Source organism: Paenibacillus sp. 2003, assembly GCF_031455635.1.
GTDB classification, from domain to species: Bacteria; Bacillota; Bacilli; order Paenibacillales; family Paenibacillaceae; genus Paenibacillus; species Paenibacillus amylolyticus_B.
Map to the genome: position 1 here is coordinate 1268773 of NZ_JAVDTB010000001.1, position 57671 is coordinate 1326443.

Annotated in this window: 42 protein-coding genes and 1 other annotated feature (2 of these 43 only partly in view); of the genes, 32 read left to right on the forward strand and 10 right to left on the reverse strand. The window is 44.7% G+C overall.

Going from position 1 to position 57671, the window contains the following annotated elements; genetic code table 11:
* Together J2X75_RS05790 and J2X75_RS05795 are read left to right on the forward strand one after the other, a co-directional pair.
* Positions 1-1259 carry the 3' portion of a glycoside hydrolase family 32 protein gene (locus J2X75_RS05790; RefSeq protein ID WP_310334914.1) on the forward strand. 217 nt of this gene lie to the left of the window's left edge, so the window shows 1259 of its 1476 coding nt (coding positions 218-1476); the start codon falls outside the window, past its left edge; its stop codon occupies positions 1257-1259.
* Between the two features lie 26 nt (positions 1260-1285).
* Complete coding sequence (locus tag J2X75_RS05795) at positions 1286-3268, forward strand: sucrose-specific PTS transporter subunit IIBC (protein ID WP_310334915.1); 1983 nt, start codon at positions 1286-1288, stop codon at positions 3266-3268.
* Between the two features lie 186 nt (positions 3269-3454).
* Here the strand turns inward: J2X75_RS05795 and J2X75_RS05800 are convergent, their stop codons facing one another.
* Together J2X75_RS05800 and J2X75_RS05805 are read right to left on the reverse strand one after the other, a co-directional pair.
* A complete protein-coding gene (locus J2X75_RS05800) occupies positions 3455-4354 on the reverse strand; it encodes a manganese catalase family protein (protein ID WP_091031094.1) in 900 nt (299 codons plus the stop codon).
* Positions 4355-4485: 131 nt separating this feature from the next.
* Entirely contained in the window at positions 4486-6213 is a 1728-nt protein-coding gene (locus J2X75_RS05805; protein WP_310334918.1) for a cellulase family glycosylhydrolase, read from the reverse strand.
* A gap of 260 nt (positions 6214-6473) precedes the next feature.
* Here J2X75_RS05805 and J2X75_RS05810 point away from each other — a divergent pair, with 260 nt between their 5' ends.
* The 5 genes from J2X75_RS05810 (at position 6474) to J2X75_RS05830 (ending at position 14355) form a co-directional block, all read left to right on the forward strand.
* Positions 6474-7304 (forward strand): amidohydrolase family protein, encoded by an 831-nt coding sequence (locus tag J2X75_RS05810; RefSeq protein WP_310334919.1) that lies wholly within the window; start codon positions 6474-6476, stop codon positions 7302-7304.
* A 426-nt stretch (positions 7305-7730) separates the two neighbouring features.
* Positions 7731-9173 (forward strand): 6-phospho-beta-glucosidase, encoded by a 1443-nt coding sequence (locus tag J2X75_RS05815; protein WP_310334921.1) that lies wholly within the window; start codon positions 7731-7733, stop codon positions 9171-9173.
* Positions 9174-9465: 292 nt separating this feature from the next.
* On the forward strand, positions 9466-10296 hold the full coding sequence (licT, locus tag J2X75_RS05820) for a BglG family transcription antiterminator LicT (protein ID WP_215075086.1): 831 nt from the start codon (positions 9466-9468) through the stop codon (positions 10294-10296).
* Positions 10297-10507: 211 nt separating this feature from the next.
* Positions 10508-12391 (forward strand): beta-glucoside-specific PTS transporter subunit IIABC, encoded by a 1884-nt coding sequence (locus tag J2X75_RS05825; RefSeq protein WP_150367418.1) that lies wholly within the window; start codon positions 10508-10510, stop codon positions 12389-12391.
* A 494-nt stretch (positions 12392-12885) separates the two neighbouring features.
* A complete protein-coding gene (locus J2X75_RS05830) occupies positions 12886-14355 on the forward strand; it encodes an Msr family ABC-F type ribosomal protection protein (RefSeq protein ID WP_310334924.1) in 1470 nt (489 codons plus the stop codon).
* Positions 14356-14682: 327 nt separating this feature from the next.
* Here the strand turns inward: J2X75_RS05830 and J2X75_RS05835 are convergent, their stop codons facing one another.
* Positions 14683-15273: a biotin transporter BioY gene (locus J2X75_RS05835; protein ID WP_310334926.1), complete on the reverse strand. Its 591-nt coding sequence runs from the start codon at positions 15271-15273 to the stop codon at positions 14683-14685.
* Between the two features lie 112 nt (positions 15274-15385).
* Here J2X75_RS05835 and J2X75_RS05840 point away from each other — a divergent pair, with 112 nt between their 5' ends.
* From J2X75_RS05840 to J2X75_RS05865, 6 genes are all read left to right on the forward strand, one after another.
* Positions 15386-16240 (forward strand): ATP-binding cassette domain-containing protein, encoded by an 855-nt coding sequence (locus J2X75_RS05840; RefSeq protein ID WP_310334928.1) that lies wholly within the window; start codon positions 15386-15388, stop codon positions 16238-16240.
* The gene (locus J2X75_RS05845) at positions 16225-17994 is read left to right on the forward strand and encodes an ATP-binding cassette domain-containing protein (RefSeq protein ID WP_310334931.1); all 1770 of its coding nucleotides are present in this window, start codon (positions 16225-16227) and stop codon (positions 17992-17994) included. The genes J2X75_RS05840 and J2X75_RS05845 overlap by 16 nt, the downstream gene beginning before the upstream one ends.
* Before the next feature lie 140 nt (positions 17995-18134).
* A complete protein-coding gene (locus tag J2X75_RS05850) occupies positions 18135-18434 on the forward strand; it encodes a hypothetical protein (protein WP_310334933.1) in 300 nt (99 codons plus the stop codon).
* Between the two features lie 165 nt (positions 18435-18599).
* A complete protein-coding gene (locus J2X75_RS05855; protein ID WP_310334935.1) occupies positions 18600-19175 on the forward strand; it encodes a GNAT family N-acetyltransferase in 576 nt (191 codons plus the stop codon).
* Between the two features lie 121 nt (positions 19176-19296).
* Positions 19297-20754 (forward strand): S8 family serine peptidase, encoded by a 1458-nt coding sequence (locus J2X75_RS05860; protein ID WP_310334939.1) that lies wholly within the window; start codon positions 19297-19299, stop codon positions 20752-20754.
* 35 nt (positions 20755-20789) lie between these two features.
* Positions 20790-21371, forward strand: coding sequence for a GNAT family N-acetyltransferase (locus tag J2X75_RS05865; protein ID WP_307537013.1), 582 nt, complete (start codon positions 20790-20792; stop codon positions 21369-21371).
* Between the two features lie 112 nt (positions 21372-21483).
* Here the strand turns inward: J2X75_RS05865 and J2X75_RS05870 are convergent, their stop codons facing one another.
* The gene (locus tag J2X75_RS05870) at positions 21484-21843 is read right to left on the reverse strand and encodes a MerR family transcriptional regulator (RefSeq protein WP_076249478.1); all 360 of its coding nucleotides are present in this window, start codon (positions 21841-21843) and stop codon (positions 21484-21486) included.
* A 103-nt stretch (positions 21844-21946) separates the two neighbouring features.
* Between J2X75_RS05870 and J2X75_RS05875 the strand changes: the two genes are divergently transcribed.
* Positions 21947-22657 (forward strand): SDR family NAD(P)-dependent oxidoreductase, encoded by a 711-nt coding sequence (locus J2X75_RS05875; RefSeq protein ID WP_310334948.1) that lies wholly within the window; start codon positions 21947-21949, stop codon positions 22655-22657.
* 261 nt (positions 22658-22918) lie between these two features.
* A complete protein-coding gene (locus tag J2X75_RS05880) occupies positions 22919-23389 on the forward strand; it encodes a GNAT family N-acetyltransferase (RefSeq protein ID WP_310334951.1) in 471 nt (156 codons plus the stop codon).
* A 265-nt stretch (positions 23390-23654) separates the two neighbouring features.
* Here J2X75_RS05880 and J2X75_RS05885 read toward each other — a convergent pair whose 3' ends face one another.
* Positions 23655-25172 carry a sensor histidine kinase gene (locus J2X75_RS05885; RefSeq protein ID WP_310334954.1) on the reverse strand — a complete coding sequence of 506 codons (1518 nt, stop codon included), beginning with the start codon at positions 25170-25172 and terminating at the stop codon, positions 23655-23657.
* Positions 25172-25855, reverse strand: coding sequence for a response regulator transcription factor (locus J2X75_RS05890; protein WP_310336663.1), 684 nt, complete (start codon positions 25853-25855; stop codon positions 25172-25174). The genes J2X75_RS05885 and J2X75_RS05890 overlap by 1 nt, the downstream gene beginning before the upstream one ends.
* A gap of 225 nt (positions 25856-26080) precedes the next feature.
* On the opposite strand from J2X75_RS05890, the gene J2X75_RS05895 reads away from it, so the two are divergent.
* The 6 genes from J2X75_RS05895 to asd all read left to right on the forward strand — a co-directional run bounded on the left by J2X75_RS05895 (position 26081) and on the right by asd (position 33176).
* Positions 26081-28255, forward strand: a complete 2175-nt coding sequence (locus J2X75_RS05895) for an ArnT family glycosyltransferase (RefSeq protein WP_483874287.1) — start codon at positions 26081-26083, stop codon at positions 28253-28255.
* Positions 28256-28306: 51 nt separating this feature from the next.
* On the forward strand, positions 28307-29293 hold the full coding sequence (locus J2X75_RS05900) for a glycosyltransferase family 2 protein (RefSeq protein WP_310334959.1): 987 nt from the start codon (positions 28307-28309) through the stop codon (positions 29291-29293).
* On the forward strand, positions 29286-29681 hold the full coding sequence (locus tag J2X75_RS05905) for a GtrA family protein (protein ID WP_310334961.1): 396 nt from the start codon (positions 29286-29288) through the stop codon (positions 29679-29681). The genes J2X75_RS05900 and J2X75_RS05905 overlap by 8 nt, the downstream gene beginning before the upstream one ends.
* 17 nt (positions 29682-29698) lie before the next feature.
* Positions 29699-30571: a UTP--glucose-1-phosphate uridylyltransferase GalU gene (galU, locus tag J2X75_RS05910; protein WP_310334963.1), complete on the forward strand. Its 873-nt coding sequence runs from the start codon at positions 29699-29701 to the stop codon at positions 30569-30571.
* Between the two features lie 147 nt (positions 30572-30718).
* A complete protein-coding gene (locus J2X75_RS05915; protein WP_310334965.1) occupies positions 30719-31564 on the forward strand; it encodes a class I SAM-dependent methyltransferase in 846 nt (281 codons plus the stop codon).
* Between the two features lie 78 nt (positions 31565-31642).
* Positions 31643-31920, forward strand: a binding site (T-box leader).
* 170 nt (positions 31921-32090) lie between these two features.
* Positions 32091-33176, forward strand: a complete 1086-nt coding sequence (asd, locus tag J2X75_RS05920; RefSeq protein WP_017688716.1) for an aspartate-semialdehyde dehydrogenase — start codon at positions 32091-32093, stop codon at positions 33174-33176.
* 166 nt (positions 33177-33342) lie between these two features.
* Here the strand turns inward: asd and J2X75_RS05925 are convergent, their stop codons facing one another.
* Positions 33343-33837 (reverse strand): MerR family transcriptional regulator, encoded by a 495-nt coding sequence (locus tag J2X75_RS05925; RefSeq protein ID WP_310334968.1) that lies wholly within the window; start codon positions 33835-33837, stop codon positions 33343-33345.
* Positions 33838-34009: 172 nt separating this feature from the next.
* Between J2X75_RS05925 and J2X75_RS05930 the strand changes: the two genes are divergently transcribed.
* Positions 34010-34861, forward strand: a complete 852-nt coding sequence (locus tag J2X75_RS05930) for an aldo/keto reductase (RefSeq protein ID WP_310334970.1) — start codon at positions 34010-34012, stop codon at positions 34859-34861.
* 122 nt (positions 34862-34983) lie between these two features.
* Here J2X75_RS05930 and J2X75_RS05935 read toward each other — a convergent pair whose 3' ends face one another.
* Positions 34984-35952: a bile acid:sodium symporter family protein gene (locus J2X75_RS05935; protein ID WP_047842786.1), complete on the reverse strand. Its 969-nt coding sequence runs from the start codon at positions 35950-35952 to the stop codon at positions 34984-34986.
* A gap of 135 nt (positions 35953-36087) precedes the next feature.
* Between J2X75_RS05935 and J2X75_RS05940 the strand changes: the two genes are divergently transcribed.
* From J2X75_RS05940 to J2X75_RS05960, 5 genes are all read left to right on the forward strand, one after another.
* A complete protein-coding gene (locus J2X75_RS05940; protein WP_310334974.1) occupies positions 36088-36564 on the forward strand; it encodes a DUF6376 family protein in 477 nt (158 codons plus the stop codon).
* Positions 36565-36886: 322 nt separating this feature from the next.
* Positions 36887-37642 carry an SDR family NAD(P)-dependent oxidoreductase gene (locus tag J2X75_RS05945; protein WP_047842788.1) on the forward strand — a complete coding sequence of 252 codons (756 nt, stop codon included), beginning with the start codon at positions 36887-36889 and terminating at the stop codon, positions 37640-37642.
* Positions 37643-38128: 486 nt separating this feature from the next.
* Complete coding sequence (locus J2X75_RS05950) at positions 38129-38926, forward strand: sulfite exporter TauE/SafE family protein (protein ID WP_091016659.1); 798 nt, start codon at positions 38129-38131, stop codon at positions 38924-38926.
* Positions 38927-39113: 187 nt separating this feature from the next.
* Complete coding sequence (locus J2X75_RS05955; protein ID WP_310334976.1) at positions 39114-41495, forward strand: polyprenyl synthetase family protein; 2382 nt, start codon at positions 39114-39116, stop codon at positions 41493-41495.
* A gap of 271 nt (positions 41496-41766) precedes the next feature.
* Positions 41767-44394: a PAS domain S-box protein gene (locus tag J2X75_RS05960; protein WP_310334978.1), complete on the forward strand. Its 2628-nt coding sequence runs from the start codon at positions 41767-41769 to the stop codon at positions 44392-44394.
* Between the two features lie 78 nt (positions 44395-44472).
* Here the strand turns inward: J2X75_RS05960 and J2X75_RS05965 are convergent, their stop codons facing one another.
* A complete protein-coding gene (locus J2X75_RS05965; protein WP_310334979.1) occupies positions 44473-46239 on the reverse strand; it encodes an ABC transporter substrate-binding protein in 1767 nt (588 codons plus the stop codon).
* Between the two features lie 145 nt (positions 46240-46384).
* Between J2X75_RS05965 and J2X75_RS05970 the strand changes: the two genes are divergently transcribed.
* The 3 genes from J2X75_RS05970 (at position 46385) to J2X75_RS05980 (ending at position 51733) form a co-directional block, all read left to right on the forward strand.
* The gene (locus J2X75_RS05970; RefSeq protein WP_366345091.1) at positions 46385-47620 is read left to right on the forward strand and encodes an MDR family MFS transporter; all 1236 of its coding nucleotides are present in this window, start codon (positions 46385-46387) and stop codon (positions 47618-47620) included.
* 601 nt (positions 47621-48221) lie between these two features.
* The gene (locus tag J2X75_RS05975; protein WP_310334982.1) at positions 48222-49967 is read left to right on the forward strand and encodes an ABC transporter ATP-binding protein; all 1746 of its coding nucleotides are present in this window, start codon (positions 48222-48224) and stop codon (positions 49965-49967) included.
* On the forward strand, positions 49964-51733 hold the full coding sequence (locus J2X75_RS05980) for an ABC transporter ATP-binding protein (protein ID WP_310334984.1): 1770 nt from the start codon (positions 49964-49966) through the stop codon (positions 51731-51733). Before J2X75_RS05975 ends, J2X75_RS05980 begins: the two co-directional genes overlap by 4 nt.
* Positions 51734-51848: 115 nt before the next feature.
* Here the strand turns inward: J2X75_RS05980 and cyoE are convergent, their stop codons facing one another.
* Positions 51849-52778 (reverse strand): heme o synthase, encoded by a 930-nt coding sequence (gene cyoE / locus J2X75_RS05985; protein ID WP_036608378.1) that lies wholly within the window; start codon positions 52776-52778, stop codon positions 51849-51851.
* A 462-nt stretch (positions 52779-53240) separates the two neighbouring features.
* On the opposite strand from cyoE, the gene J2X75_RS05990 reads away from it, so the two are divergent.
* Both J2X75_RS05990 and J2X75_RS05995 read left to right on the forward strand, forming a co-directional pair.
* Positions 53241-54161: an NAD(P)/FAD-dependent oxidoreductase gene (locus J2X75_RS05990; protein WP_310336665.1), complete on the forward strand. Its 921-nt coding sequence runs from the start codon at positions 53241-53243 to the stop codon at positions 54159-54161.
* A gap of 320 nt (positions 54162-54481) precedes the next feature.
* Positions 54482-57671, forward strand: the 5' portion of a protein-coding gene (locus J2X75_RS05995; RefSeq protein ID WP_310334988.1) for a bifunctional cytochrome P450/NADPH--P450 reductase. 74 nt of this gene lie beyond the right edge of the window; the window shows 3190 of its 3264 coding nt (coding positions 1-3190); its start codon is at positions 54482-54484; the stop codon falls past the right edge of the window.

Consider the following 57671-nt stretch of genomic DNA (forward strand, 5'->3'; position numbering starts at 1 on the left):
TGAAATATTGGTATCATACCCGCTCGAACAATCTGGTGAACTGGGAAAATATCGGGATTGGAATCGAACCGGGTGGCAGATATGACTCACACGGAGCTTATTCCGGCAGTGCGATTGAAAAAGACGGCAACCTGCACTTGCTGTACACAGGCAATACGAGGGATGAGGCTTGGGTCAGACATCCGTATCAATGCTTGGCAGTTATGGATGAAAGCGGTTCAGTAACCAAATTGAATGATCCCGTAATCTCGTCTGTGCCAGCCGGATACACCGAACACTTCAGAGATCCCAAGGTGTGGCAACAAGGAGACACATATTATTGTGTAATTGGTGCGCAGAGAACAGACGAGACGGGATGTACGGTACTGTATCGCTCAATTGATCTGAACAACTGGGAGTTTCTTGGTGAAATTCGTACGCAATTAACCTCCTTTGGTTACATGTGGGAGTGCCCGGATTATATGGAGATGGACGAGAAAGGTGTACTTGTTTTTTCCCCACAAGGCTTAGATGCTGCGGAAGATCATTATCAGAATATTTTTCAGTCCGGTTATCTGATCGGTGAGCCGCTCAATCTCCAGACGAGAGAGTTCAAACATGGTGAATTTCAGGAGATGGATCGTGGATTCGACTTCTATGCTCCGCAGACGATGCAGGCTCCGGACGGAAGACGTATTCTGGTTGGATGGATGGGACTTCCCGACCTGGCGTATCCGACAGACGATAGTGGCTGGGCTCATTGCCTGACCATTCCTAGGCAATTGTCACTCCTAGATGGAAAGTTAATCCAACAACCTGTTACAGAGATGGTGCAATTGCGTCGGCAGGATAAAGGCACACATATTCGCGCAACGATTGACAATGAGAGTCGATCTTTCACTGATTTTAATGGGATTGCCTATGAGCTGATATGTGAGATGAGCCATGTAGATGCACAGGTTTTAGGCATCGAATTCCGGGCCAATGGAGCTGAAAAAACGGTTCTTTTATATGATCGAATTCAGCAGAAAGTTGTCTTGGATCGGACGATGTCTGGTACCAAGCTGGCAGAGCAGAATGGCGGTGTACGACAGTGCACACTTACTGCGGACGTGATTAAGTTCCATCTGTTCGTAGATGCATCTTCGGTCGAGATCTTTGTGAACGATGGGGAAGAGGTCTTTACCAGCCGCATTTTCCCAAGCCGGGACAGCGTGGACATTCGTTTCTTTGCACGCGGAGGCAAAGCTGATTTTGAAACAACAAAATGGGATTATTAAGTATTACGTGAGAGGAATGAGATAACATGTCGGAGAATCAACGCATTGCCCAGGAAGTCATTCATGCCATCGGGGGCAAAGAGAATATCGCATCATTTGCACATTGTGCAACACGTCTTCGCATCATGGTGAAAGATAAAGAAAAAATTGATCAGAAAACGGTCGAGAACATCGAGAAGGTGAAAGGCGCTTTTTTCAACTCAGGTCAATATCAGATTATCTTTGGTACGGGAACAGTGAATCGAATCTTTGAAGAGGTTGAGAAGCTGGGCATCGAAGGAACGTCCAAGGATGATGTGAAGAGTCAGGGGAAAAAGGAAGGAAACGCTTTTCAGCGGGCTATCCGCACGTTTGGTGACGTATTTGTACCCATCATTCCCGTTCTGGTAGCTACAGGGCTGTTCATGGGATTGCGTGGATTACTTACCCAGAATGAAATTCTGGCGTTATTCGGTGCAACACCGGATGATATCTCGGCCAATTTCCTGTTGTTCACTCAAATCCTGACGGATACGGCCTTTGCGTTTCTGCCTGCACTTGTAGCGTGGTCCGCATTCCGCGTATTCGGCGGAAGTCCGGTGCTTGGTATCGTACTGGGGCTAATGCTGGTCAATCCGGCATTACCCAATGCTTACGCGGTGGCAGATGGATCAGCACAGCCGCTGCATATGTTCGGTTTTATACCTGTCGTGGGTTATCAGGGATCGGTTCTGCCTGCGTTCTTTGTAGGTTTGATTGGAGCCAAGTTTGAAAAGGTATTAAGAAGACGGGTACCTGAGGCACTGGACTTAATTCTGACTCCTTTTATTACGTTAACAGTCATGATTACGCTTGGACTATTCGCGATTGGGCCCGTATTCCATTCTCTAGAAGAGTGGGTGCTGCATGGAACAACTGCCGTATTGGATCTTCCGTTTGGCATCGCAGGTATTATCATTGGTTTCTTCCATCAGATTATAGTCGTTACCGGTGTGCATCACATCTTTAATTTCCTGGAGATTCAACTACTGGAGAAAACGGGATTTAATCCGTTCAACGCCATCATTACCTGTGCCATGGCAGCACAAGGAGCGGCTTGTCTCGCAGTCGGTCTGAAGACCAAAAATATGAAACTCAAAGCACTCGCATTACCTTCTTCCTTGTCCGCATTTCTGGGCATTACTGAGCCAGCCATCTTTGGTGTTAACTTGCGTTATATGAAACCATTTATTATGGGACTGGTTGGTGGTGGTGTAGGTGGTTTTATCGCTTCCTTGTTCCATCTGCAAGGTACAGGCATGGCTGTAACGGTTATTCCCGGTACACTGCTCTATCTGAACAGCCAACTGCCGTTGTATATCTTGTCTAACGTAGTTGCCATGGCGATTGCATTTGCACTTACCTGGTTCTTCGGATATAAGGATCAACCGGTTGCAGAAGAAGTGGTGAGCCATGAAAACAGTGGAGTAACATCAACTGAAGTTAAAGCAGAGGAATCTAATCCGCGTATTAATTCAGTTACCGATGCCGTTACAAGCAATCGTCCTAAGGTAGATTTTCTCGAAATCGCTTCGCCAATAAACGGTACCGTCGTTGCTCTGGAGCAGGTTCCTGACCCGGCGTTCTCGGAAAAACACATGGGTGAGGGCATTGCCATTGAGCCATCAGAAGGTAAGGTGTATGCACCGTTTGATGGTGTCATCGCACATGTCATGAACAAGAGTAAACATGCGGTGATTCTGGAGCATGAGACAGGTGTACAGATGCTGGTTCATATCGGAATTAATACGGTTGGACTAAAAGGAAACGGTTTTACCGCACATGTGAATAGCGGAGATCGTGTAACTGCAGGACAATTGTTGATTGAATTTGACATGGATGTCATTCAGGCTGCGGGTCTGCCAGTGATTACACCTGTGTTGATCCCAAGTGGAAACGAAGCGATAGCAACTGTTACAGCGACGTCAACAGGTCGTGTTCAAGCCAATGGGGAAGCTGTACTTGTAGTGAAATTTACTGAGCCACAATAGAGGCGTGTAAAGTGGGAAGCGGGTAGAGATTCATCTCACCCGTTTCCCTTTTTTGTGTGCGCCATAAGAAATCAAAGAAAACAGATCATCAATAATCTAATTAAACAAAGAGTTCCAGCACACAAGGTAACACCAGTTTACGGTTATCCAATCGACGCCCTATAAAAACAATTGTTAATCGTGATCCTACAGACCAGCGTGACGTTTCAGTCGCTCTGCAATCTGCATTAGATCTTCCGCGGATATCCCTGGCGCAAATTCTTCCGGCAGATCAGGCAGCTCAGGTACTGGCCCTCCATACCCCGGCAAGCCGGCAAAAGCCTCCAGTTTACCACCATCGGTTGGGTGTGTTCCTTTCCAAATCTGAGCAATGCCCTGATAATCCTTGTCACTAAACGTGTACAGTCTGCGGTGCTCGCCCATGGCTTCCCATTTTCTTGTCGTTTCAAAAGCCTTGTTATCCAGTCGGGGAATAGGGAACATCTTTGTTACATCCACACCCGTTGCAATCTCCAATGCCTTGGCATACGCCAGAACGTGCACACCTCCACGTACAAGCAGATAACCAGTCATTTCTCGGGCTGTCTTGTTGTCCGTCATTTCGTAGACTCTCATTTTGTGAGTTCTGGCTCCGCATTCAAGAAAGAAATTATGCAACAGATCAAAGATCAGATTGCCACTGCTCACGACATACGAACCATTCCAGGGTCTTCCCATAGAGTCATAAGGGAGCGCTGTCTGAGCAGATTCGATAAAGTGTGACGTCATCCGTGCGTCTTTACCAACACGCAGTGGTGTGGAGTCTGGGTCACCTGGTGATGTAGAACCTTCAAGCATCAGGTTAATCGTATTGGCGACAAGTTCGACATGGCCGAATTCCTCCGCGGTAATACTTGCAACAATGTCATAAAAGGGACGCAGCTTGGATCTACCTCTGAAATTAAATGACTGAAACATATAGTTATTTAATGTTGACATTTCCCCGAACTTTCCACCAAGCAGCTCCTGAACTGCACTAGCTCCATTAGGGTCCGGATTATTGGATATGGGTAGTTCGATGGCAAGACGGTCTACACGTTTAAACATGACATTTCCCCCTCAATCCTAGTTAGTGTAAAGGTATGAAGGGGCACTTGTACGTTATTCGATCATTTGTGAAACAAAAACAAAACGTTCTGCCAGAGCTTTAAGCTCTGAACAGAACGTTAGATGAGTTCTTATTTGGAAGCTACGCCCACAACGCTGGTTCCATTTTTCGTGATTTTGTATGTCAACACATCTCCGTTCCAGAAATGGAACTTAAGCGTAACTTCGCCATCATTGGTTTCATTGAAGAAGTTAGGTTTCAGTTCAATCACATTACGTTCGTAATCTGGGCTAAATGTGTAGGAGAATTCTTTGAACGAAGTCCAGTTCTGTGGACCGGCGTTTTCTCCGTTTGCATACGTTGCTTCCATCGTGGCCAGTTGATTGCCGTTAAACGTAGTCGGAATGGCAAATGCACTGGTTGTACCAGTTGCATCGTTCAACTTAGGTGTGTCATATTTAATAATATTGAAGTTCCAGTCAGCACCTTGGTTGAATCCAGCTGTGAGTGTAGCATTTACGCCCAAATCACCAGACGCTGTCAATTTGGTTAACAGATTGGATTTTAACGTAAGTACATCTTTTTTGATCATATAGTCTTTACCTCTGACAAGAGGTGTATTGCCATTCTTCAACGAATTGAATTTGTTCCCATTCAGATTGAGTTTTACCTTCTTATCTTGAATGGCTTCATTTTGTTTAAGATATACGAGGTCCGTTTCGGCTGTGGATGAGCGACCTGTCCAGCTGGCTTTCATGGTATCATATAATTCCTGATCAGACCAAGTAAAGCTTGTGCGTCCGAAGTGTTGTCCGTTGTCCCATAACATCGTTGTCATCTGTTTTTGACGCAGATATTGTCCAACAAATTCGAAGAATTTCAGTTTTTCGCCTTGCTCAATGACACCTGTGTGCTGGTCAAAACCAAGCAAGCCATACTCACCGACGATAACCGGAATGCCTTTCGCTGTAAAAGCATTGTATACCCGATCAAATGTGTCGGTAACGTCCTTCTGTACTTCCTCGTTATATTTGGTGTAACCTGCGATGTTCACACTGAACGGCCAGAACCCGTAGTAGTGAACGGTTGCAATAATATTGCTGTCATTCAATTTTTGAATGGTCTTATTTAGTTCATCCAGATCAGGTTGAGCGGAAGAGGTATGCATCGTTGGAAGGACAAGCGGACGTGTCTCGTTGTTTCCACCCGAAGTTCTTACGATCTTGTGAAAAGAAGTATTCAACTCGTCCAGCATGCGATATCCAATCGCTGCATCTGTTGTGCCGCCTTCAGAGAAACGTGGTTCGTTAACACTTTCGAACATGAGTTTATCGGATGCATCTTTGAATTTGTCCGCAATCTGAGTCCAAGCAGAGTTATAACGTGCAAGCACGTTATCATGGTCTTTCTCCATGTAACTGATCCAACGCCAGGAATCATGGTGAAGATTGATCATGACATAGAGATCGGCATCAAGGGCCCAGTTTACCACTTCTTGAACCCGGTTCATGTAAGCGGAATCAATTATGTAGTCGGGTGCGTCACCGATGTGGGCTTCCCAGGTCACAGGAATACGGATACTGTTGTAGCCCTCAGCTGCGATCGATTGTATTAGTTCCTTCGTAATGCGCGGGTTGCCCCAGGCTGTTTCATCTTCACCAACGGCGTCCAGAGAGTTACCCAGATTCCAGCCAGGCTCCATGGCGTTTACATAGGTCTGCATTTTGCTTGGAGCGGCTGAGGTATTGGCCTGTTCGCTGTTGTCAGTTGCAGCTGAGGCCATAGCCGAGGAGAACAGAGATAGAATCATGGCAGTCACAAGCGTAAGAGATAGGACTGATTTGCGGTTTTTTTTCATTAATATAGTCTCCTTCGAATAGAGAATGGTTGAACGTGAATAGCGGTTAAGCAGGGGGAAAATAGAGCTCAACGCAAACAAAAATTCACTTGTTTAATACTGGAATCACCACCGATTTATATTCTGAAAGCGTTTTCGTAATTTACTATATCATGATTTAATATTGGACAATACCTGCACAATTGGAATAAAAATCATGTGAAAATCAGTGATTGCTTTTTAATGATAATTAGATTTAAATACCCTGGGAGGGATCTAATATGAAGCTGGATGCACATCAACATTTCTGGGAATACAATGTCGCCGAATACGGATGGATTGGCGAAGAGATGAAAACCATTCGTAAATCTTTTCTTCCGGAAGATCTTGAACCTTTATTGGTCCAATCAGGACTTGAGGGATGTATTGCGGTACAAGCAAGACAATCACTGACAGAAACCGAGTGGCTTCTGCAGCTGTCAGATCGGCATGAATGTATCAAAGGTGTTGTCGGATGGGTGGACCTTTGTTCGGATGAAGTTCGGAATCAGCTTGAATTGTTCGCGTCCAATTCATATCTGAAGGGCGTACGTCATGTCATACAGGATGAACCTGATCTGGATTATGTATTGAGAGAAGACTTTCAGCGCGGAATTTCATTGCTAAAAGAGTATGATTTGGCCTATGATCTGTTGGTATCCAAGGAGCAACTACCTTATGCCGTTGAACTGGTTAAGGCGTTTCCTGAACAGCGATTTGTACTTGATCATCTAGCCAAACCCGACATAAAATCAGGTATACTCTCACCCTGGAAAGAAACACTTGAGTCATTGGCCACACAACCTAATGCGTACTGTAAACTTTCAGGGATGGTGACGGAAGCAGACTGGGCAAATTGGACTCCGAGCGACTTTACAGCCTATCTGAATATCGCCATAGAAGCCTTTGGTGCGGAACGGTTAATGTTCGGGTCCGACTGGCCCGTGAGCAACGTTTCAGCTACGTATTCTGAAGTATACGGTCTCATTATGAGTCATATTAATGCCCTACCTATATCAGATCAACAGATGATTCTTGGCGGCACATGTGCTGCGTTCTATCAAATATCGTAGTGGGCACTCCGAAGCTAAACCGGTTTCAAGAAGTTGACAACTGTTCTGATTCTTGCTAAAGTTTTATCCAATCCGCATAATCATGATCTGGGAATGTTACCGATATGGGCATAACCTGAGCTGGCTTGTTTACACGTAATCGTGTATCCAGGCTGGTTCGGGTTTTTTGTATTTAAGTTGAACAACCGATTTACACGTGACGACTGCGCGGCCAGAACAATCTTCCAATCGCTGTTATCCCCAGATTTTTTGATCCCTTTTTAAAGGGGAAATCCGGTGATAAATGCGAACGCGCTGCTTCTCCAGATTTTTTCTGTCCTCTCCGTTTATGTGTAATTGTGTAGTTCAACTTAATTATTTTGTCTTTTTAATATTTCTAACGATTTGAGCGGACAGCTGAATTACATATTTGGAAGGAGAATGATGATGACAAATTTTAAATTTCCTAAAGACTTTCTGTGGGGTGGAGCGATTGCTGCCAATCAGGCGGAGGGCGCGTATCTGGAAGATGGCAAAGGGCTGAGTATCGTTGACTTGCTACCGACAGGAGAGAACCGCAGAAGCATTATGAAAGGTAATGTTCCAGCTTTTACGCCGCTTGCTACCGAGTTCTATCCTTCGCATGAAGCGATCGACTTCTATCACCGTTACCCTGAAGACATTGCTCTGTTTGCCGAAATGGGATTCAAAGCACTGCGTGTCTCCATTGCCTGGGCACGGATATTCCCAACAGGAGAAGATGCGCGGCCGAATGAAGCCGGATTGCAATTTTACGATAACCTGTTTGATGAATTGTTGAAAAACGGTATTGAACCTGTAGTTACATTAGCTCACTTCGATGTGCCTGTACACCTGATCGAGAAGTATGGCAGCTGGAGAAGTCGTGAACTGGTAACGCGATTTGAAACGTACGCTACAACGGTATTCACTCGGTACAAAGACAAGGTGAAATACTGGATGACATTTAATGAGATCAACATGTTGCTTCATCTTCCGTTTCTTGGAGCGGGGCTGGCGTTTAATGAAGGGGATAACATCAAGGAGATTCAATATCAGGCTGCTCACCATCAATTGGTTGCGAGTGCACTGGCAGTCAAAGCATGTCATGAGATTATCCCTGGTGCCATGATTGGCTGTATGCTTGCGGCAGGAAGCTTCTATCCGTATACCTGCAATCCGGAAGATGTGTTCCAAGGTATGGAGAAAGATAGAGAATCCTATTTCTTCATTGATGTGCAATCACGTGGGGAATATCCGGGTTATGCCAAACGTTTCTTCAAGGATCACGGGTTGAACATTGTTATGCAGCCGGGTGATGCGGAAATCTTGAAGAATCATACCGTAGATTATATCGGGTTCAGCTATTATTCAAGTCGTACAACTAGTACCGATCCGGAAGTTATCAAAAATATGACCAGTGGTAATGTATTTGGCTCGGTAGCCAATCCATATCTGGCGAAGTCCGAATGGGGCTGGACGATTGATCCTAAAGGATTCCGTATAACCGCCAATCAACTACATGATCGTTATCAGAAGCCTCTGTTTGTTGTTGAGAATGGATTTGGTGCCAATGACGTGGTTACCCCGGAAGGTGAAGTGGATGATGCATACCGGATTGACTACTTGAAACGGCATGTAGCTGAAATGGGTGAGGCTATTCAGGATGGGGTGAACATCATTGGTTACACCAGCTGGGGACCTATTGATATTGTAAGTGCATCCTCAGGTGAGATGAGAAAACGTTATGGCTACATTTACGTGGATCGTAATAATGAAGGTCAAGGAGAGCTGACACGGCTGAAGAAGAAGAGTTTTGAGTGGTACAAAAATGTGATCGAATCCAACGGAACAAACCTGGGTGACGCTTAGTCATAAAGGTAAATCGGATTAGCTCTAATTATAAGCAATCGGAAGAACCCTGAATTCACGGAACTTCCGATTGTCCTCACATTGAAAGCGTTGACATATAGTCAGGTTCGCGCTATACTTGACGCAATTATATCGTTTCTGGGATTGTTACTACTCGAAGTAGGCAAAACCTAAGCACCAAAAAAAGCAGACCACCATGTCTTGTTTATTTTGTGATGCTTCAGGTTTTTTTTGTATGCCCAAAAGACGATGTATAACTGCCAAGAGAGTGGAACGTGACGGGGGGATTGAAGTGAAAATAGCAAAGGTTATCAACAATAACGTCATTAGCATCTATCAGGCGGATGGAGCAGAGCTTGTGGTGATGGGACGTGGGATTGCCTTTAAGAAAAAGCCGGGGGATAAAGTAGACGAGACCCGCATCCAAAAAGTATTTGCATTGAAAAACAAACAGACATCCGATAATTTCAAAATGCTGCTGCGTGAAGTTCCGATGGAACTGATTGAAATTGTGGAAGAGATCATCACGTATGCGCGTGAGAATCTGGGCCGAAAGCTGAATGAGAACATCTATGTATCCCTTACGGATCATATTAACTTCGCGATTGAACGTTATCGGGAAGGCGTGGAGATCAAGAACGCATTAATGTGGGAGATCAAACAGTTGTACAAGCCCGAATTCGAACTGGGCCTGAGGACGCTGGAACAGATCAACACCCGTATGAATATTGAGCTTCCACCCGATGAAGCCGCTTTTATTGCCCTGCATATTGTTAACGCAGAGATGAACGAAGAAGTTATTACAACGATGAATATTACGAAGTTTATCCAGCAGATTATTAATATAGCGAAATATCATTTCAAAATGGAATTTGATGAGGACTCTCTCAGTTATTTTCGCTTTATCACACATCTGAAGTTCTTTTCCCAGCGTGTGCTCAGCGGCACGCATTACGACAACAACTATGATCATTTCTATGACATGATTAAGGAGAAACATCCGGATGCCGCAGCGTGTACGGAGAAAATTGAGTTGTTTGTCAAAAAAGAGTACAACCATGAGCTGACCAATGAAGAAAAATTGTATCTGACGGTTCATATCGAACGAGTGGTTAATCGATAATATTTAAATGTTGACAAAAATGGTTTAATTATAATAATATGTGATTAACAGGAATTGAATACGATTTAACTGGGATTGTTACTGGTTATGCAGGCAAAACCTAAGTCATGAGAAGGTCAGGACCATTGTGTCCCCTTGCTCAAGGCTTAGGTTTTTTGCGTGCAAAAAAATCGGTAAAGGGCCTGTTTGAGAAAAAGTGGGGGTGCAGATCATGAGTCAAGAGAAACTGGCCAAAGAGATTGTAGAACTGGTCGGCGGTGAGAAAAATGTGGAATCGCTGGTTCATTGTGCAACACGATTACGGTTTGTATTGAAGGACGATGCCAAGGCAGACAAAGCCAAACTGGAGAAAACAGAAGGCATCATCGCAGTCAAAGAAAATGGAGGACAGTTCCAGGTGGTTGTTGGTAACAAGGTGCCTGAAGTCTATAGTGCCATTGGACAGATCAGTAACATTCTGGACGATTCGTCAGATAAAGAAAAACCTCGCAAAGCAGCCAAAGGGCTCGGGGGGATTATCGATATCATATCCAGCATCTTTGCACCACTTCTGGGTGTTATGGCGGGGGCGGGTATTCTAAAAGGGTTATTGTTGATTGCAAGTAATATCGGATGGCTGGAAACGACAGAAACAACATATACGATCCTGTATGCAGCAGCAGATAGTCTCTTCTATTTCCTGCCTCTGTTGTTAGCGGTTACAACAGCACGTAAATTCCAGGGAAATATGTTTGTCGCGATGACGATTGCAGGAGCATTGATCTATCCGTCCATCGTCACGTTGAAATCAGAGGGAACACCAACGGATTTCTTCGGTATCCCTGTCATTTTGATGAACTATTCATCTACAGTTATTCCTATCATTTTAGCTGTCATTGTCATGAGCAAGTTGGAAAAGTTCTTTAATAAAACACTTCACGATAGTGTGAAAAACTTTGTTACACCATTGTTTTTGCTAGTGATTATGGTACCACTGACACTGTTGGTATTCGGACCATTTGGTGTCTACGTTGGTAATGCAATTGCAGCCGGACTCGTTGCCGCATTTGGATTCAGTCCATTACTCGCTGGAGCCGTTATGGGTGCAAGCTGGCAGCTGCTCGTTATCTTCGGAATACACTGGGGTCTCATTCCGGTATTTATCAACAACGTTGCAGTGTATGGACAGGATGGTGTTAAACCCGCTGCGACAGCTTCGATCTTTGCTCAAACGGGTGCTGCTTTTGGGGTTATGCTGAAAACCAAGAACAAAAAACTGAAAACGCTGGCTGGATCATCCACGTTGACCGCATTGTTCGGTATTACGGAACCGGCCATCTATGGGGTAACATTACCACTGAAACGTCCATTCATTGCAGGAGTTATCGGTGGTGCAGTTGGTGGAGCTATCATTGGTCAAGCGGGTACATTGGCATTTGCATCCGGCGCACCGGGACTGCTGACATTGCCAATCTTCTACGGACCAGGTGGACAAGGCTTCCCTGGATTGATTCTGGGTATCGTAGTATCCTTTGTTGTTTCGGCTGTACTCACGTACATTATGGGCTTTAAAGATCCGGTTGAAGAAGAAACAAAAACCGAACCTGCTGCATCTGCCGAACAACCTGTTCGTGCAACGAATGCTTCGGACGAAAATGTATTTAGCCCAATCGAAGGAACAATTGTGGAATTATCGGAAGTTCCAGATCCGGCCTTTGCATCGGGAGCCATGGGTAAAGGTATTGCGATTGAGCCAGCTGTGGGCAGAGTCGTAGCGCCTTTTGACGGTACAGTTACCGTTGCATTTAAGAAAAAACATGCCTTGGCTGTAGTATCAGACACCGGTGCTGAAATATTGGTTCACGTGGGAGTAGATACCGTTAAATTGGATGGGCAGCATTTTGTTTCCCATATCAAGGAAGGGGACAGGGTCCAAGCGGGAGATCTGTTGCTTGAATTCGATATTGCACAGATTAAGGCTGCTGGTTATCACACGGTAACGCCGATTATAGTAACCAATTCAGCCAACTACGAGGATGTAATTCCACAGGCTACAGGTCAGGTTCATAGCCAGGAGCTTCTATTGAAGTTGAATAGCGGAAAGGGACAGGAATAAGAGTAGATTGATGTATTAATCTGATGGTGAAGTGTTTTCATCGTTCCGTTGACATGGTGGAATTGGAAAATTATAATTAGGTTTGTACATCTATACATGATAATGAAAGGTGGATTATTGAACATGACACATGCGATGAGACTGCGTTTCCTCCCTTTGAATCGGTAATTGAATACGTTCAAAGGCTCTGACCATTGGTTCAGAGTAAACGGGATCAGTCTGTCATTTTCAATCATCCTGACCTTAAAATAAGTGTTATACTCGCTTTCCCGTTTACGTTGAATCACAGGCCGTGGCCTGTGATTCTTTGTTTTTTCTTCTGATTATCTTAATCAGGGCAATAATTAGGTAAAGGCGCTCAATACAGACTACTGGAGGTACCCGCTATGATGACGTTACTGTTCTATTGATACGAGCTGGCACGATAAGCTCGTATCGATAGAAGTGTGCTTCGCTATCGATACGAAATAAATCTTATTTCGGAGGTAGCGAATATGGAAAAGATATGTTTTGAATTAGAACAGGTTGAGATGACCTATATGGATAAAGTAATACTGAACATTGAGCGACTGGCTGTGCATCAACTGGATCGCATTGGTGTAGTAGGTGGTAATGGTCAGGGTAAAAGTACACTATTGAAACTCATTACGGGGCAGATCCAGCCAACAGCCGGAAAGGTAAAACGTTTTGCAGAGTTTGGTTATTTGGAACAAGTGGAACCACCCCAGTCTAACGAAAGTATTGAAGTTGATGGGGCTTTACTCAGTAAATTAGCCATACCTCAACACGATCAACCATGGAGTGGCGGAGAACAGACCCGTCTAAAACTGGCTCAAATGTTCACTCATTATCATGAAGTACTGTTACTGGATGAACCAACAACACACCTGGATCAAGAGGGCATTACATTTTTACTGGATGAATTGCGTTATTACTATGGGGCGCTTGTGCTGATCAGTCATGATCGTGCGGTTCTGGATGAACTGGTGACCACGATCTGGGAAATCCATCAAGGTGAGGTTCACGTATATTCCGGAAACTATAGTGATTATCAGGTACAGAAAAGGCTGGAGCGTGAACAGCAAAATCAGGCCCATGAACAGTTCTCGAAGGAGAAAAGACGATTGGAACTGGCCGCCCGGGAAAAGATGAAGAAAGCCGAAAAAATAACGCAGGCCGGAAGCATGTCCAAAAAAGAATCCAAGGCAAAGGCAAACCGCATGTTTGAAACCAAATCCAAAGGTACCAGTCAAAAAGCAGTGCATCGTGCTGCTAAAGCAATTGAACAACGAATGCAACAACTTCAAGAGGTGAATGCGGTACAGCAGGTTCGGCCAATGATCTTCCGTCAGCCGAAGACATTGGAGCTGCACAACCGATTTCCAATTATGGCTGATCGCCTTACACTTGAGGTGGAAGGTCACATATTGTTGGAGGATGTAAGTTTTCAAATTCCATTAAAACAAAAAATAGCGATAACCGGAGCCAATGGCAGCGGGAAAAGCACATTGCTTAACCATGTTTTCCATGCTGGAGATCACATCACCATGTCTCCAAAAGCAAAGCTCGGTTATTTTCAGCAAATGAGCTATCGTTTCACGACAAAAGAGACCGTATTACAATTCCTGAAAAATCGTTCGCAATATGAGGAATCAGAGCTCAGAAGTGCGTTGCATGCGATGCAGTTTACAGGCAATGACTTGCTGAAGAATGTTGGGACATTAAGTGGAGGAGAAGCGATTCGTCTTCAATTATGTCACTTGTTTCTGGGCCAATATAACATTCTATTGTTGGATGAGCCGACGAATTTTCTTGATATGCATGCATTGGAAGCGTTGGAGCATTTTATCAAGGCCTATGAAGGAACGATTCTGTATGTATCTCATGATCAGAGGTTTATTGAAAATACAGCGGATCAACAATTTCAGATTACAGAGCGTCAATTAATTCAGGTGTCTGTATAAATTGAACTAAAGAACATTTACACTGGACACTACGATGACAGAACAACCTTCCGATCGCTGTTATCCCCAGATTATTTTGATTCCTTTTATAAAGGAGTAAATCCGATAGCGATATGCTTTCGATGTAGCTTTCTTGCAGAAAGCTTGTAGGCGAACACTTCGCTTCTTCAGGTTCTTTCTGTCCTCTCCGTTTTGTGTAAATGTTTATTTCAATTTATATAGAAAATAAATCTATAGAAGAAGAGAAGTAACGAAAACCGCCAAAGTGATTTTGGCGGTTTCGTCGTTTTCAAAGATAGGCAGATCAGTTACCTTATGTAGCTTCTATTAAGAATCCGCTTTTATAACCGTGGAATGCATGTTACCTGTGAGACGTTGTGGTGGGAAAACCATGCGCACGGGCGCAATGATGATGGCAGCAAATACAGCCTTGATCAGATCACCAATAATGTAAGGATAAAACCCTTGAATCATGGCCTCAGGTAGGTCCATTTTGTAAGCATAAGCAAGCCAAGGCACACCAGATACATACACGAGCAGTGAACCAAATAGTTCAAATACAACAAAAGCGAGAATGAATCCTGTGACACCTTTGATATTGATTCGTGCAAGCAACAGTCCAATTAATAAAGCGGAGATCGGCCACATCATCACATATCCTCCGGTAGGTCCAAGAAGTACCGCAAGTCCTCCGGTCCCGTGCAGCAAGGGGAAACCAAGAGCGGTGAGCAGAACAACCATGGTAACGCTTAGGAAACCATATAGTGGACCAAGTAATCCTCCGGCCAGCATGACAGCCAAGGTTTGTAATGTTATCGGTACAGGGGAGAAGCCAATGGGAATGCTTATGTAACCAAAAAGTACTAAAATTGCGGCCATAAGTGCGCTGAATACAATACCTCGCAAAGATAATTTCATGTTTGAACAATCCTCTCCATTTTGGTAATATGATTGTTAACCAATTATATAAATGTGGTTGACGATTAGGATCGTACCACATAAAAATAGAAAGGGAAAGGACTAATTTACGATGCAAGGCAACCTGCCTATAATTACATTAGAAGATGTTCGGGTGCATTATGCTTCCGAAGGTAGTCAGGTGAGAAAAGCACTGGATGGGGTCTCACTTACGCTGCACCAAGGAGAATGGATTAGTATAGTAGGAGCGAATGGCAGTGGAAAAAGCACACTTGCTGGACTACTGATTGGATTCATTCCACTATCTGGAGGGGTACGGGATACCTCGGATGAACTTACCGTTCGGGGTGTATTGCAGCAACCGGATGCACAGGTACTAGGCGATACGATTGAAGAGGAGTTTCATTTTGCGCTGTCACCATTGATGGATTCTGTAGAAGAGCAGTTGGAGCACAGGCAGGATGCATTACATACCGTAGGACTTCAATATCCCCCGGAGAAGGCGGTCTCACAATTATCCGGTGGACAGAAACAACTGCTTAATATTGCTGTAGCGCTCGCAGCCAAACCGGATATATTGATTCTGGATGAGCCAACAGCCATGCTTGATCCGGGAGCAAGAGACCGTATCGAGGCCATCGTTCAGAAGATTACCCAGCGGGGGACAACGGTGATCTGGATTACACACCATCTGGAGGAAGCAACCCTGTGTGATCGAATCATTGCTATGGAGAGGGGACGTTGTGTTTACAACGGGGAGCCGGAGTCCTTTTACTATGAAAAAGAGACGAATGAGAAGGCTACTCGGGAAAATGTACAGCTATCTCCCTGTGAACGGTTAGGATTGGATCCTCCTTTTACTGTAAAAACTGCGTTATTGCTCAAGCAAAAAGGTATGATGCCAGAAGCCATGCCACTGCGACCTGAGCAACTGGCCAAGGAGGTCGCACATTGGAGATCGAGCTAACCAATATACGTATAGAAGCATCGGAATCGAGCAAACGTGCACTGCTTGAAGATGTGAGTGTCCAGTTGAACAGTGGGGAAATCACCTTGCTGCTGGGCTGTACGGGTTCAGGAAAAACGACTTTACTACAGACGTTGGCTGGTCTAAGACCGCCCGATGCAGGAAGTATCACATTGGATGGCACACCTTTCTGGAAAGAAGGAAAAGTGCCGCAGTCGATTTTATTGCAAATGGGACTACTGTTTCAATTTCCGGAACAACAACTGTTTGCCCGAAGTATTCAGCGTGAATTCACATATTCTCTGCGTCCTTATCGACTTTCAGAGAAACAGCAACAAGAGCAGATCACAAAAGCACTGAAGCAATGGGACCCGCCAGTGTCCTCAGAGTTGGACCGACGTTTTCATCTGGACAGGTCGCCATTTGCTCTAAGTGGGGGAGAGAAGCGCAGGTTAGGTCTTGCTCTCGGAAGTGTGACCAATCCACACTGGCTTCTGCTGGATGAGCCAAGCGCCGGGTTGGAAGCGCAAAGTGTCGGGCTTTTGCTGGATGTATTGGAGCAACATCGTCTGGCAGGTGGTGGGGGCGTGGTAGCAACCCATGATCTGGATACATTCTTACCTTGTGCGGATCGAGTATTGTTGTTGCAGGAAGGCCGTTTAATCGCCGATCTTACGCCGAGAGAACTTCACAAAAGGCCTGAACTGCTGGAGCAGACAGGAATCGGACTGCCACCATCGATGAGACTGGCACAGCAGTTTAGAGCAGCGGGTCTTGAGCTGCCTTTGACCGCGATGACGCCAGAAGAGATGGCTGAGTGTATTGTTCAGTCCAAGTCAGTTGAGGTGGGGATTCAAAACGAATCGATAGAAGCATCATGGAAGGTAATGATGGAAGTCAAGAACGATTCAATGAAATATGAAAAAGAAGCACTGATGCTGTCGTCCATTAAAACGGAAGATGATCCAAAGCTTGTTCCGAACATATTGACTCATTCAGGCGGATTATATGGCGTCATGGACCCGCGTCTAAAATGGATTTTGTATATTTTGCTGGTCACCGCAGCTATGCTTCAGCAGCGCTGGCTGGGATTGACGTTAACACTGGTGCCGGTAATAGCAGCACTTGCCGTGCTCCCGCGTCAGACTTTGGCTGGATGTATGAAGTTAATGAAGCCATTATTTTTCTTTTTCATCCTATCAACGGCGTTATCTGGGACAACTCTTTCAACAGAAGGAGGAGGTCTGCACTTTGGCTTTTCCCTGATGCAGGCGGAGGGCACTTTGCTGAATGTGTATCGTTTGTTTATCGTCACGTTGGCAAGCCTTTGGTTTTCGTTGACGACACCTTATGGGCGAATGGTAGAAGGGCTTAACTGGGTACTCGGTATCGGTAAAAAGATCAGGTTGCCCGTAGCTTCGTTTGCTCTTGCTGTTTCGTTAATCTTTCGGTTTATCCCGATGATCTGGAGTGAGTGGCAGCGATTCTCACTGATCGTACGGGCACGTGGAAAGGCAGCTTTAAGACCAAATACCGTTCGAATACGTGACCTGGGTCCGATGGTGATTCCCCTGTTAATGGCACTGTTCCAACGTGCAGAGGATATGACAATTGCGATGGAAATGCGTAAAGTTAGAGAGCACTCTATGCTCGGAGGACGTTCATCGTTATTAGTATGGTCCAAACGTGATACCTGGATTAGCCTCGCTGGCCTCATTGTTTTTGTACTATTAATATGGATTCGCCAATTGTGATGGCGATAATGATCGTGATGGATCCGGTAATGGATCAAAACCTAAACGCAGTGTTTTCCAAAGATCATGCATAAATGCGTTTGTCCTCGCTCACAATAAGTGGACGTTGATCATCTGAAGTGGATCAGGAGGGATAAACGATGAAAGATAAGTTTTTGCGTGAAGAACGGCAAGAATATACCGATGTGTCTACGGTGGAGTCGCAGCGAAACGATATCACACTCGAAGAATTCCCGGAGGGTCCTTACGGTTCATCTCTGTTATCCGAGTCTCTCGGGAAAAGTTCTCCATGGCGGGCAGATCAGCGGTCTGCACATCGTTTTGATTTTGAGAATCATGAGCTTCATGAAGGAGAAGTACGAGATTATCCGGGTCAGGATGTGTTCGATGAAACGGTTCCGGATAACGTGTCCAAACCTCAATATACGGAAGAATCGTAATGAGATATGAATATAAAATAGAGTATAGCCTCCGACAGGTTTTGTCCTGTTCGGGGGTTATTTTCGTTGTGTTTAATGAAAACAAATCTCCTCCAATTCCACATTATGGGTTATTATGTTTGTAGCTCGAAGTAAAAATCTGGTTAAATATGCGGGGGACTTGGGATGAGAGAGATCGATTATAGTCAATATTTCTGGCAGGATGATAAGGTCAGATTACGTGCTTTGCGTGAGGAAGATTGGGAAGACCATTATTATAACCGCTTTGATACAACTGCCCGTCGGTTATTGGAGTGTGCAGTAGAGTTACCGCCAACCCATGTTGAAGCGAAGAATTTCACGGAAAACTTCTCTGATTTTTCTTTAACCAAAGGACGGATCATGTTTACAATTGTAAATATGGATGGTGAAAATGTCGGAGGTGTGAATCTGAATAGCATTGATGAAAGGAACGGTACCTTTAGCATTGGTATTCAAATTGACAGGGATCATCGAGGAAAAGGATACGGAACCAGAGCCGTTCGGATCTTGTTGAAGTATGCCTTCTTCGAGCGCAGGCTCAACAAATTTAATGATTCTGTACTCGAAGGAAATGAACCTTCTGCAGCCATGATGAGAAAACTTGGATGTATTCAGGAAGGTGTGCGTCGTCAGGTGATTTATACGGATGGGAAATACCAGGATCTGATTCTCTTTGGATTAACCAAAGATGAGTTTATGGAAAAAGAAGGGCTTGTATGACTCCAGCATAAATAAGATCGCTAGGGTGCTCGAAATCTGCCAATTTTAGTTGGATCAATGATAATGTACATTAAGCGGAAGGCGAGAGTATTCTAATGATATCAAAATCTGAGGTGATCGTGTGGATAGAGCAATACCCGATCCGACATGGAAAAGGTTAGGTTTTGCTGAACGGCCTGATTTTCATACTTCTGGTCTGGGTGTGGGGATTGTAATTATCGATTCAATTAAACCACATCATCTCGTAAATCACTTAAATACACGAATCAAATGTGTTGCCGTACATGAAAATATGACTGTCACTGTGCGAGACATTTCATCTATGAACAGGGAGGAGGATAAACAGAAAGGTGAACATGGCCTTATGAGTGTACTGGCTTTAGCCCATGAACCTATTCTGTTAGAGGAACAAATTCACGTCGGGATTGCACCAGCAGCAACATTTATCGTTTTAGATCATGGCGCATTTACAACTGGAGAAGGAGAACGTCTGAAAAAAGGAATGGAATGGATTCTTGAACATGGGGTCGAATGGAATATAAAAATTATTTTAAGCACTGGTTGGCAGGCATTAGATAATGAAGTTCATCTTAAAAATACGAGTGAAAACTCAACGGTTAAAGCATTGGCAACAGCTGTGCAACAGGGCATTTTGGTTATTTGTTCGAATGGAAATACACGTTTAAATAACATCATGCCTCCAATACAATATCTAGCAGTAGGAGGCTATGTTGATCGTGGAAAGGCCGATCGTTCATTACACGTTCCTTTCCCTGATGAACCTTATGGCAGAAATGGAGATGGTCACTTTAGGCCAGATATATTAGCGCCCAGACTACACCTTACAATCCCCTCTTATGAAACTGAAGATTCTGGTCAGCGCGTATCTTTTTATGGGGGGACCTCTGGAGCGGCTGCGCTTGTGGCTGGTGTTGCGGCCCATTTGTTCTCCCAATTTCCGAGTTTAAGTTCCGAGATGCTAAGAAACTTATTAGTCGAGCATGGAGAACCACTTGAGGATGATGATAACCTGGCTCCTCGAATTAATGTTGAGAATACAATTCGTTATATGAACAGGGCAGATAAGCTAAGGTACATAACAAAAACTTTACCCATGATAAGTATAAAAAATCAAAATCTCTATAGCGCAATTCATTCAATGGATGATATCGAAAGGGCGCTCTCTTTAACAGTTTTAGTTGAGAGAGACGAATTATCACGTGAAGAGTTATGGAGTTTCACGAAGGATTCATCCGCTATTGTTCGTAAAATTGCAGTATCGACCCTAGGTGAACCGATGAACGAACAAGAGCGAAAGTTGTATTGGGTGTATTTAATGCATGAAACAGAAGGAGGAGTGCGTGGATGGTATATGCATGGATTATTGCAAAATGCTCCAAAGGAGGAAATACACAATTGGATAAATTGGTCAACAGATATTAACTGGTCGGTTCGATGGTGTGTTAGCGAATATTTGGCTCAATATCCAGAGTGTTTTCCCCAACTTGAAAAAACCCAAGACCCTGACGCTATACATATCAAGGCATTGCCTTTAAGGCAATGGTACACGGCTCTATAATGATGTAATGTAAATTAATATGTGGAGGCAACCTTATGAACCAACCCATACTAACCGATGAGTTAATCATCGATTGCAAGGATATTTATTTGCGCGAGTATCGAATTGAAGATTTAGAGAAACTGCAAGAAATTACGTGGCAACCTGAGGTGTATGAATTCCTACCGGGATGGAACGCTACGATTGAAGACAGGACCCTGTGGCTCACCGAATATGAAATCCCTGAGAATCAGCATTTTAAACAAGCTGTGATGGCGGGAGGGGATATCGGAGAGTTATATTTACGTATGGCTATTGTACTCAAAGAAACTGACGAGTTTATCGGATGGTGCTGCTCAGGAATTAAGGATGAGTTACCAGCACCTAATCGGGAGATTATGTACGGTATTTCGAAACACTTCAGGAATCGTGGCTATACAACGCAGGCAGTAAAAGGAATGACACAGTATTTGTTTGAACATACAAACGTTGAAATATTAAATGCCATCGCTTTGATTACCAATCAAGCATCCAATAAGGTGATACAGAAATGTAATTTTGAACGGTTAAATTTGATCGAAATCGAGGATGAACCCTATATCCATTATCAACAGTGTAAGCACGAAGATAATTTTTGATTGAACTTTTATCATCATTGAAAATACCTATAATATCAAAATTTCGGATCAGGTTAGACAGTTATTGCTGGCTGCCTGATTTTTTTCTGTCATTTAGTTTATAGGACAAGTGTTAATAATTTTCTCCACGATAATAGCGTTCCAGTTTGTTATCCAAATGAACAAGCTGCGCTTTTTTCTCCTCGATATCATTCAGCAACTTTTGCTTTTGATCCTCAATCAGTTTGGTTCTTTCCTTCAGCGTGGAGGTTCCTTCATTGACCTGATCATAATACTTTTTGATGTCTTCCACACTCATCCCGGTTTCACGAAGGCATTTGATAAAAACCAGCCAGTTCAGATCATCCTCCAAATAAAGACGGTTATTCTGCTCATTTCTTGCAGCAGGTTTCAGCAGTCCCTTTCTTTCATAAAAGCGAATCGCTCCAATGGAAATTTCAACTTTTTTGGCTACTTCTCCAATCGTTAACATGTTAATCCCTCATTTTATAAAAAATAATTTGACCTACACTAAGTGTAGCATAGTAACTTATACATTGTTAAATATAAATCAAATTATGGAAAGAAGGATTCGCATGAAAAAGACTGTTTTTGTAACCGGAGCAAATAAAGGAATTGGATATGAAATCGTAAAGCAGTTGGGTGAAGCAGGTTGGAAAGTTATCCTCGGCGCACGTAGTGTTGAACGGGGTGAAAGAGCTGTTTCCGAGTTAACTTCCAGGGGGTTAGACGTAGAATTTTTACAAATCGACATGAGTGACTTGAAAAGCATCGAGCATGCAGCCGATACGATTAACAAGACTTATCCCACAATAAACCTTCTGATCAATAACGCTGGAATGCCGGGTGCCTTTTCTCAGTCTTTTACGGATACCAAAGAGGAAGATTTGCGGAACGCCTTTGAAGTGAACTTTTTCGGCACCTTCCGTTTGAATCAGCGATTGTTCCCGTTAATCAAAGACAATGAAGGCACAATCATTAATGTATCAACTGACATGGCTTCTCTGGACCATATGCAAAATGCGGAATTTACTTTAAACGCCTTCGACTATAATTCATCCAAAACGGCCAACAGTGCCATGACACTTTCGATGGCTTATGAAGTGAAAAACAGCAGGGCGCAAGTCTTTGCGGTAACGCCTGGATTCACATCAACAGATCTTAATGGCAATGCCGAAGGAGGTAAATCAAAAGAAGCCGGCGCTGCGATTATCGTGCGCTATGCGACGGATGGTAAACGCCATAACGGAGAATTCCTAGATGAAAATGGCGTATACCCTTGGTAATCCACCGTTCATACTGGATGATCTTGTCCCCCGGATGATAGCGGAAAATTAGATGAAGTATTTGCTTGGTGCCGTTACTTAGATATCAAGGAATATGAGAATACAACGTCGAATTAAAAAATATGTTAGTTTTATCTTGTTTATATGCTGTAAATGAAACAAACACCAAACTTAGACGAACATCTTTCTTGTACTAAGTTAACAGAGCAAGTACTATAAATTGTATTTCTAACAAGCGTATCAATCTGAGGTATATATTTAATGGAGGTTTCACTATATAAAGCAGATTTAAAAGATGCAGTGACTATTCATGAAATGAAAGTCAAAGCATTTATGCCCTTGTTGGAAAAATATCAGGATTTTGCAACAAGCCCCACCAATGAGACCGTAGAAAGAATTATTACTCAAATCAATCAATCTTTCACAGATTATTTCATAATTCATCATCTTGAGATTGCTGTTGGTGGGATTAGAGTCGTGGAAAAAGATAATCAAATCTATAGTGTTAGCCCAATTTTTATACTGCCAGAACATCAAGGAAAAGGAATTGCACAAAAAGTCTTTACAATGGTTGAGCAGATATATGATGATGCAAAGTCATGGAAATTGGGTACCATCTTACAAGAGAAAGGGAACTGTTATTTGTATGAAAAGATAGGCTACAAAAAAACGGGTGTAACAAAAGCAATTAACGACAAAATGACAATGGTATTTTATGAAAAGCATATATAAGCTTCAAATCCTTGAATAAGACGTCTCAGATTCGTTAGCCCGAAACCGATTGGACTACCACTATACTAATCGGATACAACAAAAGAATCCCCCATTCATTTCTAAACCGAAATGAATGGGGGATTCGTCATGCAATGAAAAGCCAAAATTAAAATGGAAGAAAAGCAGCGTTTGGAGCTTGACTAGTGCATGAGTAATGATCAAGTAGATCTTACGTAGCGCTGCTTATAGCCACCTTTTAGCTTGCGTAGAGCCGAAGCTCAGCCTAGACATCAGCCTTATGCAGCGGCAGCAAAATCATAAATTCAGTCCCCAAGCCTATTTGACTTCGTACTGTAATTTTCCCACCATGCGACTCCACAATCGAGCGGGTAATGGCTAGACCGAGACCTGCACCACCTTGTTTGCGCGAACGAGAACTGCTTGTGCGGTAAAATCGCTCAAAGATATGGGGCAGATGTGCAGGTTCAATGCCTGTGCCGTTATCCTTCACTGATAATTCAGCCTTATGATGCGTGGCATATAACGTTATGGAGATGGCTCTATGCTCTGGATCGGTGTGCTGCACCGCATTATGGAACAGATTCAGCACAACCTGCTTCAGCTTGTAAGGGTCAGCCAGTACATATACTTCAGCCGTCAGATCGAGATGAATGGATCTTCGTTGAGCCATCATGGCAAGTTGTGGTTGCATTTCGAGCAGCAGACTATCCAGCTGAATGACCTCCCGCTCCTGCCTTGGAGCCTGATCCAGCTTGGTTAGTAACAGCAAATCTTCAACCAGCTTGTTAATTCGTACGGATTCGCCGTGCATGCTGTCCAGTGCTTTATACAATTGATCTTGATTGGTCGCTGCACCCCGCTGCAGAACTTCAATGAAGCCGTGAATGGAGGTGAGCGGGGTACGAAGCTCATGGGAAGCATCAGACAAGAAACGCTGCATCTGCTCTTTCGATTCCCGCTCCGCTTCAAACGAGTTCTCCAGCCTTTCAAGCATGCCATTGAATGAAACTGCGAGCTGATCCACTTCTTCTTGTCCCTGAACGACGGGAAGGCGTTCTGCGAGGCTGCATGCATCGATCTGCTGTACTTTATTCACCATGTTGGACAGGGGAACCAGCGTCCGGCGTAATACCTTAGTGTATAGAATCAGACCGGCTACCATGGCCAACAGCGATAACATGATGAAGATCAGAAGCTGTTTAATAATCAAATCTCTAAGTGGCTTCGTAGCGGTGCCCATCTGGACCATCGGTAAACCGCGATTGCGTGGACCGGGTGAAGCGAATACAATCAATTGCTCATTCCCTTGGCTATCCGTGACGATCCGGTAGGGAATGTGTTTTTGTTCTTTCAATTCATCTGTAATGTTCTGATAATCAGCGGTTGATACTTGAGGGGCTTTCAGACCGTCTTCTCCAAAAACATCCTCGAACGTACCTTGGTTATCAAACAGGGCAAGTGAACGGTCAGGAATAAACAACACCCGATTACCAGACCCGTTTCCTGACTGTCCACCGAAAGGATTGTTGGAAGAGCCGTTACGTGACTGGATTCCGAGCCAAACCGGGGGCATGGACATGAGCTGTTCTTCCATGGTTTTTGCCTGATTCCGGTAGAGAAAGCTTTCCATGATCCAGAATTGCAGGATACCGATTAACAATAGTAGCCCAGCAAGCACGAACAGAGAACGTGAAAGCAATTGAGAACGCAGTGAACGAGGCCAGATCCATTGGTGAAGACGTCTTAAACGAAGTTTATTTTTCTTAGGCAGCGAGTTCATTAGAGATCCACCCTGTAACCGACACCTCGAAGCGTGCGAATGAGTTTATGCTCTTTATCCCCGAGTTTGTCGCGCAAGGAGCGAACGTATACCTCCACAATATTTTCTTCCCCGCCAAAATCATACCCCCACACCCGGCTTAGAATAGTCGCTTTGCTAAGTACAATCCCATGATTAAGCACAATAAATTTTAACAGTTCATATTCGGTAGGAGATAGCTCCAGGACCTGATTCTGATAGGTGATTTCTTTGCGCTGATCATCAATTCGGAACGGACCGTGGGTGACGGCTCCCATTAATAAAGGAAATTGATTGCGCAGTCTGGCCTGAATCCGGGCGAGCAGCTCGTCGAAGGCAAAGGGTTTGATCATGTAATCGTCAGCACCTAGCCAAAGGCCCTTAACCCGATTCTCGACTTCGTCCTTCGCTGTCAGCATAATAACGCCAACCTGAGTTCCGGTCTTACGCAGACGCTCGACTACTTCGAATCCATCCATCTCTGGCATCATGACATCCAAAATGGCCATATGTGGCTTGAATTCAAGCGCCAATTCAAGCGCAGCCGCTCCATCCGGCGCGGTGCGCACATCGAAGCCCTCATTACTTAATCCCAGCTCTAGAAATTGTAAAATATGCGGTTCATCATCAGCCAATAGTATTTTAATTCCGCTGCTAAGCTTCATAATGCGGGGTTCCTCCTTGCTTGCTTCCATCTTAGTTCTCCCTCAATTGAGAGGGACTGTATGTTGTATTATCGCTTGCCAAACTGAAATTTAGCTGAAAGGATTGTGAATTATCCTCAGACAACATTCAGCGGGTACTCATCCCAGTTTTATTTTGGCATGTCACAATATTAGACATGAAGAACTTTGAAGGAGTGATTAACTTTGAATAACACCAAAAGAAGGATGGATCTTGTCCTTCTGCCGATTGTATTACTGGCGGCGTTTCTGAATGGTTACGGTATCTGGAACGATCAATATGCCAACTCCTACTATACGACTGCCGTTGGTAGTATGCTCAGCAACTTCCATAACTTTTTCTATGCTTCACTCGACTCGGCAGGCTCGGTCACTGTAGATAAACCACCTGTTGTCTTCTGGATTCAAACGGCCTTTGCCTATGTCTTTGGATTGCACGGATGGAGCGTTATTTTGCCGCAGGTATTAGCGGGAATCGGTTCGGTGCTCCTGATCTATTTCATGGTGAAACCTACATATGGTCTTGCAGCAGCACGAATCTCGGCACTTGCGATGGTGACTGTGCCTGTCGTGGCGGCAGTCAGCCGGACCAATAATATTGACAGCATGCTGGTGTTTACACTACTGCTGGGTTCATGGTTTTTGTTCAAAGGCAGCAAACAAGGCAGTGCTTGGCGCATACTGGTTGCCTTTGGGTTAATAGGCGTAGCCTTTAATATGAAAATGCTTCAAGCCTACATGATTCTCCCGGCTTTTTATTTGTTCTATTTGCTCGCTTTTCAGGCGAAATGGAGAAGGAAGATCATCCTGATGATCGGCAGCACAGTAGTTCTGGCGGTCGTTTCCTTATCCTGGGCCGTCACTGTGGATTCCATACCCGAAGACCAAAGACCTTATATCGGCAGTAGTGAAACGAACTCGGTCATGGAACTCGCCTTTGGATACAATGGTCTGGCTCGCCTAACGGGTCAGCAGAATACTGCAGGTAACGCAGGTATGCCAAATGGTATGGGACAGGGAAATAATCGGGGCAATCGAGGAGATTCGACTTCAGGCCCTAATCAGACAGGCAGTGGTGTTCCTGCCGCTGGGCAAGATGTCAATGCACAGGACAACGATAATATGAATGGTTCGAACGGCTTGAACACCATGGGTGGCATGAATGGGCCGAATGGCAATTTCCCGAACGGGCAGATGCCAAATGATATGGAAATGCCAAATGGAAGAAATTTTGGCGGTAATGGTGGCGGAGGCATGTTTGGTACGGGGGAGAAAGGTCCTCTGCGTCTGTTCCAGACTGAACTTTCAGGTCAAGCTAGCTGGCTTATGCCAGTTGTATTGCTTGGGTGCATTGCCATATTTGCAGGATTAAGACGGAGAAATATAACCAGCAAGCACAAGGAGGCCTTGTTCTGGCTGGCCTGGCTGCTTCCCGTTGCTGCCTTTTTCAGTGTGGCAGGTTTCTTCCATCAATATTATCTGATTATGCTTGCACCTCCACTTGCTGCGCTGACTGGCGCAGGATTTATAGCGATGTGGAAGTCATATCGTGATCGCGTTGGATGGCAGGCATGGTTGCTTCCGGTGTCCGTGCTGCTGACGACTCTGTTCGGCTGGTATATCATGCAGGGGTATAACGATACGATTGGTGCAGGCTGGTCCATTAGTGAATTGATCGCAGGCATTCTGGTCACGGTCATCCTGGTCGTTATGCTTCATCGCACACATCGATGGAAACAGGGCTTCATTATCGCGGGATTCATGGTGATGCTGATCGGTCCAATCTACTGGGCATTCACCCCAATTACTTATGGTGGCAACAGCATGATTCCGGCAGCAGGACCTACTGGTTCCAATGGCATGTTTGGTGGAGCCGGAAAGGGCATGCCGATGGGTAACGGTGCAGGAGTCACAGAAATGCCTGCAACGGGTGGCCGTGGCGGAATGGGTAACCGTAATGAAGAAGTGGATACAGCCACACTGAATTATCTGAAAGAGCACAATACAGGCGAAACGTATCTCTTCGCCACTACGGACTATAATCAGGCAGCACCTTATATCATCGATGAGAAAGCAGCAGTGATCACGCTTGGAGGTTTCTCCGGATCAGACCCGGTGTACACAACAGAGGAACTGGAGCAACTCGTCAAGAGCGGGCAAGTGAAATACTTCATGGTTGGTGGCATGGGTGGCCGCGGAGGGAATTCTGAAATTAACGATTTGATCAAAGAGCACGGAACCGAGATTCCGTCCTCTGAATGGCAGACAGGCACGGACAGCGCGTCCATGAATAATGGAGATACAGAGAATGAAGCTGGACTCGGATTTGGATTCGGGTTCGGATTTAGCGGACAGACCACCTTGTACGAAGTGAATTTGTAAAATGTAATGAAAATCTCGAACGAAGTCCATTGGAAAAGGGAGGGGACAAACATGGCTCACGCGTACCGATACAGTATTATTATTCCCATGTATAACGAGGAAGCGGTGATTGAGGAGACTTATCGGCGTCTGAAGAAGGTCATGGGCAGCACGGGAGAGAGCTATGAACTGTTGTTTGTTAATGATGGCAGCATGGATCGAAGTGCACAGATGATCCGTGATTACGCCCGTTGGGACGAGAGTGTGAAGCTGATTGATTTTGCCCGTAACTTCGGACATCAGATTGCAATAACAGCGGGCATGGATTACGCAGTGGGGGATGCGGTGGTTATTATTGATGCGGATCTGCAGGACCCTCCCGAACTGATACTGGATATGATCGCCAAATGGAAAGAGGGCTATGAAGTCGTATATGCACGTCGCACCAGACGAAGCGGGGAAACGCGCTTCAAGAAATGGTCGGCAAGTCTGTTCTATCGTGTCCTTCGTGCCTCAACCGATACGGATATCCCGGTAGACACCGGAGATTTTCGCCTGATTGATCGCAAAGTATGTGATGAGATGAAACGTTTTCCGGAGAAAAACCGGTTCGTGCGCGGGTTGGTCAGTTGGGTCGGCTTTCGTCAGACTGCGATTGAATATGAACGCGATGAACGTCTGGCAGGCGAAACAAAATATCCGCTAAAACGCATGCTGAAGCTAAGCCTGGATGGTATTACTTCATTTTCGTATAAACCGCTCAAGCTCGCAGGTTATGTAGGTGCAATCCTGTCGGTAGGCGGATTCATCTACATGTTAACGGTTATTGGTTCGGCCATCTTTACAGATTCAACGATTAAAGGATGGCCATCCATTGTGAGTATCATGCTGATGTTTAACGGATTCATCTTGATCATGCTGGGCATTCTGGGCGAGTACGTTGGACGAATTTATGATGAGACCAAGGCACGTCCACTATACATTGTGAGAGACGTGGTTCAGGCCGAGGGCCAGCAAGCGCAATCCCGATTGACAGCCCGAGTTGCTCATCATGACTAAGCGTCTGGTGACACTCTTCAAGTTTGGTATTGTGGGTGTTGCGAATACGGCAGTGGATGCGGTGGTGTTTGCTTTGCTTGCACTGGTCGGTGTACCGGTTCTGATGGCTCAAGTAATCTCGTACAGCTGCGGTGTTGCGAACAGTTATTGGCTGAACGGCAGGTGGACTTTTCGAGATACGACACGAGGAGGTGGCGATAGAACGAAACTTATTCGTTTTCTAATCACCAATCTTATCGTTCTCGCGTTATCCGCGCTGATTCTGATGACTTTGCACGATAAGTTGGATTGGAGTCTCGTGATGAGCAAGATCCTGGCGACCTTAATGGGAATGGCCCTGAACTATATGGCTAGCAGATATTGGGTATTTCGTACAACTAACATATGAAAGGAGTGTATGATGAAATGCGAATTAAAAAAGCAGTTATTCCGGCAGCGGGTCTTGGAACCCGTTTCCTGCCAGCAACGAAAGCACAGCCCAAAGAGATGTTACCGATTGTAGACAAACCGGCCATCCAATACATTGTTGAAGAAGCAGTGCAGTCAGGCATTGAGAATATTCTCATTGTGACCGGACGCAACAAAAAATCCATAGAGGACCATTTTGATAAATCCGTTGAACTTGAACACTCTTTATATGCCAAGGGCAAACAGACTTTACTGGAAGAGGTGCAGGCCATCAGCGAGATGGCCAATATTCATTTTATTCGTCAAAAAGAACCGCTGGGTCTGGGGCATGCGATTGGGTGTGCACGGCAATTTGTAGGAGAGGATGCCTTCGCTGTACTGCTGGGAGATGACATTATGGTGTCTGATTCGCCTGCACTTGCACAGATGGTTCATCTCCATGAAAAAACAGGCAACCAGATCATTGGTGTCCGTCAGGTAGACCCGGCAAATGTGAGCAAATATGGCATTATTGATTCGAATGGTGCTGAGGACCGGGTTCACCGGGTCACCAATCTGGTCGAAAAACCTTCTCTTGCGAAAGCGCCATCCCGTACAGCTGTAATGGGACGATACATATTGAAACCTTCTATCTTTCCCATTCTGGATCAGATCGAGAGAGGGGCTGGAGGGGAATATCAGTTAACGGATGCCTTGAAAGAAGTGAGTCAGGTGGAGGAACTGTTGGCCCTTGAACTGGAGGGGCGCCGCTACGATATTGGCGATCAATTCGGATATATTCAGGCGATCTTAGAGATCGGACTGATGCGCAAGGAATTACAGCCCATGCTGACACCCTATCTTCAGAAGCTTGCAACCCAGTGGGCATAGTGATTGATATGTAGCAGAGTTTAGATCTGCTGTAGGACGGGGTCTACTCCGTGCAATGGTTCTGTCTAGACTCTAGCATTGTACATTGCTTCCTGTAACGCTACAATGAGCAAGAAGTTCAAGTTGCTCTTTGAGGGGTGAGGAATCATGAATGAATCTATCATCAGGGACCTTATTAAGTATATGGACGTGGAGGACAACGCCGCCATTCAGTACATTCAGACCGAGCATCGGATGAAACTGGGACTCTTTTGGGGGATACAGGAAGGCAGCCGCGTTCTGGAAATCGGGTGTGGTCAGGGAGATACAACGGCCGTGCTTGCACATCTGGTGGGGGAGCATGGGTACGTTCATGGTGTAGATATTGCACCAGAGGATTATGGTGCACCGCTGACCGTAGGCGAAGCGGCAGCCAAGCTGCGGAGATCTCCACTGGGTGATCGAATTCGAATGGATTATGATTTCGACATTCTAAGTGATCAAGTTCAATTCTCTGAGAATGAGTTTGATGTTATCGTACTTTCCCATTGTTCCTGGTACTTGAAATCGTTTGACGAACTCGCCCAGATTCTTAGCAAGGTTAGGACGTGGGGACATCAGTTATGTTTTGCAGAATGGGATGCACGAGTTACAGATGTGAGCCAGCTCTCACATTGGTTATCCGTTCTAATTCAATCCCAGGTCGAATGTTACAAGGAGAACAGCTTCTCCAATGTGCGGACGCTCTTTACACCGGAGGACATCCAAGAGCTTGTCTCTGCGGCAGGCTGGACGATTAAGGAAGAGACTTCGATCCATTCTCCCGAGCTGCAGGACGGTCGCTGGGAAACCGAAATGACACTGGCCGAAGCGCCTGTGGAATTGAAACTACTTCCGATCCCGGACAAAGTAAAAACACTTCTTCTTTCCGAACTAAAATTACTTAAGACACATCATGCCTCGGGGCCTGGGAGCCCACTGGGAACGTATGCGATTGTTGCAAAAAAGCAGTAAGGAAATAACGAATAAATTCCATGATCTAAAAAAATGTGTTTACTTCATCACAGTAATTTTGATATTATAATCGCAATATCAAATGCGACGAAGAGACGAGTAGATAAAAATCATTCTTTCAAAGAGAGCTCCGGCAGCTGAAAAGGAGTAAAGAACTTTTTATTGAATAAAGACTCAGAGCAGCACATCGGAACTTAGCATTTAAGGGATGGTGTGACAGGAGCTCCTGTTACAGAGCTAGAGTATGAACGGTCTACAGCTAGCAACATGGTTGTAAACCTTTACTTGAAGAGGCGGATATGGTGACATATTGGCGAATCTGGGTGGTACCACGAGAGTTCAATCTCGTCCCTGAGACTATTGTCTTGGGGATGGGATTTTTTGGTTTTTTCGGAGCTGTGACTACACGCTTTGGAATTGCCTGAATAGTGTTAATTAGGAAGTCAAATTTCATAATACGTTTTTAGTGAGTTATGAAATTGATTAAAGAGAAGAATCACTTAAACCGAAAGGAAATGATGATTGAATGTCAGCAAAATTGAAAGTTGGTATCGTCGGAGGAACGGGAATGGTGGGTCAGCGTTTTGTGGACCTGCTTGATCAACATCCATGGTTTGAAGTAACAGCTATTTCTGCAAGCGCCAATTCGGCAGGTAAAACATATGAAGAATCCGTACAAGGCAGATGGAAACTCGCAGTTCCTATTCCGGAAGCTGTGAAGAAAATCGTTGTTCAGGATGCTTCCCAGGTCGAAGCTTTTGCCAGCCAGGTTGATTTTATTTTCTGCGCGGTTGATATGAAAAAAAATGAAATTCAAGCGCTCGAAGAGGCTTACGCTAGAACAGGCACACCTGTCGTGTCCAATAACTCGGCTCACCGCTGGACAGCAGATGTACCAATGGTAATCCCTGAGATTAACCCGGGACATCTGGATGTTATTGAAGCTCAACGCAAACGTCTGGGCACAAAAACCGGATTTATTGCTGTAAAACCAAACTGCTCGATTCAGAGCTATGTGCCTGCACTGCACGCCTTGCGTGAGTTCAACCCAACTCAGGTCGTTGCTTCCACGTATCAAGCAATCTCGGGAGCAGGTAAAAACTTTACGGACTGGCCAGATATGCTTGATAATGTCATTCCATACATCGGTGGCGAAGAAGAGAAGAGTGAGCAGGAACCACTCCGTATCTGGGGCAGCATTGAAAATAATGAGATCGTCAAAGCGTCGGCTCCATTAATTACAACACAATGTATTCGTGTACCGGTAACGGATGGACATCTGGCGACCGTGTTTGTAAACTTCGAGAAAAAACCAAGTAAAGACGAAATTCTGGAGCGTTGGTTGCAGTTTAAAGGTCGTCCGCAGGAATTGGCTCTGCCAAGTGCACCAAAACAATTTATTACGTATTTTGAAGAAGAAAACAGACCTCAGACAAAACTGGATCGTGATATCGAACGCGGAATGGGTGTCTCCACAGGCAGACTGCGCGAAGATTCACTTTATGACTACAAATTCGTTGGATTGTCCCACAACACGCTCCGTGGAGCGGCAGGTGGTGCGGTTCTGATCGCTGAACTGCTTAAAGCTGAAGGATATATTCAACCGAAATAAGCATCAAAGAATCATGAACAGCAACAGATTTCTGCAAAGAATGATTAGATGAAAACCATCACTTGTTGATGGTTTTTTTTGTGGGCTATATCGGAAAACGGAGTGGAGTCATGGAGTGGTATGAAATATGTAAAGTAAAAAACGCCGACAGGATTGTCAACGTTATTTACTGCGCAGCTGCCGGGCACTGACTCGAAGCTTTGGTTTCAGGAAGAATACGACTCTTTAGCCGAGAAGCCGGACAGCTACCTTCTTCGTCGCGTTTGGTTTCCCAATTAATAGGATTGGTCATATCCGGGATGCGTTGCTCCAAAATGGCCTGATATTGACGTGCTTTCTCTTCCAAATGAGCAACACGACTCTTGGCTTCTTCAAGCTGAATCAGCGCTGCTTCCTTGTACTCCATCATAAGTGCGAATCGTTGTGCAACGGTTGAATCTCCTTCAAGACAGAGATCGACGTACGTTTTAATGTTTTCAATCGGTAAGCCTGTCTGTTTAAGGCATTTGACGCCGTGCAGCCAGTTGATGGATTCTTCATCAAACACCCGAATGTTATTTTTATTGCGTTGAATGCTCGGAATCAAGCCCTTATCCGTGTAAAAGCGTACCGCGTGCTCTGTGAGTCCCGTAAGCTGTGCAGCATCCTGAACCGTATACATAATATGTAATCCTCCTTGTGAAAAAATATATTAGAGTGCTTGACTTCGTGTAACACGAAGGAGCTAGGGTTATTGTAACGCAAGTCGGACGGAAGTGGAATCCCGCTTAGTTGCAGGATTCCGGCATACGTAGCCGGTTGCGATTCACATTTGAACCTTAGGAGGAGTTAATATGCAAACGGTAACCTTAAATAATGGAGTGAAAATGCCGATCATCGGCTTTGGTGTCTATCAAGTTCCCGATGCGGATGAATGCGAGAATACGGTATATGAAGCATTGAAGGCCGGTTACCGCCTGATTGATACCGCCGCCGGATATCTGAACGAAGAAGCGGTTGGACGTGCAATTAAACGCAGTGGCATACCGCGGGAAGAACTGTTCATCACGACCAAGCTTTGGATTCAGGATGCAGGATACGAAAGTGCCAAGCGGGCGTTTGCCAAATCGTTAAGTAAGCTGCAGCTCGATTATCTGGATATGTACCTCATTCACATGCCGTTTGGTGATTACTACGGCGCATGGCGTGCGATGGAAGAACTATACCGTGAGGGCAAGATCAGGGCTATCGGTGTCAGTAACTTCCTACCTGACCGCCTGATGGACCTCATCGTCCACAACGAAGTTGTGCCTGTCATCAATCAGATCGAAACTCATCCGTTTCAACAGCAGGTCGACAGCGCTGTTTTCATGAAAGAACAGGGGATACAGCACCAGTCATGGTCCCCGTTCGCCGAAGGTCGCAACAATTTGTTCAGCAACGAAGTCCTGGTTTCCATTGCTGAGAAACATAACAAATCCGTCGCCCAGGTTGTACTGCGCTGGCTTGTGCAGCGGGATGTTGTTGTTATTCCAAAATCAGTACGCAAAGAGCGGCTTATCGAGAACTTCGGTATTTTCGACTTTGTACTAAGCCAGGAAGAGATTGCAACCATTTCCACGCTGGATACCAAGGAAAGTCTATTCATGAAGATTGACGACCCTGAAGTTGCCAAGATGCTAGGTAATATGAAAGTGGATTTGTAAAAACAGAAACGAATGACTAGATTTACGAAGCGTAGCAGTATCGTAGCGATATTAGTAATCATAGCAATTCAAATCAAAACGCCGACATACATGTCGGCGTTTTGTAATCATCCAGTATTTTGTTAGGCCGCGGATGTCTTATCCGACTTATGCAGAAGCTGAGAGCGACGACCGAGCAGATAACCTGTCAGGGAAGCCAGCATCTGTTGGAATACCATGCCAAGCACTACCGGGACAGCAACAGGTGGCGGAAAATACGAAACAGCGAGTACTGCACCTGCGCTGATATTACGCATCCCTCCATTGAACACCAAGGCGACCTGATCGGCCTCGTTCCAGCCCAGCAATCGGGCGATGAAATAACTCAGTGCATAACCGAATGATGCCAGGAAAATAATGATGACCGCAAGACCAGCCAACTTCCAGTTGAAATCAGCCAAGTAGGGCGCAACGACAGATCCGTTAATCGCAACGACTGATGCCATGAATAATTTGGATAACGGATTCAACCTTGGTCCCCAGACCGGGACAATGGCGCCTTTGGTCCACTCATTCAGCAGCATACCGAGCAGGGAAGGCACCACAATCATCCAGAACAGACTGCTCATCATGGCTGCTGTGTCCAGTGTGACACTGGTTCCGATTAACAGGGATAACACCCCGGGCACTACGAAAGGAGCAAGCATGGTATCAATCAGGATGATGGAAAGCGTAAGTGCGATATTGCCCCGATAGATGCTGACCCAGATGAAGCTGCTTATTCCTGTCGGAATCACGGCTGCCAGAACAAGTCCTGTTATGGTGTACGCATCTGTAGGGAAAACCAGATGACCCATACCAAGAGCAATTAGAGGCATCGCCAAATGCAAAATAAACAGACATACAAACAAGGGGAACGGCTTCTTCAGCACGTTCACAAAATCCCGTATCCCAAGACTGATACTTCCAGCGAACGTCATGAACGCAAAAAGCCAAGGGGATAAAAAGGTATAAGAAGAAAGAAAACTCCCGCATAACACGCCAATAATAATACTGATTGGGGTAATCAGTGGCATGATGCGGTTCAAGCGTTGGTTCAAGGCTTGAAGCATAATCATGACATCCCTTTACCGTGTGATTTTACTATTATACATGTTAATAACGCTGGCTGCAGACCCATTTGCAATGCAGCAGTCTGAACAGGTATCATGGACTTGGAACAAGGATTCCGATTAGGAGAAGGGGAGATGATCATGTTTATAAGAAAAAGAAAGCACACATTAATGATGACAGGCCTTATTGCATCAAGTATTCTGCTGATTTCAGCCTGTTCTGTCGTGGAACAAGCCAATCAAAGTATAAATTATGTGAGTGGGGCTACTGATTATATAGAACAGGTATCAAACGCCGGGGCTGATCTACAAGAGCTTGCATCGGGCGCGGTGAATAATCCAGAGATAACAACGCAGATTCAGGAGAAAATCGATCTGATTCAAGCAGAAGCAAGCGAATTTTCTCAGCTTACGGCACCAGCGATCGGAGAAAGCATTCATGAGAATCTGGTTAGTTACAATACTCAATTAACAGAAGTTGTGGACAATTTCGAGAATACAATTGCAGAGCAAGGTTTTACCGCAGAAAATTGGGAGAAGACAGGCATTCCTGAACTGATCACCAACATTAATAATTTAAAAGATCCGCTTAGCGGACTTCAGGGTGAATAAGTTGAATTGATCTTAGCAACTTAGATAATCAGTTTGTAATCGAATACTTGAGAAGGGCGAGATATCGGAATGATTGAATTACCGTTATGCTCGCTTTTTTATTTTCCGAAAACGGATGCATATTTAATATCACAGGAGCTAGACTATATCATGTAAATAGGAGATGTATATGACATTTATCTCATATTTATGTGAAGATGATCAATGGTTTGACAAGGTTGGGACAGAGGCGTATGATAAGTATATAAGTTAATAAAGTATAGTTACTTACTATAAGTTATAAAACGCACCTAAATATATTTTGCCAAAGGAGAACGGAGTCATGACTCAACACAATGGAAAAGTAATCATTATTACAGGTGGAGCAAGTGGTATTGGAAAAGAGACAGCACTTCAACTTTCGGATCAAGGTGCGACTATTGTGGTCGCTGACTATAATGAAGACGGAGCGAAGAAGCTTGCGGCAGAGATTGAAGCAGCAGGCGGAACAGCGGGCGCGTACAAAGTGGATGTATCCAAAGGGGACGAGATCAAAGCCCTGATCGACTGGACCGTAGAGCAATATGGTACGCTAAGCGGTATTTTCAATAACGCAGGCATTGGACTTGTGAAGCCATTTCTGGAGATGGACCCGGAATCCTATCACAGAGTCATTGATGTAGATCAGCACAGTGTATACTACGGTATGTATTATGGCGCGAAAAAAATGGTTGAATTAAATGTACAAGGTACTATTGTAAATACAGCTTCGATCTATGGAAGTGTTGCTGCAGTAGGCAGCTTCAACTACAACGCAGCCAAGGCTGCTGTTGTTATGATGTCCAAATCCGGTGCATTGGAACTTGCTGAGCATGGAATTCGTGTAGTTGGTGTAGCCCCTGGCTTTATCGAAACACCGATTCTGGGTGATGACCAAGCCATGAAGGATGCGCTTGCTACTCAACATATGCGTGGAGAGCTTATTCAACCGGAGAAAGTAGCCAGTGTGGTTACATTCCTGTTCAGTGATGCAGCAAGCGCAGTGAACGGTACAACCGTAGCCGTAGATGATGGATTCCTCAGCTTCAAAACCAAATAAGTACCCTTTTATAATTAAGGCAACTCATCTCAAAAAACAGAAAAAAACGGTGCAGAACGATTTATTCGTTTTGCACCGTTTTTGTATTTTCATTATAACGTAATCGTAGCATGTGAGATGGAAATAAGTTTGTCGAATCATCCCGAAATTTCAGAGATCGTGATACAATTAACAAGACTATAGCTTTTTATCATTTTGTGGTGTCATATACAATTCGAACTCCGAGAGAGCCATAACTCTCTTCTCTGTAATGACATTGAGAACAGGTTTTGGTCGAACATAACGCATCGTTATGAACTTGTAATTTTTCATTGCACTGTGGACATTTATTTTCAAAAAGAGTCTTCAACACGTTAAACATGCTTAATCACTCATTTCGGATTAATTTACTTGGTTTTAATTATAACTGATAATATTCGCTGTGTATAGCACTTTTGAGTGATATCGAAATGAGATTTATATTGCACGAAAGGAAGCGCATAACCGATGGATCTTCTGCTTTTTGTCATCATGTTTATACTGGGTCTGGTCGGTTCATTCTTCTCCGGTTTGTTGGGTATTGGTGGGGCCATTATCAATTATCCGCTGCTGTTATATGTTCCATCCTGGATGGGACTGGAGCCATTCTCAGCACATCAGGTATCTTCGATCAGTATGTTTCAAGTGTTTTTCGCTTCACTTGCCGGTGTGGTTGCATTCCGCAGAAAAGTAAAGACGGGTAGAAGTGGTGGGGCAATCGTTCACCGCGGTTTGGTGCTGTACATGGGCTCCAGCATTCTTGCTGGCAGTCTGATCGGCGGGTTCATATCCGGTCATCTGGACGGAAGGGTTATTAATCTGATCTATGGCATTCTGGCGATCATGGCAATCGTGCTAATGCTCATTCCCGGAAAAGGAAAGCTTGATACCTCAGCACCACTGGTGTTTAATCGATGGATTGCAGCAGGCACTGCTTTTGCAGTAGGCATTGTATCAGGAATTGTTGGTGCGGGTGGTGCCTTTATCCTCATTCCCATCATGCTGACGATTCTCAACATCCCCGTACGAACGACGATTGCTTCTTCACTGGCGATTGTATTTATCTCCGCTATTGGCGGCGTTATAGGGAAAATTACGGGTGGAGACATTCCGATGGAACCCATCATCTATACGGTGATCGGCAGTTTACTCGGGGCATCCCTTGGTTCACGGGTTAGTTCGATGATCAATGTGAGGGTACTTCGATATGCATTAATCGTACTTATCGCCATCACAGCGGTCAAAGTCTGGTCATCCATTCTGTAAAATCACATATATGGGAATGAACAATGACGATTTCGTAACCAAACGGTTGGATCGCCGTATAAAGGTTATGAACATGAGCTGAAGCGTTGGATACACGATCAAATGAGTTCAGTTTTCGTCCATGGAGCACCTCATCTCCTTTCATGGATACATGTTTAACATTAATAGAATTTGAGGTATCCACCCTATGAATAACGTACTTACAGAACAGGCTGATGCAGGATATCGGCTAGCTGAGCAGAAAGCATCTCAGTATTTTACTTCTCTTAGGCAGCAACTTATGGATAATACGTATACGACAGCACTTACCCAAGATATTCATGTATGGCAAAAAAAACATATTCATCGTTTTGCCTGGCTTTCTCTTTTATCACCTAGCAAAAGAAAACCGGATCCCCGGGATGTTCATAGATATATCCATTGGCTGAATGCTACAGGAAAACTGGATGATTACCTGGATCGGAGTATCTCCTATATTTATATGCGGGATCTGGGGCAAGCCCTTGATTCTCCGTATACGCAGGCCCGAATTCAGCACATTGTCCAGAATACCAAAAAATACTTTATGGGCTCTGCCACTGGGCGCAAAGGACAGCCCGATTATATCAGTCTGGCTGCGTTGTACCGGTGGGGACAGAAGGAGCACATTGAAGCAGCTGTCATCTGGGTGATGAACAAATTAAAGAATGTAGCATCCAACATCCCGAAGGAGCTGGATGCAGAGCAGGCGCAGCGGAAGCTCATCAAGATCATTCTCGGCGTGGTCCTTCATGTGGACGATGAGATGAATGAGCAGACACCACCTGAAGAGCGTGCACGGAGATTTGATGCGGCGATCCGACTTGGTTATTCGTACGGTTTGACGTATCCATTTGTGGATGATCTGCTGGATTCTCAAGCTTTGACTGTTCAAGAAAAAGAACAATATTCCCTGATGATACGCGATGCACTTCTTACCGGGGTCGTACCTGATCTGGGGGAGTGGAAAGGCAGCAACCTTGAAGTGATTGAATATGTGCATTCCGAGCTTCGGGAAGCATTTGAGTACATCAAGAACTATCAGCATCCAGAGAAACAGCGCACGTTTTTAGAGCAATCCTATGTGTTCTTTCAGTCCCAGGAGATCGATCGCAACAAGAAATTAGCCAATGCGAATTATACCAATGAAGAATTGTACATTCCGATTATTATCAAATCTTCTTCTTCCCGATTAATCGTCCGGTCTGTTCTCAGTGCACCAGTGGATGAAGGATTTGATCTGCGGACGTTCTATTACGGGATATATAATCAGTTGGCCGATGATTTTGCCGATATGTTTGACGATATGGAAGAAGGGGCAGTAACTCCGTATACGTACTATTTGAAGTATCGAGATTTGCGTCCCGACTTGATTAATCCATATGAATTGTATTGGGCAGTCATCTCTCATCTAATCCATGATGTATATAACTCGGACGCCAAGACCCGCGAGGTCATACTGGATCGTGCCATTAACGGTCTGAAGCGTTGTAAAGAACGGTTGGGGCAGCAGAAATATGATGAAGTGATGTCGATCTTTGCCTCTGGGCAGCCTGAATTCAATCAACTGGTTCAACAGATGGTGCGAAAAGCAGATGACGTTGATTTCCTTGATAAATTGTTACGGGATCAGGTCGTACTTCAATTGAAAAATGACAAGCAGGAGAAAGAAGAGTTCAAACAGACCATTCGAACGGTTCGCGAACAGATTAATGTGGAGTTGCAGATTGCCAAGCCCGGTGGCCTTCATGAGATGAAAGAAACACTGATCGATGCAGCTAACTACAGCTTGCAGGGAGACGGAAAAAGGCTACGTCCGATATTAACTTGGGTTATGGGCGTGCGCGAATATGGTCTACCTGAGTCATCCATCGTTCCGCTGCTAAGATCATTGGAGTACATGCATACCGCTTCCCTGATCTTTGATGATCTGCCTACGCAGGATAATGCTTCGACAAGACGTGGACGATCCACGCTGCACCAGGTACACAATAGCGCCACAGCAGAGCTTACGGGTCTGTTTCTCATTCAGAAGGCGATTGGAGAGCAATCCTCATTGAATCGCTTTGATGCGGCAACCGTGCTCACGCTCATTCAGTATTCGGCTGAAAAAGCAGAGGATATGTGTATGGGGCAGGCCATGGATCTGAACTCCAAAAGTAAGGCACTGACGCTTGAGCAGTTGAACATGATCTGTTTTTACAAAACAGGCATTGCCTTCGAAGCTGCCCTGGTCATGCCAGCGATACTTGCCCAAGTGAAGGAACCGGAGATGGCTACGCTGAAAAAGTTCGCTTATCATGCGGGGATCGCCTTCCAGATCAAGGACGACTTGCTGGATTTCGAGGGAAATCACCTCATTCTTGGGAAACCTTCAGGTCAGGATGAGCGGAACAACAATTCAACCTTTGTGTCCATTCTTGGTGATGAAGGCGCGAAAAAAGAGATGTGGGAGCATTATTGTCTTGCTACTGATGCATTGAACGAGATGCCGAAACCTATTCCCTTCTTGAGACATTTATTGGATTATCTTGTTGGTCGCGAGCGCTAACCTTTTTTATTTACGATTCCGTGTTGCGTATGACTTATTATGATATATAATGACAAAGGTCGGGATTCCATATGAATGGATTCCGGGCCTTGTTTGGTTTGAAAGACACAGATCTCTTAAAAAGATTTGTTTCAACGGCTGAAATTCTGGGTATTAAGCAGGTACTGTTGTTTTAAATCTGACTAATTTTTATAAAACATCTTATATCAGTAAAAACTTTAGATTTCGACAATCTTTATATGGAGTCTATATGCCAAAAGGAGAGCTTACAATGCAGGTTCAAAAGGTCGATCATCATGAATTGTTCGAGCAGATATATAACCAAGCACCTATTGGAATTGCACTCGTTGCTCCAACAGGACAATGGATGAAAGCGAACCCTGCTTTTTGCTGCATGCTAGGTTATACAAGTGATGAATTAATGGATCTCACGTACCAGGATATTACACATCCGGATGATTCACCGCAAGATATGATCTGTAGTTACGAGCTATTTGAAGGTAAAATAAAAGAAAATCAATACGAAAAGCGTTACATCAATAAAAATGGTGACATCTTATGGACGTCATTGCATGTTTCATTAGTTCGTAGCGAAATTACGGATGAACCTATTTACTTTATTTGCCACATTGTTGATATTACAGACCGTAAAATGTCTGAACAAAAGCTTCTGCATACTGAAGAGATGTTCAAACTTATTACGGATCATGCTCAGGAGATCATCTATATTGCCGATCAGGAGGGTGTTTGTCGATTCTGCTCACCCTCAGTTCAAGGTTTACTGGGTTATTCGCCAGAAGAAGTAATTGGTCAAAATAATGATGCATATTTTCACCCACAAGATCTGGAACGGATTTCACAGATGGACTTGACCAAAGGTAATCTGTTGAATACTAGGGTCCGTCATAAAGATGGGCATTATCTGTGGTTTGAAACCACATACAAGGTCTTTGGTGATGCTGAGCATGGACAGCAGATTCTTTCAATTGGACGAGATGTATCAGAGCGAAAAAAACAAAAGGATATCAGTGCTGAGGCTGAACGTATTGCCTTAATTGGTAGTTGGGAATGGGATATGGTCAAAGACCACATTACATTATCAGATCAGATCTTTGAGATTTTTGAACTTGAACGCACCTGCAAACCATATCGTATAAGTGATGTTTTTGATGTTATGGACGCTGAAGATATAGCCTCTTTACAAAAACATATTACAGGGGTAAAACAGGGTGAACCGCTTGATTTTGAATACAAACACATCGGCTCTGATGGAAATGAGAAGTATCTTCACCTGCGTGGATTGATTACGCTTGATGAGCATCGTCAGCCAGTCCAGCTAAACGGAACACTACAGGATATCACTGAACGCAAACGCATCGAATTTAAATTGCAGGAATCTGTGGAGCGATACACTTCGCTTAAGAAATACAATCATGACGCCATTATCTCGTTTAACATGGATGGTAATATTATGAATGCAAATCCAGTAGCGGTGAAAATGACAGGTTGTCCCGTGGCTGAAATGATCGGTACAAGCATAAGCAGATTTATCGGAGCCAGTAATCTGGGTCTGATTCTGGGCAGTGATTATGAGATGGCTGAAAAGGAAATCAACGCTGTTCGGCACACGGATGGATCTGAGACAGAAGTCTTGGCTACGCTTGCTCCAATTATTATTAATAAATCCAATGTCGGGTTTTACCTGATTGCGAAGGATATTACGGAGCAGAAAAAACTGCTGGTAGCCAAAGAGACAGCGGAGAGAATGAATAAGGCCAAAAGTGAATTCTTGGCGATGATGAGTCATGAAATCCGCACACCTATGAACGGTGTAATTGGGATGACGGATTTGCTTCTGGATACTCCTGGACTTAGCGGGGAACAAAAGGAATATATTGAAATCATCCAGAAGAGTGGAGATTCCTTGCTGGCCATCATTAATGATATTCTTGATTTTTCCAAAATCGAGTCAGGCAAAACCGATCTGGTGGAGGATCCTTTTGATCTCGTAGAAATCGTAACCGAGACGGTGCAAATCGTAAAACCACTGGCTCGTGAAAAAAAGCTGGATGTTCGTATATGCGTAGAAGATGCTATTCCAACTCCGGTGTATGGTGATGCTTATCGTCTTAAACAGGTACTTACCAATATCATCGGCAACGCCGTCAAATTCACTTCAGAAGGCGGAGTAGAAGTTAAAGTGGGAGTTAAGGAGCAGTGCGGCAATAACGTGCAGCTTTATTTTCAGGTAAAGGATTCGGGCATTGGGATTCCGGTTGAGAGGAAACAACAATTATTTGAACCTTTCTACCAACTGGAGAATTTTATGACTCGCAAACCTCAAGGTACTGGTCTTGGCCTTGCCATTAGTAAGAAACTGGTAGAGCTTATGCAGGGCGAGATCTGGATCGAGGAATCGGATGAACCGGGTACAATATTTATATTCACCGCCCAATTTAAATTAAATAACGGTGAAGAGAGCAGCAGGTTGGATCAACAGCAGAAGAAGAGCAGAACATCAGCCTTGCGGATTTTAATTGCAGAAGACAATGAGGTGAATCAGCTCGTCCTTAGCAGAATCGTTGAGAAAAAAGGGCACTTCGTGGATCATGTGGCGGACGGTGTTGAGGCAGTCGAGGCGGTCAAACACAATTCATATGATATCGTCTTTATGGATGTGCATATGCCAAGGCTTAATGGATTCGAAGCCACAAAAGCGATTAAAAATTCTTTGCACCCCGAGAGTTGTCCATACATTATTGCGGTAACTGCAAATGCGGTAAGAGGAGACATGGAAAACTGCTTGAAGGCCGGCATGGATGCGTATATCAGCAAACCGATCAAAATCGAGTCCATTATGCAAGCGTTGGAGACCTATTACATCAAAAATAATCTCTGAGTCGATGAAAATGGATTCATGAGCAAAAGCTGCTAGCTTATCATAAATAAGCTAGCAGCTTTTTTTTTGAACAAATCTCTAAAGATTTTTGATCCACAATTTGGAGATGTCCAGATAACCGAATTCTGCTATCTGCATGCCGAAGATGCTCTGATCCAGTTCAGCCTGCTTGTTCATGTGACAACCATGTAAGATCCAGCAGTGATCACGTAGCAAGGCTTCAGCTTCATCCAGGAGCGCAGTTCGGTCTTCCCGATGGAGCTTTGCGAAATGATCCAGTTTGTCATCCAGTAGAGACTGGAATGCAGGAGACATACACATATGAAAATGGTTGGACAGGTTTTTGAAAAAATGAATCATGCCGTACTGCCAATCTTCCTCCAGTATCTCTTCAGCGAGGATCAATTGCGCGTTCGTGGTCTCCTCTGAGTTGAAGTAATCCACAACGGCCTGCATGCTGATGTTCAGACCGATGGACTCTGCACGACGTTGGAACCACTCCGCAACGTCTGCATCCTTATTATGCTTATACGATAATGTTACCGTCTCACCCTGGTACCCACAGTTATGCAGTAATTCACGAGCATGTTCAAGAGAAGCAACGGTCCAGTCTTGGGCTGCACTTTTCCAGGGAAGGAAGCTGCTGGCCGGTGTGATCCGATTCCCGCCGAGATCTCGGACAAGCGCGACCGAATCATAGACGATACGCAGGGCTTGTCGAAATAGGGGGTGATGATGGATGCCTTCCTTGTGAAAATTGAACAGCATATACTGACAACCCAGCGCCGGATAATTGATGCTGTTCGTCTGATCACAGCCTGTTGCGAGACTCAATCGATCTGTACCCGGTAGCTCATAATAGCGATCATTCGGACTCAGGTCAGGCACAAACCAGAAATGGACTTGATCCAGATGTGGCCGGATGCCGTAGTACGCATCAAAAGCGGTAAGCTCCAGCACATCTTCATTCAGCTCAGAGATCTGAAAAGGACCGGTACCTATCAATGTATTGGCTACATTGGAATCGTAGGGCAGGATTGTCATCCGAATACAACTGAACAAATGCAAGAAGAACCGATTAGGACGATGTAGAACAAACTTGATGCAGTAATCACCAGCTACTACCGCACGTTCAATATCCCGATATAACCAGATGGAGGGACTATTCACATCAATTAATCGTTGCAACGTCGCTTGGACATCTCGGGACGTCATGATACGTCCGTTGTGGAAACGTACACCTTTTCGGAGATAAAAGGTCCATAAGCGATGGTCTTCGCTGCATTCCCACATGTGAGCTAGTGCTGGCAGGAATGATTCTGTCTTGGCATCATAGGTGATCAACGTATTACAGACCTGGCTTAATAGGTAGGTTTCAAATGCAGTATAAACAAAGGCTGGGTCCAAATCACCTAACTGGCGTGACCTCATGATGCGCAGGATATCCTGACCAGAGGCAGTTTCATCATGACTGTGAAATCCCATCTGTTGATGGAGGGAGAGCATGAGCTGTTCTCGCAATTTATCATCCACCTGAACAGTTCCGATGAGTTCAATAGCATCTTTCATTCTGCCTTTAGCCAGAAGTTCGGTAAAACTCGCTTCCAGCGCTTCATTCATACTTCGCAGCATCGTTAACTCCGAATGATGTCCACGACCACGCCCAGGCTGCCAATGGATAAAGCCTTGTTCCTCCAATTTTCTGAGAATGAATTTCACATTACGAGGGGTGCAGCACAAGGCAGCGGACAGGCTATCGATCGTTACCGCTACAGGTTCATGAAGTTTGAATGAAAGTTGTTCGGCCCCAGCAAGCCTTATAAAGTGTGTATGTAGGGTATCCATGGTCATGACTCCTCTATTAAAGGTGAAAAGTGTGATCATATGTTTACACTTTTCTTTCCCCCTTTTATCCTTACAATTATACATTAGTAGAAGTTGTTCAAAAAGTCCGCTTTTGAAGCACTTAGAAAGAATAGGAGAAGTTCGCATGAAGCAATATTTAAGGCAAATTCACCCCTTGGCATGGACGATCATTATCGGAACCATGTTTGGACGTCTTGTGACGTCAATGAGTATCCCGTTTCTATCCATCTATCTGACACGTGTACTAGAGGCTACACCGACCCAGACCGGTATTACTGTGGCCGTTAGCTCGTTGGCAGGTGTAATGGTCAGCTTTTATGGCGGTTATATTTCGGACCGGATCGGGCGCAAAATCGTGATGTTAATCTCGGTATTTAGCTGGGCAGGTGTGTTTTTTATTTTTTCAGCAGCAGAGCATCTATGGGTGTTCTTTGTTGCCAATACGTTAAACGGATTATGCCGCGCAGTATTTGAGCCCACCTCCAGAGCGCTGTTATCGGATATTACTTCTCCGGAGAACAAATTGCTGGTGTTTAACCTCAGATATGCTGCAATTAATCTTGGTGTAGTCTTTGGGCCAATTATCGGATTTCAGCTGGGATCATCTGAATCAACGTTTCCGTTTGTGATTTCCGGATTGGTATACATAGCCTATGGACTTGTATTATTTCTGCAATTCAAGCTACAGCATGCCAATCTGCCAGAGCGTCATCAGGCAACCGCACCACGTTTGCGTGAAGCACTTATGACCACCGGTCGCGACCGGGTATTTCTGCCGGTATTGATCGGTACCACATTTTGTGTTCTGGGTTACGGGCACTTTAGTTCTACGTTGGCACAGTACTTGGCGAGGAGCCCGATCTTTGAAAATGGAAGCCAGATGTTCTCGTACATGCTTTCCCTGAATGCCGTGACGGTACTGATAATTCAGTATCCTCTTGTGCGAACCTTCCGAAACTTTCCACCGCTTGTCCCTCTGATTGTGGGTAACCTGCTGGTGGCAACCAGTCTGATGATGGTTGGAATCGCTGAAGGTGTACTCCTGATGATGATGAGTGTCATACTATTTACCATTGGGGAAGTGCTGTTGTTCACCATGATGGATATGCTCATTGACCGGATTGCGAAGCCGGAATGGAAAGGAACGTATTTCGGTACCATCGGATTCAATAATATCGGTAGTGTCATTGCTCCTGTCATGGGAGGGGTGTTGTTAAGTCAATTTGGAGCGGAGAACGGGCTCGCTGTCTTTCTACCGATTGCGCTGACGACTGCTCTGGGAGTACCTTTTCTTCTGCTCGCACATAGACGTCTTGTTGTTAGAGAGAAGCAAACGGAGTCCACATCATTGAGTATGTAGCAGGAATTGAAAGATTAATGCCATGAATTAAATAACAATTCAGTTAAAATTATCTTGACGGATGTTAGTCCAGCGAATACAATAAACAACAAATATGTGAAACGGGTGGGATGATGATTATGTTTATGCCTATACAGATTTCGAATCGATAACTGAATACGCATGAGCATAGTGACATTAATCCAATTTTTTTGCAATGATCGCGTTGGGACAGTCATGTTTGTGCACCTCTGTCGTGGACGCTCATCATTATTGCGATGCAGAGGAGATACGGGAAATGCTTTGCATTTCATTCGATCTCTTTTGGCTACAAGCTGTAGATGAACATTAGTTCATCTATGGCTTTTTTGCATGCATTCCACCCAATTTGTTCACATGGAAGGAGCGTTTGGAGCGTTATTTTATAAAAAACTAACTTCTTAAAAAGGAGAATGTACAATGGTCAACTTACGTTCTACATATCAATTATGGGCGGGAAATCCCGATTTTAATGTCATTATGTATGACTCATCCTAGTGATCGCAAATTTGCTGTCGTTAAGATCATCAACAAATATGAATAGGCAAGAACAATTAAATAAACCGATAAAGAGGTGGGACCTGTGCCCAAAACAGAGAAACGCTCCATGTCATGGCTGCTGCGTTATCTGAAACCCGTTAAAGGACGGCTGGCCTTACTTTTGATCATGTTGCTCACATCAACGGGGCTTCAGCTTTTGAATCCACAGATTATCAAACGATTTATTGATACAGCAGCAAGTGGGGGAGTCCTCACCAATCTTGTTCAGCTCGCAGGAATATTTCTGGTTGTTGCCGTGTTTAATCAACTCATCACGGTAGCGGTCAGTTATTTGGGGAACGACGTGGCCTGGCGGGCCACGAATCAACTGCGCGGAGATCTGCTGAAGCACTGCCTGCGTCTTGATATGCGTTTTCATAATGTGAAAACACCTGGAGAGATGATTGAACGTGTGGATGGTGACGTAACGAGTATCTCCAATTTTTTCGCGATGTTCATTGTGCAAGTGATCGGGAGTTTTGTACTGCTGGCCGGGATTCTCGGGTTCATGTTCAGCGTCAACGTACCTATTGCTTTGGTTATGACCGTGTTCACATTGTTATCGATCCTGTTCATGGTGTTCATCCGAAATCTAGGCGTGGACTCTTCCAAAAATGAACGGGCGGCAAGTGCCTCTCTGTTCGGATTAATTGAAGAACGCATTGCCGGGATAGAAGATGTGCAAGCAAATGGTCATGTGCCCTATGTGATGAACCGCTTTTACCGCACGATGCGCACGGTATTCCGTAAGGGGAGAAAAGCCTGGCTGCTACGGGTTATTCCGTGGAATACCACTGTAGTTCTGTTCGCTCTGGCGGTCACTGCGGTGCTTTTGTTGGGTGTGCATTACTATATGGAAGGTCTAATTAGTATCGGAACGTTATTTCTGATCTACCAATATACGCAGATGCTGAATGATCCGATTGAGATGCTTGGAGATCAGGTACAGGAGTTCCAAAAAGCAAAATCAGGCATGCTGCGCTCCAGAGAGCTGTTGTCCATGCAAAGTGTGATTGAAGAGGGTACAGAGGAGCAATTGCCGGAAGGACCTCTTGGTCTGGAATTCAGTCAGGTACACTTCAGTTATAACCAGGATAAACCGGTATTGCAGGACATTACTTTTGCCCTTAAGCCTGGTGAACGTATGGGAATCATCGGTCGCACAGGTAGCGGTAAATCGAGTCTTAGTCGTGTTCTTCTCCGCCTGTACAATCTGGATCGGGGGACGATCTGTGTAGGCGGAACGGATATCACAAAGCTTTCGTTACAAGCGCTCTATCGCCGCGTTGGCATGGTGACACAGGATGTGCAATTGTTTGATGGCACGCTGCGTGACAATCTGACCCTGTTCAATGGGGATGTATCCGATCAGATGATCAAGGAGACGACGGATCGCCTTGGACTTAGCCAATGGATTAATTCACAACCAGAAGGACTTGATACGTATCTGGCTGCAGGTGGAGCTTCATTGTCGGCAGGGGAAGCACAGTTATTTGCCTTAACCCGCGTATTCCTGACCGAACCGAGTCTGGTTATTCTGGATGAGCCGTCGTCACGTCTAGATGCTGCGACCGAAGGTATGCTGCAATCTGCAATTGACCAGTTAATGAAACAATCCACAGGAGTCATCATTGCTCACCGACTGGCTACGCTGGAGAAAGTTGACCGGATTATGGTGCTCGGTGATGGGAAGGTACTGGAATTTGGAGCGAGAGAAGAACTTGCCAGTAACCCGGCATCTCACTATGCCAGACTGCTCATTACAGGCCGAGAGGAGGAATTGGCATGACTGTAGCAGGATTTATAGGCCGTTTGTTTCGATTCAGGCCTTTGTTATTTGTAATCAACGGATTGTTATGGTGTATATTTCACTCCTTGCCGCTAGCCATTGGTATTGGAATGCAATGGCTTTTTGATCGCACAACAGTGGGGTCAAATGACTACATGTGGCTTGCTGTGCCGCTTATCTTTATTGCTTTGGTCCGAATGGCACGGGTGGGCACATTTTTTGTAGCCTTCTATGCATGGGTTACGTATCTGTATCATGTTCAGGCGATTTTGCGAACCAACATGCTCGCAGCGATCATGCGCTGGCCTGGGCGTAATCTTCCGGCTTCACCAGGGGAGGCGATGAGTCGCTTTCGGGATGATGTCGATGAAGTCGTCGAGTATGTAGAATCATGGGTGGACTTCTGGGGACGACTTGTATTTGCTGTTGTGTCCATCGTCATTATGGCTAACATTAATTGGCAGATCACATTGGTTGCCGTGCTGCCATTGGTGGTCGTGACCTTACTTAACAACCTGTCCGGAAATCGGGCTCGAAAGTATGCACAGGTTAATCGTGAAGCGACTGGGCGAATTACCAGTTTTATTGCGGAAACGTTTGGAGCAGTGCAAGCCCTGAAACTGGGTCAGGCCGAAGAGAATGTCTCTTCACGTTTTAACCAGTTGAATGAGGATCGTCGTCAGGCTGCACTCCGGGACAATCTGTTTAAGCAGTGGATGAGATCAATGAATCAGCATGTGTTAAGTATTTGTACCGGACTGATTCTACTGATGTGTGCAGCCGAGATGAAAGCAGGGAATTTTACCGTAGGTGATTTTGCCTTATTCACGAGTTATCTGGCTAATATCGGATTTAGCATTTCACTGTTTGGTTATATGGTGTTTCAGCACAAAAGGCTCAAGGTATCCTATGATCGTATGCGTAAGCTATTCCGTCCAGGGGAAGAAGATCAGATCATGGATTCGAGGGAAATCTATCTGTATGAAGATCCGCCGGAGCTTGTAAGTGAACAGAGGGACCCTAAGGAGAAGTTGCAATCTCTTGAGGTGAATAAGCTGACTTATCAATATCCGAATTCTGCAAATGGCATAGAAGAAATAAGTTTCCGTCTGAAACGTGGACAATTTCTTGTTATTACGGGACGGATCGGGTCAGGTAAATCAACGCTTGTACGCACACTTCTTGGACTGTTACCCAAGCAAAAAGGGGACATTCACTGGAATGGAGAAGCTGTTGATCCGGCCACATTCCTGATGCCGCCTAGAGCAGCGTATACCCCACAAGTGCCAAGATTGTTCAGTGATACGTTGAAAGAAAATATCGTCCAGGGCAAACAGGGTAACACCGAGCAAGCCCTTGAAAAAGCCATTCGTCTGGCTGTGATGGAGAAGGATATCAAACATCTGGATCAGGGGCTTGAGACCCCGGTTGGTCCCAGAGGGGTGATGCTGTCAGGCGGGCAGATTCAGCGCGCGGCCACAGGACGCATGTTAATGACGGAGGCGGACCTGTTTATCTTTGATGACCTGTCCAGTGCACTGGATGTGGAGACAGAACAACAAGTATGGGAAGGGCTTTTCCAAGAGCCGGATGTCACCTGCATCGCAGTTTCTCACCGCAGGGCAGCACTTTCCAAAGCAGATCACATTATCGTGATGAAAGATGGACGCATTGAAGCCGAGGGAAGTTTGGCCGAATTGCTTGCCACCAATGAAGAGATGCAGTTACTGTGGCAAGGGGAGCAAACCCCCGCCAAAGTCGGATAACTTTAAAAATTTAGAAAAGATAATAAGAAAGCAAAAAAGCCTTACAGACGACTCCTTTAAAGAGTACAGTCTGTAAGGCTTTTATCGTTATAACGAGTGGAACGATGGAATATTTTTATCTCATCATTTGAGCAATCAAGGAATACGCAATGATGACCAGGAAGATAATAGTGATATGGTTAATGGAGAAGATAAACATCCGTTTGGACCATTTCTCTGTTTCTTTCTTATCAAAGGTAGCCACACTAAGAATGAGCCAGGCCAAGCTAACCAGAAATGCCACAATAGCGACAAATGGACTCATCGGCCAGAACAAAAAGCTGGAGATCAGTAACAGTACCAGATACACATTTGTCTGAATGTATGTCCGTCTAATACCTTTAACAACGGGTAGCATGGGAACACCAGCAGCTTTGTATTCGTCAAATCGACGAATCGCAATCCCGTAGAAGTGAGGCATTTGCCATAAGAGCATCGTAACGACCAATGCCCAGATCTCGAAATGACCCAGTTCCGGTGAAATGGCTGCCCAACCGATGAGCGGAGGCACTGCACCCGAAAGACTTCCCACTTCCGTGTTGTAGATCGTTGTACGTTTGGTCCACATCGTGTAAGGGAACACGTAAAGCAACAGACCCAAAATACCAAATACAGCAGCGGATGGGGAAGCGATGTACAACATGATGCCCCCAATGATAGTGATTGCAATACCGAGAATTAGACCCGACTTGGTATCTACGCGTCCCGTAACGGTAGGACGTTTCTTCGTACGTTCCATGATCGCATCGATATCACGATCATACAAGTTGTTAAACACCCCTGCAGCTCCAATAATGAGAGAAGACCCAATAAAGGAAAGGATGATTGGTACAATATTAGCTAAGATTGAAGCATCAAATACATATAAAGCCAAACTTAAACCCGCAAACATGGCGATCAGGTTGGACTTGATGATTCCGATTTTGATCGTATCGAAGAATACTTTCGGAATCGAGCTATACTCCAGGCTGATATTGGTCTGTGAACCATTATTCAATGTTTTCAAGAACTCACTTCCTATATCTATACTTATATATTATGTCGCTATTATACCATTCAATACACTATGTGATTTAATTAACGTTTTAGTATTTAAAATAATGTCATTTGATTGTGAACAATTTAAAAACAAGGTTTTTTTTAATTGTTAAATAATTATTTCTGTGTTACAGGAGAGAATCGAAAAATCAGGGTATAACAGTGATTTAAAGTTTGTTCTGTCATTGTAGTGTAAGTGTAAATAATCTTTTATTCAACTCACACAGGCTGGATTGAAGAAAGTAGTTAAAGATATATGTTGCAAAATGGTTGGGTTTTGATTATTGTAGATATAAGATATCTTTAATAGTCTTGTTTGAATGTGTTCCTGTAATTCTCCGATATTACTTTCTTAAGAGAAAGCGGAGGTTATTTTTAAAACTTAATTAGAGATATTAAATGTCTGGAAAGGGTGAATAATATGAGTAATATGAATCAACTCTTGGATGTACTTATTATTGGTGGAGGACCAGCGGGGCTTAATGCAGCCCTAGTACTCGGCAGGGCCCGTAAGAACGTTGTGGTCATCGATGATGAGACACCGCGAAACTGGGTAACAAGGGAGACTCATGGGTTTGTGACAAGAGATGGGGCTAGTCCACGTGAATTCCGCAAAGCAGCCAAAGAACAGATTGCAGCGTATCCCTCAGTTCAATTTGCATCCGATACGGCAACAGCGATAACAGGTAACGATGGTGATTTTGTAATCAAGACTACTCAGGGGGCAAGTTATCGCACGAAAAAGATTTTGTTTGCGGTAGGTAAGAAAGACCTTCCCTTGGATATTAACGGATTAACAGAGGTTTACGGTAAAAGTGCGTTTGTGTGTCCATATTGTGATGGATGGGAGTTAAGAGACCAATCGCTGGTCATCATCGTTAGTGGAGATAAGGCATTACATATGGCAAAAGTCATATCCGGCTGGACAGAACGTTATACGATCTGTACGAATGGATCAGATTCCTTAACTGATGAGCAGCGTGAAGAGCTTAAGCAGCATCATGTTACTGTATTCGATGTACCGATTCAATCCATTAACTCTGAAGAAGGGATGGTACAGCAAGTTGTACTAAATGACGGTACAGCGATTCCATGCACAGGAGTTTTCTTCCAACCGAAACTGTTTACCGGGTCAGAACTGCCGAAGGCCATCGGTTGTGAAATTACAGAGTCAGGAACGGTTATCGTTGATGCTACCGGCAAAACATCCGTAGCGGGTGTATACAGTGCTGGTGATGCAGCATCCGAGTTGTATCAGGCAATCATGGCTGCGTCTCTGGGGGCATTGTCTGCGGTAAGCATTAATAATGAATTGAATTTCGAGAAATGGGATGAGCCAAGTCTGCATTAGATTAGATTATATGAATAAGCGTTACAGAACCAATAGAAACAATAGAACCATAGCGTCATTGGTTCATACAGTAGGGGATTGCATATGCAATCCTCTACTTGTTGTTTTCAGGCTAAACGTTGAACAATTCAAATGAAAGTAATAAAGCCGGGAGAAATTTGATATTAAATCAATTATGGTTTATCATTTTATCAAATGATACATATTTCTATCATTTATAAAATCATTAAAGGAGAGATCACTTATGAGTGAAAGCAGAGCAGCCATCATATGGCTAACGAATACCTTGCTCCACGACGTACAGTTAAGAGGTGATCATCATGAGTGATGCAACTTACATTCCACAACCGAGAACGTATGGACCACTTGGAAACCTGCCCCTGATTGATAAAGAGAAACCAACGCTTTCTCTTGGAGTACTTGCCGAACAGCATGGGCCCATATATCGATTTACTGCTCCCGGTTTTTCCGGTTTAATCGTATCTGGACCAGATCTTGTCGCTGAGTTATGTGATGTGTCCCGTTTTGACAAATATGTATACAATGAACTCGAAAGCGTACGTGCCTTTGGAGGCGATGGTTTATTTACAAGCAGAACAACGGAGCCCAACTGGAAAAAGGCCCATAACATTCTGCTGCCCACCTTCAGCAAACAGGCCATGAAGGGTTATCATCCCATGATGGTTGATATTGCCGAACAGTTAATTAACAAGTGGGCACGTCTCAATTCCAACGATACGATTGATGTTGCCGATGATATGACACGCCTTACGTTGGATACCATTGGACTATGTGGATTCAATTATCGCTTTAACAGTTTTTACAGACAGGACCACAGCCCTTTTATTGAAAGCATGGTTCGGGCATTGAATGAAGCCATGCATAAGAGTTCGCGTTTGAAAATTCAAAACCTGCTGATGGTCAAAACCAGACGGCAGTTCCAGGACGATATACAGACAATGTTCTCTCTGGTAGATCAGATTATTGAGGAACGTAAAGCGAGTTCAGAACCTGGTGAGGTGGACTTGCTTGCACGTATGCTGAATGGCAAAGATCCGGAAACCGGAGAGACGCTGGATGATGAGAACATCCGTTATCAGATTATTACTTTTCTCATTGCCGGACATGAAACGACGAGTGGTTTGTTATCTTTTGCCCTATATTTTTTATTGAAAAATCCGGAATCACTTCAAAAAGCGTATGACGAGGTAGATCGGATCATGGTCAGTGACTCACCGCAGTACGAGGAAATTCTTCAGCTTTCTTATATTCGCATGATTCTCAGTGAGTCGCTCCGTCTATACCCAACCGCCCCGGGATTTGACGTTTGTGCCAAAGAAGACACCGTCATAGGTGGCAAATATCCCTTGAAAAAAGGGGAGAGTTGCAGTATTCTTCTGCCTCAGCTTCACCGTGATAAAGAGGCCTGGGGAGAGGATGCGGAACTTTTCCGTCCGGAGCGATTTGAAGATACGGCAAAAGTGCCTCATCATGCGTATAAACCTTTTGGTAATGGGGAGAGAGCGTGTATCGGAATGCAGTTTGCTTTATATGAAGCAACACTTGTGCTTGGCATGGTCCTCAAACATTTTGAGCTGATCGATTATAGCAACTATGAGTTGGATGTCAAACAGACACTGACATTGAAGCCGGGAGACTTCCGGATCCAGGTGAAAGAGCGCAAGGTGTCACAAAAGATGAATAAATCTACCGTATCCGTGGAAGAGAAACCTGCTCCTGTTGTTCATAAAAATATAGCAAGTGACAGCCGGAGGGGAGAAATCCTGGCCGTTGAAGCAGATGGTAACCCTTCGCTCCTGGTGTTATATGGTTCCAATCTGGGAACGGCAGAAGGCATTGCCCGAGAGCTTGTGGAGAAAGGGCGTTTGTATGGAATCCCAAGTGAAGCAGCCACTCTGAATGAGTGGGTTGGCCGCATACCTCGCCAAGGTGTCGTTCTCATCGTCACTGCTTCGTATAACGGTAAACCTCCGCAAAATGCTACGGCATTTGTAGACTGGTTGAAGGGAGCAGAGTCAGAGGAAGCAAGGGATGTAAACTATGCCGTTCTGGGCTGTGGAGATCGAAGCTGGTCGGGAACGTACCAGAGTATTCCTCGTTTGATGGATGAGAAGCTTGAAGGATTGGGAGGTAAAAGACTGTTATCCCGCGGTGAAGCCGATGCCGGAGGTGATATGGAGAAACAAGTCGAGGCGTGGCAGCATATGTTGTGGCCTCAGGTGTTGAGTGTCTTGGGGATTAACGAGGAAGCAATCAAATCCTCCAAGCCAAGCACAAGCAGACTTCAAATGGAGTTTGTAAGTGAGGAAATGGATATGCCACTTGCACGAACTTTTGATGCAAGCTATGCCACGATTGTAGTCAATGAAGAGCTTCAGGCGCTGGGAAGTGGAAGAAGCACGCGTCACATCGAGGTGTTACTGCCTGATGGTACGAGTTATAGAGAAGGCGACCATCTCGGTGTGTTGCCTAGCAATCAGAAGCAGAATGTGGATCGGATACTCAGTCGGTTCGGACTAAGTGGGGATATTCAGATCCAATTAACTTCGGACGTCAGCCATCTTACACACCTTCCACTGAACAGACCCGTCAAGATTCATGAGCTGCTCGCTCATTGTGTGGAATTGCAGACACCAGTTTCCAGTACACAGTTGCAGGAGTTAGCTAATCATACGGTATGTCCACCTCATAAGCGTGAACTGGAAGGCATGTTGGATGAAAACAGCTACAAGGATTATATTCTTGCCAATCGAATCACGATGTTGGACCTGCTAGAAAAGTATGAGGCGTGTGAGCTGCCATTCGAAAGATTCCTTGAACTATTGCCTCCGCTTAAGCCCAGATATTATTCAATATCCAGCTCGCCAAGCCTGAATACCGAGCAAGCGAGCATAACGGTATCGGTAGTAAGAGAGCCTGCATGGAGTGGCAAAGGCGAATACCAGGGAGTTGCTTCATCGTACCTTGCCGGTTGTCCATCCGGAGAACGTATTCTGATGTTTGTACGTACGCCGGAATCCGAATTTTATTTGCCGAAAGAGACTGACGTACCCATGATCATGGTGGGACCGGGGACGGGGGTCGCACCGTTCAGAGGTTTCCTCCAGGCGAGATCGGTCATGAAACAGAGAGGTTTGCCACTGAGTGAAGCGCATTTGTTCTTTGGGTGCAGGAATGATTCAGATTTCATATATCGTCAGGAGCTTGAGCATTTCGAACGGGAAGGGATTGTTAAGCTACACACTGCTTTTTCTCGTGCGGATGGCAAGCCCAAAACGTATGTACAGCATTTGATGAAGGAGGATTCCGAACAGTTGATTCACATGCTGATGAACAAAGGAAAACTCTACGTATGCGGGGATGGAAGCCAGATGGCTCCTGCGGTAGAAGAGACTTTACAGCAATCATATCAGGAGGTGCAGGGAGCAACGATGCAGCAAGCGAAAGACTGGCTCATTCAGCTTCAGGCCGAAGGACGCTACGTGCAAG

Coding starts and splice junctions, on each gene's coding strand:
- J2X75_RS05795 (WP_310334915.1), top strand. CDS start 1,286: ATGTCGGAGAATCAACGCATTGCCCAGGAAGTCATTCATGCCATCGGG.
- J2X75_RS05800 (WP_091031094.1), bottom strand. CDS start 4,354: ATGTTTAAACGTGTAGACCGTCTTGCCATCGAACTACCCATATCCAAT.
- J2X75_RS05805 (WP_310334918.1), bottom strand. CDS start 6,213: ATGAAAAAAAACCGCAAATCAGTCCTATCTCTTACGCTTGTGACTGCC.
- J2X75_RS05810 (WP_310334919.1), top strand. CDS start 6,474: ATGAAGCTGGATGCACATCAACATTTCTGGGAATACAATGTCGCCGAA.
- J2X75_RS05815 (WP_310334921.1), top strand. CDS start 7,731: ATGACAAATTTTAAATTTCCTAAAGACTTTCTGTGGGGTGGAGCGATT.
- J2X75_RS05825 (WP_150367418.1), top strand. CDS start 10,508: ATGAGTCAAGAGAAACTGGCCAAAGAGATTGTAGAACTGGTCGGCGGT.
- J2X75_RS05830 (WP_310334924.1), top strand. CDS start 12,886: ATGGAAAAGATATGTTTTGAATTAGAACAGGTTGAGATGACCTATATG.
- J2X75_RS05835 (WP_310334926.1), bottom strand. CDS start 15,273: ATGAAATTATCTTTGCGAGGTATTGTATTCAGCGCACTTATGGCCGCA.
- J2X75_RS05840 (WP_310334928.1), top strand. CDS start 15,386: ATGCAAGGCAACCTGCCTATAATTACATTAGAAGATGTTCGGGTGCAT.
- J2X75_RS05850 (WP_310334933.1), top strand. CDS start 18,135: ATGAAAGATAAGTTTTTGCGTGAAGAACGGCAAGAATATACCGATGTG.
- J2X75_RS05855 (WP_310334935.1), top strand. CDS start 18,600: ATGAGAGAGATCGATTATAGTCAATATTTCTGGCAGGATGATAAGGTC.
- J2X75_RS05865 (WP_307537013.1), top strand. CDS start 20,790: ATGAACCAACCCATACTAACCGATGAGTTAATCATCGATTGCAAGGAT.
- J2X75_RS05870 (WP_076249478.1), bottom strand. CDS start 21,843: ATGTTAACGATTGGAGAAGTAGCCAAAAAAGTTGAAATTTCCATTGGA.
- J2X75_RS05875 (WP_310334948.1), top strand. CDS start 21,947: ATGAAAAAGACTGTTTTTGTAACCGGAGCAAATAAAGGAATTGGATAT.
- J2X75_RS05880 (WP_310334951.1), top strand. CDS start 22,919: ATGGAGGTTTCACTATATAAAGCAGATTTAAAAGATGCAGTGACTATT.
- J2X75_RS05885 (WP_310334954.1), bottom strand. CDS start 25,172: ATGAACTCGCTGCCTAAGAAAAATAAACTTCGTTTAAGACGTCTTCAC.
- J2X75_RS05890 (WP_310336663.1), bottom strand. CDS start 25,855: ATGAAGCTTAGCAGCGGAATTAAAATACTATTGGCTGATGATGAACCG.
- J2X75_RS05895 (WP_483874287.1), top strand. CDS start 26,081: ATGGATCTTGTCCTTCTGCCGATTGTATTACTGGCGGCGTTTCTGAAT.
- J2X75_RS05900 (WP_310334959.1), top strand. CDS start 28,307: ATGGCTCACGCGTACCGATACAGTATTATTATTCCCATGTATAACGAG.
- J2X75_RS05905 (WP_310334961.1), top strand. CDS start 29,286: ATGACTAAGCGTCTGGTGACACTCTTCAAGTTTGGTATTGTGGGTGTT.
- galU (WP_310334963.1), top strand. CDS start 29,699: ATGCGAATTAAAAAAGCAGTTATTCCGGCAGCGGGTCTTGGAACCCGT.
- J2X75_RS05915 (WP_310334965.1), top strand. CDS start 30,719: ATGAATGAATCTATCATCAGGGACCTTATTAAGTATATGGACGTGGAG.
- asd (WP_017688716.1), top strand. CDS start 32,091: ATGTCAGCAAAATTGAAAGTTGGTATCGTCGGAGGAACGGGAATGGTG.
- J2X75_RS05925 (WP_310334968.1), bottom strand. CDS start 33,837: ATGTATACGGTTCAGGATGCTGCACAGCTTACGGGACTCACAGAGCAC.
- J2X75_RS05930 (WP_310334970.1), top strand. CDS start 34,010: ATGCAAACGGTAACCTTAAATAATGGAGTGAAAATGCCGATCATCGGC.
- J2X75_RS05935 (WP_047842786.1), bottom strand. CDS start 35,952: ATGCTTCAAGCCTTGAACCAACGCTTGAACCGCATCATGCCACTGATT.
- J2X75_RS05940 (WP_310334974.1), top strand. CDS start 36,088: ATGATCATGTTTATAAGAAAAAGAAAGCACACATTAATGATGACAGGC.
- J2X75_RS05945 (WP_047842788.1), top strand. CDS start 36,887: ATGACTCAACACAATGGAAAAGTAATCATTATTACAGGTGGAGCAAGT.
- J2X75_RS05950 (WP_091016659.1), top strand. CDS start 38,129: ATGGATCTTCTGCTTTTTGTCATCATGTTTATACTGGGTCTGGTCGGT.
- J2X75_RS05955 (WP_310334976.1), top strand. CDS start 39,114: ATGAATAACGTACTTACAGAACAGGCTGATGCAGGATATCGGCTAGCT.
- J2X75_RS05960 (WP_310334978.1), top strand. CDS start 41,767: ATGCAGGTTCAAAAGGTCGATCATCATGAATTGTTCGAGCAGATATAT.
- J2X75_RS05965 (WP_310334979.1), bottom strand. CDS start 46,239: ATGGATACCCTACATACACACTTTATAAGGCTTGCTGGGGCCGAACAA.
- J2X75_RS05970 (WP_366345091.1), top strand. CDS start 46,385: ATGAAGCAATATTTAAGGCAAATTCACCCCTTGGCATGGACGATCATT.
- J2X75_RS05980 (WP_310334984.1), top strand. CDS start 49,964: ATGACTGTAGCAGGATTTATAGGCCGTTTGTTTCGATTCAGGCCTTTG.
- J2X75_RS05990 (WP_310336665.1), top strand. CDS start 53,241: ATGAATCAACTCTTGGATGTACTTATTATTGGTGGAGGACCAGCGGGG.